Raw genomic sequence first — 57,671 nt, 5'->3', positions numbered from 1 at the left:
GTTGACGATGATGTCGACGAAGCTGCCCGGCAACGCGAAGCCGGCCACGCCGACGACATCGTTGACGCGCACGGTGATGGCGCGCTTGCCGTCGGCAATCACGGCGGACAGGCCACCCTTGGTGCCGGCCGGCGTGAGCTTGGATTCGAGGATCGGCTCGCCGCGCATCACGCTGGCCTTGGTCACACGGCCGTCCACCGTCTTGAGGTCGCCCAGCGCGCCGGGCGGCAGGCTTTCGCGCGGCCAGTCGACCAGCTTGACGAACTCGGGCGCCAGGCGCTGACCGAGGTTGATGTCGGTGTTGGCCACCGCCACCTTGACCGTGCTGCCGGCGCTTTGCTCCACCATCCACCGTGAAGCCAGCACGACGGCGGCGAGACCTGCGAGGGCCGCCACCAGCAACATCAACAGGGTGCGTACGTTTCTCATTTGATGGTTCCTCCCTCTCCTTGTGATGCCTGGTGTCCCGGCGAAGGCATGCAGGCGCCCCTGGCGGCACCGCGCGGGCGGTGCGCCATCTCAGCTCACTGACGGTCTATACGTTGGTGGTGCGTTGGTGCGATGTGCCGTACGGCTAGTGGTGGAATACCCAGCCGATGTGCTGGCGCACCGTTCGCGCGGCCTGCGCGGGCAATTCGGTTTGCGGTGCGCGGTTGTACTGGCGAGACGGGCAGCGGCGCGTGTTCGCGGGGCTGACCGTGTTGCGAAGCTTCCTGGCCATGATGGTTCTCCCGTTCCTTGCCCGGTAGGCCGGGCTTGTGTCGTTCTACTGGCGACGGCTGGTGCTCAGATCACGCCCGTCATCACCAGTGCCACGCCCGTCGCAATCGCCACTGCGTACGGCAGGCGTCTGATGGTTCGAATTCTGTTCGCGCCGCTGCGGGGGCCAGGCTCAGGAAGCTCGGCGGCCGTGGTGGATGCGTGGCCGGCGATCGGCATGCAGAGCAGCGTGCCGATTACCGCGTGCAGCGTGCGGCGCGACTCGCGGCGCCAGAGCATCACGCCAAGCGCCAGCACGCCACCGGCCAGCAGCGTCGCCAGCAGGATTTCCGGGATCGCGGCTGGCCCCGTGAGCGCGCCGACGCAGCCCATCAGCTTGGCGTCGCCCGCGCCCACGGCACGCACGATATACAGCAGGACAAAGGGCGCGAGTCCGGCGGCAAAACCGGTGACCCATTGCCATGTCCCATTTGCTGCGCCGTGCAGGCCCATCTGCAGCGCCAACGCCACGATGGTGCCGGTCACGACGAGTTGGTTCGGAATCTTGTGGCTGCGCAGATCAGTCACCACGGCGACGCTGAGCACGGCCATCAGGCAAGCCGAGGTCAGCGGGGCGAAGACGGTGACGGTGTTGATCGTTTGCATGGCAGCCTCTCATGCGAAGAAGAAAATCAATGCGCCAGGAAAGACGGTGGTGGAGCCCGGTGCTTGGCGCAGCGCACCGGGCTCGCACCGCTCACGCAGCAGCCGTGAGCGCCGTCGAAATATCGCCCCAGATTTTCGTCACCGCGGCCTTGACAGCGGGGCCGACCGCGACCATGCAGAGGGCCACGAATGCCAGCAGCAGCGCGTATTCCACGCCAGCTGCACCGTCTTCTTCCTGGGCAAAATGCTTGATGCTGTTGAACATGGAGGTCATGTCCTTCTCCTTGACGTCATGGTTAGTGGAAAAAAGCGCCCGCTGGAGGTCGGGCACAAGGTTTCGACCGGAAACCGGCCGAGGCCAAACCAGACAGCTGCCACAAGGCCTGTGACTTCTGTCATGGTTCCACCCGTCTCAGGGGAGGAGTTCCGCTCAGGACAAAGCCTGGCGACACTCTGCCGATGCCCGATGCTTCGCCACTCCCGGTGGCGTTTATGCACCCTGTTGGGCACTGCGGACCCGATCCAACAGCTCTCCAGGGATCGATTCCACACCCGAATTTGCTGCAACCTGCTGACCTGACGATGCTTCTGCCGGGTCCGGTCGGCACTGCAGCGTGCCGCCCGTTTTTTTCTCCCCCTTGGACCCCGAGACCGTACCCCTCGGATTCCTTCTCCCCGTCCATCTACTTTGTTTTTCCGGTGTCCTCTGGCCTGTTCTGTCGTGGCTCTTGTGCACCGGTTGCAAGCCATACCGCGACGAACGTGCCAGGGCACCTAACTCATTGATTTATAAAGAGGTGGTTTTTCAGAGGTGAGATCTTTCGGGTACTCTGTAACTAATTGTTTCGAAACCATTACTGGCCTGATAAAGCACATTAGGAATCGAATTTGTACCGTTTGCATTTCTTTATGCCGAATAAGGCGTTTGAAGCGGGCGTAAAAGTGGCGTGTTAGATCCCTGATACACGACGTGCGAGGGATGGCCCGAGGTGGTCAAAAACGTATCGAAATCGAAACGTCTTTTATGTCACCCAAAATGAACGGCCATGCGAACGGATGGCCCGGTCGCGCCAACAAGATGTACTCCTGCGGCCACGTATATGCGTTGCCGCGCAAAAGAGAACGAGCCGTGGATGGATTGTTGGGGACTATGAATCACTATTCTCATGCGGATGGATGAGAGCAGTCCTCGCGCGGACCATTCCGTAGCGTCCGGCAAAAAGGTTGCATTCTTGATACGGCTACCAAGCCTTCGTCATCTGTTGCTATCTTTGGTTACGAGAATTGGGCAACGTCTTCTTCGCGTATATGTCCAGGCGGCGCTGCCAAGAGCGGGAAATGTAGAGAATGAGTGACGAAATCCAACTGACCTACCGCGGATGCCCGGTGCGTTGTGGCGCCTTCCAGGGCAACGACGGTCGTTTTACGCCGACCGTGACGGTAGCGATGCCGGCGTTGGCTACGGCAAGCACGCGGTATCTCGCGGAATTCCAGATGCGAACCGAGGCGTCGCCCTCGCGTTCCAAGGAACACTCGCTCTACGTGGGCGCGCGTAGCTATGCTTCCTTGGCGGCTGCCCAGGACGCGGGAGTCAACGCGGCAATGGAGTGGCTCGACACGCAATTGGGCGCATTGCAGCGCCACGGCAAATACGTGGCTTTCGAAATTCAGACAGAGCAGGCCGACCGTCAATGGATCGGGCGAACCAGGATTCATATATCCAGCTCACCGCTGACTATCCTGGATCGGACATCCGAACTGTTATCGGTGGACGGCGAGTTTGAAAGCGAGGAACAGGCGCGCGATGCCGCCCTCGCTCATGCGGTAAAGGTCGTTGATCTGTATTGCGGTGGTGGCGCAATGCCTGAGAGCTTGTGGATGTTGGGCCCGTTGATCACGACAACTGAGACCGCCGCCGACGATGAAAAGCGGCAGAATCCGAAATGAATTTGCCCGCTACCCTGAAATACTGGTAGTCGTCCGCGCACCGCACGGCGCTCAGACCTGGGATGCGGCGCTGCCGCTGATGTCCAATGCCGGGGCGACATAGCGGACCGATTGGTTGCGTCCACCGGCTTTTGCGCGATAGAGCGCCGCGTCGGCCGCCTGGACCAGTCCGCGCAAATCGGCAAACCCATCGCCCCCCTGAACGGTTGCAATTCCAATGCTGACGGTTAGCAGCTTTCGAAGGGCGCCCTCATGCGGAATCTGCAACGTCTGAACGGCGCTGCGAATCGATTCGGAAACACCCCAGCCACCCTCCGAATCCGTATTGGGCAGCAGGACGGCGAATTCTTCGCCACCATATCGCGCTGCAATATCCCCCGGCCGCCGAATGGAGAGACCGATGCAGCGACCAATGGCGGCGAGTGCATCGTCGCCCGCCAAATGGCCGTATTGGTCGTTGTAAGCCTTGAAGTCGTCGACGTCGATCATCAGGACTGACAGTGGCGTGCCATCGCGCATCGCGCGTCGCCATTCCATATCGGCCCGATCGTCGAGTGCTCGTCGGCTCCCGAGACCGGTTAATCCGTCGGTACTCACCATTTGCAGCAAATGGCGTTCAGAGGCTGCCCGCTGCTTCCACTGTCGCGCCAGCGATATCGAAAGGGCCAGGATGACGAGGTCGACGATCGCAATGAGAATGACAAAAGCCGCGGCGCGCTTGCGCCATGCGATGAGTACATCGTTCAATGCGCGGCCAACTATCAGGGTCAGAGGGTAGTTCCCGACTTTACGGAAACTATAGAGCCGCTCCACGCCGTCAATGGTGCCGGTCCCGATCCCGGTGCCCTTGTCGACCCCTTGCCACAGGCTGAATACCGGGGATGTCGAGATATCGCGGCCGATAACGCTGGTTTCAAACGGGCGTCGCATGATTACGACGCCATCGCTGCGCACCAGGGTGAGCGTGCCTTCGTGGCCTAATTCCACCCCCTCGAACAACCGGCGGAAGAAATTGAGCCGCAACGTTCCAACGACAACGCCGTTGAAGCTGCCGTCCGGCCGGCTGATGCGGCTGCTGATACCAATGGAAGGCGCGTCCTGAGTTAGCCGAGGCTGGAAAGGGCGGCTCACGAATATGCCGACGCTCGGGTTGTCCTTATGCGCGAGAAAATAATCGCGGTCGCCAACATTGACCGGGCGCGGCGTAGTGGAGCGGGAATCCAGAATCAAGTTGCCGTCGACGTCGGTGGCCAGGAGCGAGCCCAAGTCTTCGGCGTTGATCGATCGGTCAAACAGGACCAGATGCCGCATCGCGGGGGGCAGGGTCATGATCTCCGGGTCCTTCATGCCATCGATCACGGAGTGCATCGATAGCTCGTAGGTCTGGAGGTTTCTGGCAATGGCGCGTTCAAGCGTGAGCGAGAGATTCTCGGATGCCTGCAGCGCATTTTCCATCGCGTCCCGGCGCATCTGATAGAGCGCAACGCCGCAGATCGTCGTAATGGCTAGCGAAAGCGCAATCCCGGCGCCCATGATGATCTTCGGCACGGCCGTACGGTTGCGGCGGCGTCTGTCTGCCGGCGCCACATCTGACATCTTGTCTCCTAGCCAGGGATGCTTGCATCTGCCCCGTGGCAGAAAAGCTCCTGTATGGCCCAAGATGGTACTGAAGAGTTGTCCAATGTCCAAATGGGGTCGTCCCACGTCCAATGGCTCAAGGGTGCGTTTGAAAGCGTCGCTGCAACCGGCATCCGGCGGCGAAATGTACGTGCGAGGTTAGGTAGCGATAAAAGCCTATTGCGATAAGAAAAGTTATCGAAATAGTACTGGCGAGCTGCTAGAATTCGCCGCATGAAATCGCCCCCGGTCCAAGCCTTTGTTTTCCCCGACGCCGACTCCCTTGCCACGTTGCGTGCGTGGCACGCGGGGATGTCCACGCGCGCCGCGGTAACCCAATACCTCGACGCGGACCGTGCGCACGGGCAGTCATCGCGTGGCATCGTGGGTGGCATCCGCAGGCAACTGGCTGCCTACGCGCGTTACCGGCGGCGCGAAGACCTGGCCGTGCTGTTCGAATTCGCGGCGGCAGACCGGGCAAAGCAGGGCAGGGCGGCGGACCAGGCCATCGAGACGCTGCGCACCATGCCACCACCGGCGCCCGCCATTTCCGACGACATCGGCATGTGGCTGGCACCGGCCGCCGTGGCAGCGCTGCGCGAGCAGGACATCCACACGCTGGCCGACCTGACCGTGCGCATCCCGCGCCGCCGGCAGTGGTGGGCGAGTATTCCGGGCCTGGGCGTCAGCGGTGCACGCCGCATCGAGGCGTTCTTCGCGGAATGGCCCGAGCTTACGGCTCGCGCCCGGTCGCTGATTGCCGCCGCGCCACGCAGCATGATCGTGCCGTGGGAGCAGATGGGCCGTCTGCCGCATGAGGTCGACGGCTCGCTGGGGCAGTTCCGCGCGCCGCGAGAGACCTGCTCGCTCAACGCCGACAATGACTACGCGGCGGTGCAGGCCTGGCTGGGGCTGCACGAATCCCCGTCGACGCAGCGCGCCTATCGCAAGGAAGCCGAGCGGCTGATGCTCTGGGCGATCATCGAAAAGGGCCGGCCTTTGTCGTCGCTGACGACCGAGGATGCCACCGCCTATCGGAATTTCCTGCGTCAGCCCACGCCGCGCGAACGCTGGGTCGGGCCGGCAAGGCCACGCAGCGCGCCGGACTGGAAGCCGTTTACCGATGCACTGTCGCCGCGTTCGGCGGCTTACACGCTGCAGGTGCTGGGCGCGCTGTACCGCTGGCTGGTGCAGCAGCGCTATGTGCTGGCGAATCCGTTTGCCGGCCTGAAGGTGCGCGGTGGCGCCAAAACAGCGGCGCTGGACGTATCGCACGCCTTCTCCGAAGGTGAATGGATGCTGACGCGCAGTATTGCCGACGGCCTGGAATGGTCGTACGGCTGGGAAGCTCCGGCGGCGCAGCGGCTCCGCTTCATCCTCGACTTCACCTACGCCACTGGGCTGCGCGCCAGCGAACTGGTGGGTGCGACGTTGCGCAATATCGATACCGATGTGAATGGCGACCACTGGTTGCACCTGGTGGGTAAGGGTGCCAAGACGGGCAGGGTGGCGCTGCCCCCGCTGGCGCGCAACGCGCTGGATCGATATCTGGTGGAACGCGGTCTGCCGGTGACGCGCGCGCAATGGGAGCCGTCTACGCTGATCGTCGGCAATCTGGGCGCCGACGAAGGCGGCGGTATCACCGGGGCACGCCTGTGGATGATCATCAAGCGGTTCTTTGCCACGGCGGCGGACCAGCTTGAATCCGAACGTCCCGCTACCGCCGAAAAGCTGCGCCGCGCCAGCCCGCACTGGTTGCGCCACACCCATGCCACGCACGCGCTGGCGCGTGGAGCGGAACTGACCACGGTGCGCGACAACCTGCGCCATGCGTCGGTATCGACGACCTCGCTCTATCTGCATGGCGACAGCGTCAAGCGCGCGCGGCAGATGGAAGACGCGTTCGGCGGTTAGTCCGGTCCGGGCGAATTGGCCCGATCCGGGGCGATGAGTGCGACGAGTGCGATGAGGGCCGTCAAGGCGTCTGGCCGATATCGCCGGTGGCCAGCGCCAGCGTGGCTGCGGCGGCCAGGGCCGTACTGTAGGCATCGGCCGACGCATTCCGCGCCAACAGTAGCTGGTTCTGCGCCAGATTGGCCTCGGTCACGGACCCCACACCCTTGCGATAGGCGTTGAACGCCGCGTCGTAAGTGATCTGGGCGGCTTCGGCCAACGCCTTGGCGGCATCGTATGCGGCCAGGCTGGTTTCCAGCGCGCTCTGGCTGACCACCACCTGACGCACCGATTCCTCCTTGGCGCGCGTCAGTTTGGCCGCCGCACTGTCCACGTCATTCCGGGCCTGTGACAGCACGGCCGACCGCAGACCGCCGTCGTAGATCGGCAAGGTCACGCCCAGGAACACGCTGTTGCCGTAGCGATAGCCATTGAGGTTGACCGTGGGCGGCTGCTGGCCCACGGGTGGAATCGCGGTGATCGCCGAACCGCCGGACGCATACGACGCAAACGCCGACATAAATACCTTGGGCATGAACGCCGCTTCGGCGGCCTTCACACGTGCCTGGTTGGCGCGTTGCAATGCATAGGCGCCCAGCACATCGGGCCGCTGGGATATTGCGCGATCGACGATCTGCTCGATCGAACTGCGCAAGGCGGGCGATAGCGGCCGCTGCGGCATTTCGGCGATACGTGGTTTGGACAGCGGCGAGATGCCGATTGCCGAGACCAGGCTCAGGTACGCATCGGTCTCCGCGCCCTCAGCCTGCACCCTGACGAGATTGGTTTGTGCAAGCGCCTGATTGGCCTGTGCCACCTCGACAACCGTACCGATGCCACGCGCATAGCGCGCCTTGGCCGCGGCCAGCACCGCTTCGGAATTCGACATGCCTTGCGCCACCGTACCCAGGCGCGCGCGTGCCGCCTGGTACCGGTAGTAGGCCACGCTGACGTCGTGGATGATGCGCTGATGCAAGGCCGTGAAGGCGATGTTCGCGGCCACCGTGGCCTGCTCCGCCGCTTCGGTCACACCGGCCCGCTCCCCGAAATCGAATAGCAGCCACTGCAGCGACAACACCGACACCGCGCCGTGATTCGACGTATCCAGACCGGCCTGGCCCAGCGCCGTGCTATTGGACAGACGGCCGTGCTGGTAACCGCCCATCGCCGCCACCGAGATCTGCGGCAGATAGCTGCTGCGCGCGATGCCTGCGGCCAGTGCGGCATTGCGCGCGTCGTTCCAGGCCACACGTGTGAGCGGGTTCGACGATTCGGCAAGATCGATCAGTTCGGGCAGCGTGTACGCATGCGCGGCGTCTAGCTGCGCTGGCGGCGCGATCGTCGCCAGCGCGGAATTCGCCGGCAGTGTGTAGCTGGATGGCCGGCCCTGCGGCGCAGGCTTGCTGGCCGCGCCCGCGATGATCTCGCCGGAAGTCGTGGTCGGCGGTTGCCAGGGCCGGTCTGGCTCGGGCGGGGCCAGATCGAGTGCCGACGTGGCGCAGCCCGCCAGCGCCAGAATGGCCAACGCGGCCAACGCGGTCAGGGCCGGCGCAGTCGAGATCGGCAAGCCTGCCAGCGAATCAGTTTTGCGCATGCGGAGACAAAGGTTGAGCGGGGCCGGTTTGAATTTCGGAAAGCTGCCGATCGACAAGTGCCAGCAGGGCATCGCGGGCCTGCGCGTCAGGGCGGGTATCCGGCGACGCAGGGCCGGTTGGCGATGGTGGTTCGGCGGTCTTGACGGCGTGCAGCCGCGCGGCGACTTCAGGATCGCCCGGAAAATGCTCCGCGAGCAGGAAGAGCGGACCCGCCACCGCGTCAAGCAGCCCAAGACGCTGCCGGTGATAGTCCAGCCACGCAGGCGCGGGCCCGACGGACGCCGGCTCGTAGCGCGCCAGCGCCAGGTCTTGCGAGATATTGCCCTGCAAGGCCAGCGCCGCGGAGGCATGCTCGCGCCGGGACGCGGGCTGGCGGGCGGCAATGAGGTCTTGCCACTGGCCGACCAGTGCCGCCAGCGCGGATTCAATGCGTCCGGCAATGCTGACCGGCCAGATCCGCGTGAACACCACGTACACGACGAGATTGCCAACCAGAATACCGATCACGCGGTCGCGCGCGACGGTCAGGTCGAACCCCGGCCCCGCACCCTGGATCACGCAGAGGTAGAACGCAAAGGCGATCTGGAAACCGGCATAGGCGATGCGCGGAGATCCCATCGCCACCCAGGCGGACGGCCACGTGCCCATGAAAACCAGCGCCAGCAGACCACCAACCGAGTCGAGGCCCGGCACGATATAGACGATGGCGGCAATGCCGGCGGCGGCACCGATCAGGCAGCCAACCAGCCGCAGCGTCAGTTTTTCCAGCGATTCGGCCGCCGTGCCGAGCGACACCAGGTAGACGGTGATAAAGCAGGTATGGATGCCCGGCCAGTTCAGTTGCTGATACAGCAGATAGCAGAACATCGCCGCGCCCGTGGTCTTCAGCGCGTAATGGATATGGGTGGGATTGCTGAATGCGTCGGCGACGAGGAATCCGCCCGCTTTCTTGGCCGGCGGCGTGGCGGGTTCTTGCGGCACCCCGGCGTCCGGCTCCGCATAGTGTTCGATGGCGTTGCGCAGGGTCGCGGCGACGGATTGCTGCACGGATGACAATGCGGCGGCATCGGGCAGCGACAGGACAATCTCCACGGGGTAGCCGCCCTGGTCGAGCATGCGCGCCATGTCGTCGAGCGTCTGGGCGATCGGGGCGGCAAATGCCTCGGGCAATCGGGCATCGGCCTGCTGGCGAGCCACATCCGCCGCCATCAGGATCGCCATGCCCGAGGTCGCGGCCTGGCGCAAGGCCGCTGCATCGGTCGCGGATACGCTGCCTTCGAAGCGCGCCAGCTTGAGCCAACCCGGCACGGGCTGCACGCCTTCGCGCAATACGTTGGCAAGCTCCGTGCCGTCTGGCGCGGGATTGCGCAGGCTCCGTGCCGCCACGCGCAGGCAATGGGCCAGTCGCGCACCCGCCAGGCGGCGTGGCGAAGGTCCGATCAGCAGATTGACCACCACATTGGCACCGATGGGAATCGCCACCATCAGCCAGGCATAGAGCAGTGCGCGCGTGGCGATCTCGCCTGCGGGCACCAGTCCCAGCTCATCGAGCCCAAAACCGATGATCATTGCCACGATCGCGCCAACCGGGCGCAACTTGCTGGCGGAGGTAAGGAACAGCAGCACAGCCGACACGATGGTCATGCATGCCACCCGCAGCAGCGGGCTGTCGAGCGTGATATTGGCCATCCCGATGACCAGCCCGATGATGAGGCTGATCAGCACCAGCATGCCCACGCTCATCACAATGCTCGTGGTGCGGTCCGCCCGGTTGATAAAGAAGATCACGTACGCCGAGATGGCGGCTTCGGGCGTGCCATATATGGCGGTGATCAGGACAGTCAGCGTACTGGCCGCCGCAATGCGCGTGGCGGCGGCAGTGCGCCCGGGGAACGGGGCCAGCCGGGCGCCGATGTCTGCCAGGCGCAGCCGGGGCACTTCAGTGGCAGGCCGCGCCATGCCGCACCTCGACGCTTGCGCTGGCGCCCACGCGGGCCAGCGTCTCCGGTGGGTCATCGAGCTTGATGCGTACCGGGAACCGGCGCGCCACGTGCACCCAGTTCACCGAAGGCGACACATAGGGCAGTGCGCGCGGCAGGTTGATCCGGTCAGTATCCGTAATTCCGACGCCGATACCCTGCACGGTGCCGCGCAGTGCCTGGCCCCGATCGATCATCGAGTAGACGGTGGCGCAGTCACCCACCTTGATATGGGCCAGCTCGGTCTCGCGGAAGTTGGCTACCGCGAACCATTCGCCGGTATGCACCAGCAAAAACAGCGACTGATTGGGCAGCACGACTTCGCCCGGCAGAACCCGCAGGCTGCTGATGCGGCCATCGTGCGGGGCACGGACGACGGTGTCGTCGAGCGCGCGCTGAACGATGGCCAGCGCGGCCTCCCGCGCCTTTATGGTGGCGATGGCGCCATCGTCGTCGCCTACGGCCTGTGCGGTGGTATCGCGCTGAAGCCGCGCCTGCTTCAGCGTCACCGCCGCGTCGCGCGACAGGACTTCGGCCTGGTCAAGCTGTTGCTTCGGGACGTAGCCTTCAGCCGCCAGCGGCCGCAAACGCTCCACGGTGCGGGCACTCAGCGCATAGTTCTGCTCGGCCCGCGCGATCTGTTCGGCCGCCGTGGCTGCCGTGCCACGTTCCGTGCCGATGGCCCGCTTGCGCGTGCCCAGCAACGCCCTGGCCAGTTCGAGGTCGGCCTGTGCCTGAGCTACCGCCAGCCGATAAGGCACCGGATCGATTTCAAACAGTACGTCGCCTTTGGCAACCTGCTGGTTTTCCGTCACGAGGATGCGCGCGATGCGCCCGCCGACCGGCGACGCCACATGTACCAGATCGGCGTCCAGCCCGGCATCGTCCGTGGAGGGGTAGCGAACCGTGCGCTGCCAGGCGTAGACCGACAGCAGGACGGCAAGCAGGACGATGATCAGGGCGATCAGTTTCCCACGCAGGGGGCCGCGGCTGACACCTGCCATTTTCATAGAATGTGCCCCGTGCCAATCAGCCAGACGATTTCGGCAATCATCAGGCCAATCGCCAGATTGACGAGTAGCTGGAAGCGAACCGTTTCCGCCCAGCCCGTTGCGATAAACACACGCCAGGAAACGACGGCGCCCATAATGCCAATCAGCGCGCTTAACAACCAGAGCGGAAAATACGCCCCGAACAGGGGCAGGGAAGGCGCACCGGCGCAGGCTTGAAGCGGAACGGCCAAAGCCGCGAGCAGTAGCGAGCGTGCCATAAGACAGGATGGCCCGGATGGGAGCGGAAGTGATTCGGCAATATAACAGTGGCCAATCAGGATTGTCCAAGGGGCCAGGAAAATTTAAAGTGGCGGCTTAATTCCACAAAAGGAAGGGCAATTAATGCGCAGGGACGTGCAGGCTGACGATATCGAGCTGGGCCAGCCACTCAAAGCGGCGCTGGTCGATGAACTGGGCTTCCCCGTCGCCGACGAGGGAACGGTCTTCAACACCGCCCAGGAGCGGACGCTCGCCCTGCAGGGAGGCCGGTGTTTCTGGGCGGACGACCTTGCGCCGCTGCGCGCCGACGCGCCTAACGCCGCATGGCATGACCGGTATGGTCTGCTGGTCGGCACGCTGCTGCATGTCAAACGGCCCGCCGATAGCGCGCGCGCCGCGGTCAGCCGCCTGATCGGATTCAACGACGGCGCGGCTTTTATCGGCTGGCCTAGCCTCGCAGGCATGCCGGCGGAGATCGACGACGGCGAGACCGTGCTGTTTCGGGGCTTCTCCGGCACCAATATCCACAGCTTCTCCGCGCGAGTCCACGCCACTTCGCGCAACCCGTTTCCCTACTGGATGCTCGACGACATTCGCCACATCGAGGCGCGCGAGCTGCGTGGCAGCATCCGCGTGCCGGTGCGGCTGGTCGGTTCATTGTCGATGGCGGATGGACAGGGATCGCCGCAGACGGTGTTGATTACCGACCTGAGCACGGGTGGTGCATCGATTTCCACGGCATCGAGCGAGTTCGGCACCCCGGGGCTGGAGGTTCGGCTCGACTTCACGCTGCGCGCAGCGGGCCTGAAGCAAAAGCTCTCCATTGCGGGATGGACCCGGCAAGACCCGGACGCCGACGCCGCCGAACCGTTTCATAACGTCGGCGTGGCGTTCGACGCCTATGGCGAGCGCGAATCGCTGGTACTGTGCGCGTTCATCCACGAACAGTTGCTGGAAAGCGCGACCATGCGTCCCGGCGGGAAGGGCGGCGAAGACTGATTCTTCGCCGGGTCGCCGGAACCGCCAGGCCCCTTGCGCGCGGGGTCAGCGCGACGCCACGCTGGCGCAGACAAAATTGCGGGCATCGTCAATGCTGCCGCTGCCTTTGTACTTCGCCTGCTTCGGCCACGCGCACAGGGGGCGCGTGCGGCCCGCACCCTCGGTAACCTGGGCGGCCGTGGCCAGCCCGCCTGTCTTGCTTTCCAGTCCCTTGGCGGCGGCGAGTATGTGGTCCGGGGCTTGCCCCTTTTCCACCCAGTTTTCCAGCGCGCCAATTGCATCGAACGTGTTCGGCCCGACGCCGCCGCGGCAATGGCCCATGCCCGGCGACAGGAACAACCGGGCGAAGTCTGGCGTATTGGCGACCTTGCGCGTCACTGTCTGGTAGTACTGGATCGTGTCATAGGCATTGCCGATCGGATCGGCCAGCCCGTGATAGACGATCAGCTTGCCACCGCGCTGCTTGAACGCGCTCAGGTTCGGATCGACGGAATCGACGAGCGGCCCGACCCTTTGCTGCAGGGTTGCCATGTCGTGGTCCCAGTCAAAGCTGCGCCAATCCCAGTTGGCATCCTGGAAGGCCCAGTCCCGGAAAAATTCCGTGCGGAAGGCTTGCGGCCCCTTGATCGCATAACCCCAGCCACCGAGATAACCCGATTCGCTGCCGACCGGCCAGCCCGGATAGATCTGCGCCTTCGTGCGTGGGTTGCGGGCACCTGCGTAGAGGCGCTTGAGCGTATCCACCTGGGCCGATGTCAGGCACTCGTCGCTATTGGCATTGGCCTTGCACTGAAGCACCTTGGGGGCGAACCGGCATTGGGCGGGGTCGCCAATCAGTCCATCGACAAGGCCGTCCTTGCCGTCACAGGCAGCCACCGCCGCGCGATTGATGGCGGGCAGTTTTGAGGGCGGGATATAGCCGGCTTCGGTCTTCATGTTCTGCGTGGCCATCCACAGAAAGCCAGCATTGAGCGCGGTTCGATTGTTGCCCGGCGCGCCGGCGATGATGCCGTCGAAGTCATCGGGATAGCGCTGTGCAGCCGCCAGCCCCTGACCGCCGCCGGTTGAGCAGCCGAAGTAGTAGGCGTGAGACGCCTCGCGCTGCTGGTACGCCTTGATCAGCGCACGCGACGCCACGGCCGCCGCATGCACCGACCGGTACGCCCAGTCGGCAATCTTCTCGGGGTGGCCGACACCCCAGTTCAGGTTCTCGTTGCGGTACCCGGCTTTGTCTTCGTGGCCGCTGTCGCTCGATATCACCGCGTAGCCGCGCCGTACGGCCGGCTCCAGTTCGTCGTAGCGAATCGCGCCAACGTAGCCGCCATTGCCGACCACCATCATCTTGCCGTTCCAGGCGCCGGCCGGTGGCATCCACAGCTCGAAGCCGATATCGGAATCGTCCGTCGGCGCCAGCCGCCCCGAAACGCGGCAGAACGCGGGCAGGTTGTCGATCTTGTGGCCGTTCGCCAATGCCATCGAACCGGCTGGCTGGTCGACGGCTGCCGTCAGTTTCACGCCCTGCAGGCTCGCTTCCTGGAGTGACTCGCAGGCGGAAGCCGCGTGCGCGGTGGAAGACAGCGACAACAGGCACGCGACCAGGGCGGTCGCGGGTTGCCAGGGCTTGATGAGGCAGGAATTCGGCAGCATCGGAATGTCTCGGTAGTTGTCTTTTGTCGTGGGAGGCACCGGCTCCATGCGGAGCACAGCGCACAGGCATTCTTGATGAAGCCTGACTAAAAAACAAACGGATGCTTTTTTAGTCCAGATAAAGAAAAGTTTTATGATGGACGGTCTCCATTTGCCCGACATGCCCCGATGAGCACCATCCGAACGCTCAAAACTTTTATAGCAGTTGCCGATCTGGGATCGTTTGCCGCTGCCGCCGAACGGGTGGCGTTGACGCCCGCCGCGGTCGGCGCGCAAATGAAAGCGCTGGAGGACCTGTTCAAGCGCCCGCTGTTCGACCGTGCCGGGCGCACCGTCACGTTCACGCCGTCTGGCCAGGCGTTGGTGGCGCGGGCGCGGCGGCTTGTGGAGGACTATGAAGACATGCTGGCCGGCTCACCGGGCGACGACGAGGTGGCCGGCACGGTGACGATCGGCGCAATTGTGTCCGCGATGGGCGCATTGGCGACCAGCGTGATCGATCTGAAGGCGCCGTATCCTTCCCTCGATATCCGCATTGAAAATCGGCGGCAATCGGATCTCTACGACCGGGTGCTGGATGGCGACTTTGATGGCGCTGTCGTGGTGGAAGCTGCCAAGCCTGACAGCCGCGTCGCCATCTGGACCCACCTGTACGACGAGCCGTTCATGCTGATTGCGAGTGCTTCCGTGGCCGCGCCAGGCGCGGATGTGCTCGAAGTACTGCGCAGCCAGCCATTTATCCGGCTGGATCGCGGCATGACCTCGGGCGCGCGTATCGATCAGTTCCTGCGCCGGAGTGGCGTCCGGCCGACCGAACTCGTCGAGATGAACTCCTTGCCCGCCATTGTCGAATTGGTCCGGCAGCATGCCGGCGTGGCGATTGTCCCCGTGTTGCATCACTTCGGATGGCGTCGGGACCCAGGGCTTTGCCTGCTGCCGCTGCCGGGCAAGCCAATGGTCCGCCGCGTTGGCATGCTGGAAAGCACCCGGCGCCTGGCTGTCACAGGCATCATCCGCGAGCACTTCGTACGCAAGCATTGCAGCTAGCGCGCGATGGGGCAGGTCAGTGGTGGACTATTCGTCGAACGGTCGGCTGCCAAGCGCGCTGACCACGTGATCGACGAAGCAGGTGATGCGGGCGGCGAGGGCGGTGTTGCGGTAGTAGACCGCGTTGATCGACTGGCGTACGTCGAGCGTCTGTTTGGTGAACAGCGGCACCAGACGTCCGGACTGACGATCCGCCCGCGTCATGAAATCGGACAGGCAGACAATGCCCTGGCCCGCCAGCGCCAGGCTCCTGAGCGTTTCGCCGCTTGAGGACGCAATCGTCGGCTTGATGTGCACCACGCTGCCGTCACCGTTGCGCAACGGCCAGTCGTTCAGTGAATCGGGCTGGGTAAAGCCGAGCAGCGCATGTCCGGCCAGTTGCTCCACTTTGGTCGGCGTGCCACGGCGCTTCAGGTATTCGGGGCTGGCCATGACCCGGATGCGGCTGGTGCCGATCGGGCGTGCATGAAGCGTGGAATCCTTCAGCGTGCCAATCCTGAAGGCGACATCCGTACGCTTTTCGATCAGGTCGATGATGCCCTCGTTCGAATTCAGCTCCAGTTCCACCTCGGGGTAGCGCTCGCCAAAGCCTTCCACGAGCGGGACGAGCACATGGAGCATGAACGGGGTGGCGGCATCGACGCGCAGCCGTCCCACCGGCCGCATGCGCCGTGCGGCCATCTGCTCCTCGGCTGCGTCGACCATCGCCAGGATGGCCCGCGCCTGCTCCAGAAATGCGGCGCCTTCTTCGGTCAGCTCCAACCGGCGCGTCGTTCTGCGCAGCAACGTGGTCTGGAGCTTTTCTTCGAGCCGGCTCAGGGTGCGGCTGGTGGCCGATACGGTCAGTTCCAGCTGCTCGGCGGCGGCCGTGATTGAGCCGGTATCCACCACAGCCGCAAAGGCCAGCAGTTCGTCGATCGTCGTTTTCATTGTTGATCTGAAATCAAGCGAAGCCCACTTATACACGGCTCTCGGCGCAAGCGTAAGCGGTTCCTGCCAGATCGGCACCAACAAATTCCTTGACTTGCCTTGATCCATCTACCAATATGCATCGCATACGAATACATCGTATGCGATTTAATAAATCACACCATCCAAACACGGAGTACACATGATGGCCAAGATCGACAAAGTTCTGTTCACCGGCAAGACCCACACGACCGCCAGCGCCCCCGCGACGCGCAGCCACGGCAACCTCGATCTACGGTTGACCACGCCTGGCAACACCAAGGCACCCGAATACACATTTGAATCGGTGCAATCGCACCCGACGGCAGAGCAACTTTTTGCCGGCGCATGGTCCGCCTGTTATATCGCCGCACTGGGCCTGGCCGCCAAGCAGCTAAAAGTGGAAGTGCCGGCGGATCTGTCGGTGGAAATTGAAGTGGACCTTGGGATGACGGGCGATGCCTATTTCCTGCAGGGACGCATCACTGTCAACCTGCTTGGCGTTGAGCAGGAGGCTGCGCAAGCGGTTGCGCATCTTGCCGATGAAATCTGCCCGTATTCGAAGGCGACGCGCGGCAATATCGACGTTGCTCTGAACGTCGTCACCGCATAAGCGTATGCATGGCGTGCCGTGGGAATCGATCCCGCGACACGCCAGCAAAAAGGGAAGGGGAGTGATTATTGAACCGGCACTCCTACGCGCGCCTGCAATCGGCGTGCACAGATTCCAGCAAGAATCACAATCGGCAGCACTATCGCCGGGTATCCCACGCGGCTGTAAAGCAGCGCGCCCAGAATCGCGCCAACAGAAAACGAAAGAACACTTGGCACCATTTTGCCGAGGCGGGCGCGAATCGCCGCCCGGGCTTCGGTACTGGCCGACGGCAGATCCACCAGATCGATAATGACCTGCGTGCTGTTGCCCGTCATGATGGTGGTCGGCCCAAGGTCCGCCAGCGAGGTACGCGACAGGGCGTTTTGCACCGCCATTGCGGCAACGGCCAACAAGCCTGCAAACATCGCCAGTTGGGACGACGCATCGGCATTTACCGCGTGGATCCGCATCCCGACGGCCGCGAACCCGGCCAGCAGCACGGTCTCGATGCCAATCAGCGGCACGACCGGATCTCGGCCACGCCGAATCAGGCGTTTTTCCGTCATCCTGATGATGGCAACCGCGCCCACGAATACCGGAAGCGCCAGCACTTTAAGAAACAGTCCTTCGCTGCTGCCAGCGGACTCGACGCCAATCATGATCAGGTTGCCAGTCACGTGAGCGGTGAATAGCCCGGCCAAGGCGATAAAACCGACCACGTCCGTATATCCCGCCACAAAGGCGAATGCCGCAATCTCTGCCTTGCCTGTCACGGCGGTGCCGGTCGTTGCCATGAATGCTCCAGGTTCAGTAATTCAACTCAGGTAACGCCAGCCCGGCGCGACCCATGTGACGAACTATAGTGATGGCTTGGGCAGGACAAACAGACCAAGGCTGTCAAAGTTATTCAAATTCACTGACGCTGAGCACGACCGCCGGCCGCGGCGCGCGCAATCCGACCGGAGCAGACTATGAAAAAGGGATACTGGGTGGCAGCCGTGGACGTCGCGGATGCGACCGGCTATCAAGGCTACATCACGGCCAACAAGGCGGTATTCGACAAATACGGAGCACGATTCCTGGTCAGAAACGGCGAGAAAACAGTCGTGGAAGGCGTACCACGCTCACGCATCGTCGTAATTGAGTTTGAGAGCTATGCCAAAGCGCTCGAGTGCTATCGGTCAGCCGAGTATCAGGCCCTGATCGCGCTACGGGCACCGCATTCACAGGCGGACATCGTGGTGATTGAGGGGTATGAGGATTGGGGTGGGTGAATGGGGGGATCGGGTTATGGAAGGGATCTGGAGTGAGGGTGCCAGGCGGAAATCTGTGCATTCTTCGCAAACCAGGCCGTTTCAGCCTTCGACGACATCGGCCCTTTCCAGATCCTTATCCGGGAGCTTGTAGGTCGAATAGACGGTCGAGCTGAACTTTTCGAGCGTTTTGCCCGCGCCGTTCTTGCGCAGCGCGGTGCAAGCCAGTGAGCTGTTGACGTAGTTACGTTTTTTTGCGCCGCTCAGTTTGACGTCCAGGACATTCACATTCACTTCGTAGCGGATCCAGTTCTCAGGATCATTGATCCAGTTCTTGACCCGCTTCTCGGTACTGTGCAGGTGCTGGCTGTTGGCAAAGCCGGTAATTGGGAAGAGGTTCTGGTCATTGCCAAGACCGCCGAGGTTCTCGTTGAGCAGGTGGCCGCGAACATATTTGTCCGTGCTGGTGCTACCCGGGTCGGTGTTCAGCTGACTCATCAGCTTGGACTGCACGCCGGACCCGGGTGGGGAGCCGTTGGGTTTGTTGCTCACGTTCAGCCAGTCAACACTCATGCCCACCGCCACGACGCTTCCGCCCAGGGTCTGCGTAGCTGCCGCCGGGTAGACCAGCGCGTGCTTCGCATTCTTGCCGATGTCGGATTTCGGACCCGTCGTTTCCGGACTCATGGCGCCAACCAGATGCACGGTTTCGGAGACTTCGTTCTGTTTATCGACAACCAATTCGAGCTTGTCCACGCGGTACTTCTTCTGGATTCCCGGCAATGCCTTCCGGATCGACGCCTCGGTGGCGCCAGACTTGACCTTCACCGCCTCTGCCTCCGTCATGGCCTTGCCCAGGTCTGCCCGGCGTTGCGCCTCGGTACGGTCATCCTTCTTGCCGAAGACTTTTGAAAACAGGCTCTTCGCCATTTTGACGATCCAAGCAATCAGCGCGTCGATACCCTTGTCGATGGTGGCCCGGATCCTTGTGATGACTCCCATCACCTTGTCGGCGATGCGCCCCAATCCGAGAAACCCAGCCAGGAAGCTGATCGCCAGCGATAACAGCCCCGCCAGCGAGGTCTCAACGCGCTTTGCCGCGGCGTCGATCTGTCCGGCGGCAATGGCAACGATGGAGTCCACGAACGCCTTGATCACGGCGACCATCTTCGCAAGCTTGTCGATGAAGACCATGATCGTGTCGTAGATCGATACGATTGCCGAGATGAAGCCGGCCCCCGGGATGAACATCGAAATCAGCTTCGGCACGGCCTTCTTGATCACGGTATCGATGACCATATCGACAATGCCGCTGATCACCTGGTCCTTCAGGTTTGAAAGTTGTTCCTGGATCTTCTCCCAGGCGGCGGCGGGCCCCTGCGTGACCAGCGTGACGACAATGTCGAAACCGGTCTCCATGGTTTTCACGGCAGTTTCGCCCACCACCTTCACCAGTTTCGGGCGGATGTTCTGCCACGTCAGCCCGAGTACCGAGAACACGAATTTCACGATCTCGCCCAGCGAGAATGCCTTAGGAATGTAGACACCGGGCAGCGACCCTGTCAGCCAGTCGATAAGCCCGGTCTTCAGGTGTGTGCCGAAGTTGTCGGAAAAGCGCTGGAAGCCGGTCTTGGCCGCGCGCACAAGGTTGCGCACAAAGGGCAGGGGATCCTTCAGGATGCCTTTGAGGGCCCCGCCAGTTTTCTTCAGGTAGGTCAGCGTGGGGGGGCTGACCACCTCGAAGATGATCTCGAGCAGCGTCCAGACGGTATTGCCGGCCCACTTTACAAAGTCAAGGACGAAGCCGCCGAACACGCCCGCCAATTTCGCGAAGGCGCGCGGCACAAGCAGCAGATCGCTGATTTCGAGCGCATGGAAGGCGTTGACGAACAGGGTGGGGATCTGCCGCACGAAGCCCAGCAGCCCGGCCAGCGCGCTCTGGAACCAGGCCCAGGTGCGCGCGACGGCATTGCCTTTCTTGATGTTCTCCCACACCTCCTGCTGGCCGATGAGTTTCATGAATCCGCCAATCAGCGTCTCGGCATTGCGCGGAACGGGCGTCCCCGTGATGGGGTCGACTCCCAGCACCGCCTTCAGCAGGTCGTAGCCGTTCGTGCCTTCGGCGAGCGCGGCCAGTGGCAGCAGGATCGCCTCGCGGACGAACGCGACGATCTGGCTCACCATCGACTTGCCGAGCGCGATCAGGCGGTCGATGGGTTCGGTGAAGATCTTCCTGGCGCGCTCCCAGATGCCCCCGAGATCAAAGATGTCGCTCCATTTCAGCGTGCCGAGGAACGTATCGAGGGCGGACTTGAGGGCGCTGCCAGCCATGCCAAGCGCGCGCATCTGGGTCTCGGCCCATGCGCCAGCCTTGGCAAAGAGCCCGTGGCTGTCGAGTACCGAGACCAATGCCGGGCCAACAATCGGGATCAGTTCAAGCAGCGCACGCAGCAGGTTGGCGGCGTTGCGCTCGACGGGCGACATATTGACCGGATTGACGCCCAGCATGATCGTGAGCATCCGGAACCCGGGGATGACGTTGGCGCGGGATGCAATGCCGTCGAGCGCATCCGATAGGCCCAGACGCTGTGCCTGCGGCGCCGCGCGTCGAGCCACCGGCACGGCAAGCGGATCCGCAATCCGCTGCACGGCCGCACCTTGCTGAATGGTGTGGGTCAACTCGTGCGCGAGTAGCTCGCGGCCGCTATCCGTGTCCGGTCGGTACTTGCCGTCGGCGAAGAAGACATGCTGCCCTACTGTGAATGCATGCGCGCCGATCTGATCGCTGAGCTGCGCCGCCGTCTGGCCGGTATGCACACGCACGCCATCGAAATCCGCACGAAACCGTGGTTCCATGTACTGGCGCACGGCGCGTGGCAGTGGGGTGCCGGAGCCCGTGCCGGGCGGCAGAACCACGCCCTGCGGTGCAGCGGCAGGGGCTGTGGCGGTCGCCGCGCGCTGCATATGCGCATTCGGCACAGCAGCCAGCACTGGCGTCGCGTCCGGCGTTGCCACCACGCGTCGAGCCGTCGCATGCGCCTCGAGTTCGGCGGCATCATGCGGCGATGACACCGCCGCCGCGCACTGCGCACGCGCGAACAGTTGCTGTACGCCCTCATTGCCGAGGCGGCGCTGCAACTGCACCACGGGCGACACAGGTGGCGTGACGGCCGGCACCGGCGCCGCCTGTGGTGCTCGCGGCGCGAGTTCGGCCGGTTTGCGCAGCGCACCGTGATGCTGACGCATGGCGGGCCGCGCGTATCAGGTTGCCGCGCCGTTCAGCAAATGCTGTTTGTCGCGCTCCGCCTGCGAGTCGCGCATCAGTACCGGGCGGATCAGGCGGCGGACCGAGTGGTCGACCTCCCACGTCTTTTGCGTTGCCGGGGGAATCTTTAGCTGGCTCACGCGGGCGAGGGTGACCCATTCGCAATCGTCGCAGCAGGGACATTGGGCATTGTAATGGTCGACATAGCATGCAAGGGTTGGGTCGACGCAATGGCAATCCGGGCTGGTCGGCGCCGCGGCGGTTGCCGCTGCGCCGGCTCCGCCGACCGCGCCTCGCGTGGCGGCTCTCCTTGATCGTGGCGCGGTGCCGGTGTTCTGCGGGCTTTCTGTGTCGCCCTGCGATCTCGTGTCCTGGTTCGGGGACGGCGCGCAGGTGCAGCACGCCGGACAGTCGCCGGACAGGATACGCAGTTCATAGCCTTCCCGCACGCGCGTACTGATGCAGCCGGCCGTGTCGTCCGTCGCGCAGCTGTCGGTTCTCGGCGTGCAGTTGCGCTCGCGATAGCGCAGCACGACGCAGAGTGTATCTGGCAAAGGCTTGCAGCTCGGGTCCAGCACAAAGGTCTGCTCATCACTGACCTGGATCGCCTCGCCGCAACAGTCCAGCGCAAGGCCCGGAGAAATCTTGATACTCACCTTGCCGCAGCGCTCTTCGCGCGACACGACGAGCCCACAAACGACGCCGTATCCAAGTAACGAGCGGAACAACAGCCGGTTGAGTGCACGCGTGTATTCAACGGCCTGCGTCAGATCGTCCTCCTGCAGCATCTGTCCGGACGAATAGCGTGGCCGCACCAGGGTGCCGTTGCCGACTCTTGGCTCAGCGATTTTGTCGTTGGCGTTCATGGCTCGGCTCCTTTTCACGAATGGCTGCGCGCGGGCGCGACGCTGAAGGTCGACAAATAGGTACCGCCCGGCGTGCCGTTTCCGGTGGGTGCGCTGCGCAGTCCAACGGCATCGGCGTCGACGGCCTGGCCGTTGCAATCGAGGATGTAATCGCCACGCACTTCGATTTCCACCTGCGAGACTTCGTCGCGAAACACGGACCAGCGCCGCCCGCCGACGCCGGCCAGTTCGTCGTTGAACCAGTAGCCATCGACCACCAGCGTGGCGACACTGGCATGCGTGCCCGTTGCATCCAGTTCATCGGCTCGTATGTCGACGATCGGCACACGCACCATGTCACCCCAGCCTGTGGATTCCTGGGGACCGATGACCGTGAAGGCAAAGGCATCCGGACGCAGCGTGTCCACGCACACCGGGCGCGAGAAATGCACCCGGAAGTCTGTGACGATCGGGCTGCCTTCGGTAGAAGGCGACATTGAGAACTTGTTGCAGAAGTCGGCGAGGCTCACCGGATCGCGGTTGCGATGCCAACCCGACCAACTGACGTCGTCGATCACGGTGAGGTCGCAACCACGGATGAGGTCGAACAGCAGGTCGTTGCCCTTGACCAGCCGGCGCGGGCCGCAGGCGTCCCGAATCGCGTCGAACACCCAGCCGTCGCAGTCTCCTGGCTTGCGCGTGACACAGGCCAGCGGCACGCCATTGTCCAGATCGGCGTCGATGCACGGCGCCACCTTGCGTAGTGTGTCAGTCTGCGCGCCCACCGCCAGGCCCGTAAGGTGATGGCACAGGCAGGCGTGCGGGCCACGGTTGCCGGCGGACAGCGGGTCCTCGCAATCCCCGGTACAGGCGCAGCAGAGTGCGCAGGGTTTCGGCGCACAGCAATCGCCGCACGGAATCGGGCTCAGTGAGAAGACCACGTCGTCACACACCGCATCCCAGTCGTGCCGTTCGCAGTGGCACTCGTCCTTGAGTACCACGGGATCGATGCGTCGCTCGGCGTAGTGCACCGACAACAGCCAGCAGTCGCTCTCCGCGCTCGTGGCGCCCAGCACCTTTACATCCGTGGGGCGTACTGCACGCGGCTCGGCGATCACCAGTTCGCGGCCGGCGCGGTCCAGGGCCAGACCGGCACTGATTTCAAGGCGCCCGTCGGCATGGGAAATGGAAACCGCCAGCCCGTACACCACGCCCCATCCGTGGATGGAGCGGTTCAGCAGCCGGCGGCGCTGCAGCATATAGTCCTGCTCCGCGGCAAATGCTGCTGGTGTCAGGCGTTTGCCGAGATAGTAGCGGTTGCGCTTGCCACCTTCGCACTCGCTGTTGCCGCAGGGGTCGCGGGTGGTATGTGTCGGACTCATGAGTTGCCCCCTTAATACAGTGAGAATCCAGCCTCGGGCCCGTCGCGGCCGAGTGTGGTGCCTTGTCCAGGTTCCAGCCGTGTGTGACCCGGCGATGCGCCGCCGCCGCGGCGTGCCGGCCACGCATCACCCAGCACCAGCGCATCGTCCAGCACGGGCACAATCGGGACCACCGCGCTACGCCAATGCAGGCGTACCCGGGCAGTGAGCGGCGTCATGGCCGCAAGCAGCGCCCCCAGCCAAGGTGACCATGCGTGCCGTTCATCGGGAGTGGCGAGGATCTCCACGTCGACGCGGCCGGCCAGCCATGCGGTGGTGCCCGGCGATTGGTGCTTCGCGCCAAGGCGGGCCATGCCGAGGCAGGCATGGGTACCCAGCACCAATGCGTCGGTCGGCCAGCCTGGAAGCAGCGCTGGCAGGAGCGCTCCGGCTGTGCGGGCGCCAGCCAGGCGGGCGAAGCCGTGCTCCACACCGACGTCAACCACGCGCGCGCGGCGCGGGGGCAGCAGCGCCGCCAGCAGGGTCTGAACGCCGGCGCGCGTGCCGCGGTGCTCCAGCAGAGCGGGTGCCGCAGACAGCAGTGCACGCTTGCGCGGAACGTCGAGGGCGTCGTCCCACGGAATGCCGAGCCAGCGCGCTGCGGCGTCCAGCCAGCCTTCCGGTGCGTCGTTGGCGTCAAGCAGCCGGTGCAGTGTGGCGATGCGGGCATCGAGCCCCTGGACCGTGGTCTCAAGCGCGGCTACCAGGATGCGTAAGAAGCTGTACGGCTGCCTTTCGGCATCGCGGCGATAGATGGCCGGGAGGTATTGCATCAGGGACGCTTCGGGGTAGAGCACATCGAGTGAGGCGATGCGCGGTGCGCCGGCACCGGGCGCCGCGAGGAGATCCAGCGAGATCCATAGCGATGTCGTCCGTACGTCGTGCAACGGCAACGCGCACAGCGTCGGTGCGGTGGGATCGGCGCCTTCGATGGCTTCAAAGCGTACCGGTGGCGACCAACCCAGCTTCTGGTCCAGAAGCTGGCGGCGCAAGGCCGGATCGAGACCGGCTTGCGCCATCAGATGGGCGATCTGCGCGAGCAGATCCACATCGTCGGTGCCGGCCCAACGGAGTTCGACCGAGCAGCCTCGCGGCAGCCAGGCCTGCACCTCGGCACGCAGCCAGGGCGCACCTCCGTCGATCGGCGGCGACACCAGTTGCGGACTCGTGAACCGGGCCGACGCCTCGCTGCGGCGCGAATTGCCACTTGCATCGGCCGCGAAGCGCCATACCGCGTCGCGGCTCGTCACCAGTAACAGCTCCGCACTGCAGGCCAGGCTGAGCGGGGGGGCGTCCAGATCGAGTGTTTCCAGCCATTGCCCATCGGCATCGGCGCTCGCCACCCACGCCCTCGCGCCGAAGGCGGGGGCGTCAACGCCGCCAAGCACAACACGCCGCCGCGTGTCGCTGGCGATCACCATAGCCACCCCGCCGGGACGGACGCTGGCGAGTGGAACGTCCGTCACGATTCCGGGGTGATCGGGAGACAACCAATGCAGCCGCGTGCCCGTGACGTCGAGCACGACGAGCCGCCCGCCAACGGTGGTTAGCCCGCGCGGCAGGCCACACGGCTGCGGCAGCGCGACGCGGCGTACCGGCAGTCCGCTGCAGTCAACCTGCAGCGCGAAAGCGGTACCGGCCGCCACCGCCAGCACCCATACGCCGTCGTTGCCGTCGGCGCTCAAATCGAGGATGTAATCGACGGTGCCATCGGCGCCCAGATCCAGCGCGAGCCGCAGTACTGTCGGGTTGGGCACGTAGGCGCGCAGCACCGGCCGGTCGTCGCACGCCCAATACTGGGTGCTCCCCGCCTCGATATGCGTGGCCATCGCCAGGGCCTGCGGCACCGCGCGCCGTTCCGGCGCAGGCGCACCAGGCTCATCGATCCACAGATGCGCGTCGCCATCGTTACCGATGGCGACGTTCCCCGGAGCCACCGAGACGGCCAGACATGGCGTGCTGGCCACGGCGGTGGCGGCCCCCCAGGGCGCCACCAGTCCGAAGCCGCCTGCGGCATCGGGCGCGGCCCGTACAAGCTCGCCCGTGCCCCATTGCGCGGCACTGGCAAAATGGTAGCGGCGCAGCGTGTTCATGTCTGGCCCCTGTGCGTGGCGCGCTGTACGTCGATCTGGATATTGCCGACATCCAGTCGTGGCAGGCCGTAGGGCGGCACCGGGAGGGCGTCGACAACCTTGCCAGTTGCATCGTGCAGCGCGAGCGCGCGCACCGCTGCGACGCCATCCAGCTTGCGCAGCCACGCACCGATATCGGCGGAGCTGAGTGCATCGCCGGGTTCGCGCCGCCGCAGCGTCGGCTGGCTGCCGACAGGATCGAGGCGGCGCGCAAGTTCCGCCAGCGCGGCTGACCTGACCGCCTCGGGGTTTCGCATGGGCATGGCTTCGAGCGTTGCCTGCAGCGCGAAGTCGACATAGTCAGGCGCACGGACCACCAGCCGCTCGCCAAGCAGCAGGTGCGGCTGTAACCACGCGCGCAGCGCGTCGAGCCAGCGCTGCGGCTCGTCTGGCCCGGTGCCGGACGCCGCGCGCGTGCGCAGCGCCAGCAGCGTGACCTCACCGGGCACCGAGTTGCCGGTCTGAGGGAGCACCTGTGCGCGTGCGACACGCATGCCGGGCAGCGCCAGCGCGGCCGACACGATGTCATCGGCAGTGACGAGTGGATGCCGTTCCCGCAGGGCGCGGCGCGCCGCCGTGCGGGCCTGCGTCAGACTCCTCGCATCGTTGCCACCGGCCAATGGCACGAGATCACGCCCCACCGGGCCAATGCCCGCCGCGAACCAGGCACGCGGTCGCGGCTGGTTGCCGGTCCGACCCAGGCAGACCGAATAGGTGACATAGATTTTCGCGCCGGCAATGGGCACGCGGCCGTTGATGCCATTGCCAAACTGCAGCTGGCCACCGGGGATATCGAGCACGTAGACCGGGTCGTCCGGCCCGGCCTTATCGAAGTGCGCGACCGCGCGCCAGGTCTCGATCCCCGCGCCCTGATCCAGCTCGACGAGCGGCGGCTCGGCTCCGCCGTCATAACGCAGCAGCGGTGGGGTCGGCTGGTCGAGCGCATCGAGCTGCACAAGCTGGTCAACCCGGCCCGTCGCCAGGTGCAGTTCGTGGTCGATGTCCTCCGCCTGTTCGACGGCCAGTACATTGAGGGCGATCTGGCACACGCTCGGTGGGCACGCAAAGCCGCGGCGCGCCCGCAACTCCAGCGTGAAGGTCTGCGCCGCTGGCAGCGCGCGCGGCAGACGGAATGCGATGGCCCCGCTGCGGGTAAGGCCCTGCGTGGTGTCATGCACGACCTGCAGCGGCAACTCGGCGTTTGCCTGCAGCAAGGTGGCTTCCAACCCGGAAAGGTTTGGCATGGGCGCCTTGCTGGCACTATCCATGCTGTCGGGCGTGTCTCCGGCAGCCGCACCATCGACACGCACGCCGAGGCTCAGCAGAGCGTCGCGGTCAGTGTCGGGCCGATCGGCCAATCCGCTGGGTGCGGTGCAGACGTAGTCGATGCGCAGCCGGTCTTGCGGCCCGGCATCTGGGCCGAAGGGCAGGTACGGCGCTTGGCCGCGCGCGTTGCCTGCCGTGCGATCCAGGCGCTCGCCGCTCGCCAGCAAGCTGGTCACTGCCGCGACGCGTCCCGGCACGATCAGCGTGGGCCAGGCCACGCGCAGCGGTGGCAGCTGGGCATCAAGGGGGTGAATCGGATTCACGCCCGGCGTCGCGCCAATCGCCAGCGGGCGCACCTGCGCATTGATGGTGTTGGAAGGATCCATCGCATCCGGCCAAATCAGCCCGCGCGCCGAACACGGGCCAGGCATGCTGACGCCGGCAAGACGTGCGTAGGCTTCGCGCTCGTCGCGGCGCATCCGGCCGAGCGAATAAATCTGGCCTTCCGCCAGCCAGGCCATCAACTCAATCAGGGTGATACCGGGATCGTGCAGGTTGTAGTCCGTCCAGCCAGGCGCGCCAGCGGGCAGGCGTGAACGCGCCAGTTCGACCAGGTCATCGAAGCTGCGATCGTCGAGCACAAAATCGAGAACGCTCATGGTGCCTCCCCGACCGACGGGCACACGGGCTCTTCCGCCGAAGGGCCCCGGCGTGGGCGCGGCACCGTCTGTGGCACCGGATGGGGATGGCCGCCGCTGCCCGTCATGGCGTTGCTCCGGTCAGGTCATAGGAGAAGTCGAGTCCATCGTCGCCCAGCACAGCGAGTTCGTGGGGCGCCAGCGCTGCCGGCCAAGGGGCAAGCCTGGCGGGCGTCAGCTCGAACAGGTCTGGCGGCTTGATGCCGATGAGGTCCGGCGTGTCGATCAGCACTGCGCCGATGATGCGTGCGTCCGGCGAGGCGCCGAGCGGCCAGCCAAGCGCGTCGTCGCCACCTTGGGCCGGGTCCAGGAGTCTGCGCAGCGCGGCCGATGCAACGGCCACCACGCGGCCCGTCACGTCGAGCGAGGCGACCTGCAGGCGTGCGCGCACGCGTAGCCGGCGCACGGCAGGTGGGACGATCTCGAGGCTGAAGCCGCTACCCGCGACGCTGAACGCCGGCGGCAGGGCGTCGAGCAGCTGGCGCTTGAGCTCGCGCACCACGGCGCGCGCCGGCGCCACTTGTGGTCCGCGCATGACAACTACCAGGCGCAGCGCGCCCGCGTTGCCCAGGCAGCGCGCCTGGGCAACGGCCGGAACCGCCTGCAGGGCCAGTGCCTCCAGGTCGGCGGCACTGACGGCGCGGCCGCGATGGCGCAGGCTGGCGGGCGCGAAGCGCAGCAGGCGGGTCGCATTGTCGGCTGGCGCACCGGCATCCGAGTCGAGCGCGGTCACCACCGTCTCGACGCCGTCCAGCGGCGTCACCAGGCCGATCGTGCTATAGGCGGGAATGGCCACCTGCGGCAGTGGCGCGTCGGGCGTTGGCGGTTTGAGCGGCTCGGATCGGCGGTACTTGAAGGCCACGATGTTGTCACGTCCGATCGGTGGGATCATGCCGGCCAGCCCGCTGCCAAAACGCACTTCACCAGTGATCTCGTCGACGGCATAGACACGCGCGGCGGCGGCATCGGCCGGGTCCGGCACCGCCTGCCAGCGTACCCACTGGCCTGGCAATCCGTCGACATCGGTAAGTACGGCATCGGGGTCAGTGGTGCGCAGTGCAGCCACTTCCTCGTCGCCCAGGGGCTCGTTGACACGCAACTCGAGGGAGTCACGGAGCAATGGCGGGCGGGCGAGCCGCAGCGCCAGATTGGGCTCTCCCTGCGAGGACCCGAGCAATTCGAAGGTCTGGGTCTGAGCGGCATCGACCCAGGCCGCATTGAGCCAGGCCCCGGCCACGCTCGGACGCCAGGCTGGCAATCCCCCAGGCGACAGGCGCAACCACGACAGCGCACGACCGAACAACTCCGTTACGCTCGGCGCATGGGCGATGGCCATCGAGACAATGCCGCTTTCACTGATCGCTCGGGTGCTGTCGACGGCAACGACCGGTTCAAACCGCCCGCCAACCAACGCGTCGACCCTGAGCGGGGCGGCAGCCTCCAGATCGCGCTCCGTGCCGACCGTGACAAGCATATTCACCGGCGCGCCCTGCACCACGCCATCGATGCCGACCAGCAAGGCGGGGCTGCCCAACGTGGCCGGGCCGACGCCAGCTGCCGGTCTGACCTCGGCCGTGCCATCGATACAGGGGGCGCGCGCCGCTTCCTGGCATGGTTCGCAGCACGGCTTGACGGCCGCCGCCGCGGGGGAGGCCGCCGTGGGCGGGGTCAGCCGTGCGAGCTCGACCGCCAGTGGCACGAAGGCCTCGACGGCGGCGGCGGGTGTCCGGTTGGCGTCGCTTTGGTTGCGTATGGTGCCGGCATCCTCGGCCAGCACGTAGTCCGGATGCACGGCATTCTCCATAGCGTACGTCACAGCCAGTGATACCACCAGCGGCGGGCCTATGCCCTCGGTCGAGCGCGCGGTCTGCTGCGTGGTCGTGTCTCCCTTCGTGGTCGACGTCACGGTGAAGACCTCGCTGCCGTAGTCGCCGCCCACCAGGCGTGCGCGAATCCAGAAGTTTGTGCGTCCGGCCCAATCGCTGGCGACGATGTCATCGGGCACCCGGAATTTGACCTCGCCGCTGGTCTTGAAGCTGTTGGTGGCGTCGGTGCAGGGCGGACGGCTGAGCTGCCACCAGCTCCGGCCGTTGGAATACTCCCAGGCCAGTTCGGGATTTGCATCGTCGACCCCGATGGGGCGGCTCCAGCGCCCGGCCGCTGCGGTGACACTGAAGGCGTACCGGCCTACCGTCGACGCGGGCCATTTGCCCGGAGCCGACCACGCGGGTGCGTCGAGCCATGCGGCCTTGGGCGGGCCGTCCGGCTGACGCAAGAGCACATGCGCCGTTCTCCGCGCCGGGTCTGCCGGATTGCCGAAGCTGAGCCGTAGCATCTCGCCGCTGGCCGCGTCCAGCGTGCCGCTACCCTGATCGAAGAGAATCACCGTCTTGATCTCGCTAAGCGGGAGGTCGACGGCGGGCTTGCAGACAAAGGTGTCCCCGATGCTTGCCGGTAGCGCCGTGGTGACCTTTGCTTGCCATGGATCGTTGGGTGCGGACGGGGCGACAATCGAGTCTGGTTCGATCTCGAAAAGGGTCGGCGTGCCAGCGACATCCACAAGCAGGTGGCTCGCGTTACTCAGCGCAAAGCCGTCGTGGAACTCGATATACCGCCGCTCGGCGTCCGTGCCAGGCGACGTGTCGACGTTCACCTGCAGTCCAGCCGTGCGGAAGGCGCGCAGGCCGTCCGGCATGGGACCCTGCGCCAACGCGACCGCGCCCAATGGCAGGTAGCGCACCCCGTCTGCGAGGATTTCCGGACCTGCTACCGTGGCGATGCCGCTCTGCCCCTCATGCTGAACCAGCACCTTGTCTCCGGCAGCGAGGGGCAGCGCCAGCGCTTCCGACCGCAGCCAGAGCTGGATCGGCGCCGCACCCGAGACGCCACTTGGGATCGTTGGCAGCACAAACACCGCGGCCCGTTGTCCGGGGACGATGACGTGTTGCGGCATACGCAGCGGCGCGCCGCTGAGCGTGCCTATAGCCGGCGGAAGCGGCGCTTCCATCAGCACGTCGGGCGGCGGGCCTCCGGTGAAATCAGGCTCCCACCACACCAGGCGAGATCCATGTGTCCCCACGACCGTGGTGACGATACGGCTTGCACCGACGAGGTCATCGAACTCGAAGCCTGCGAACGTTTCGTCGTCGGCCAGGCTCAGGGTCGCCAACGATTTGCTGCCGCCTTGAATGCGCACGGCAATCAGCGATCTCTTGTCGACGTTGGCAACGACAACGGTGAGGCCGTCGTCCGGCGTGCGCAGCGCAATCGGTTGAATGTCCGCGGCGATTTTGGGCGCCGTTACCAACTCGATGAAGCCATCGTCGATCGTTGCCTTGATGAGGCAAAGGTGGCCCTGGGTGTCGACGGCGACCAGGCGCGGATGGTCCGACGTCATGCTGCCCGTGCTGTTCGCGATGCCCGCGATCATCGACAGCTTGGACGGCAGCGTAACAGGCAACCATGACCCGGCCCACTTGTAAAGGTCGCCGTCAAAAACCGCGTAGAGCGTGCCACTACCGTTGTCAGGCGCATGCGCGAGTGCATTCACCTGGCTGACCGTGACAGTTGATTGCTCTAGGGATTGCCAGGTCGATGGGAGCGTATCAGGCTTTGTGCACACCCAAACCGTCCGGTCCGCGGCCACAGCCATCAATACCGCCTTGCTGTCCGGTGCTTCCCACATCGGCACGCGCCATGCAGGTTTTGGTGTCAGCGTCGTGTGCCCGGCGGCGCCCGATGCCGGCGGCAGCACGACACCTTCCGAGGGCAGCGCTGACAGCGCGCCGCTGATCGGGTCGAAGTTCAGCAGGTGCAGGCCGCCGTCCTGTCCAACGCCGGCTACAAGCCGATTCGCCGCAATGCCCGTGCGTATCGCGGACAAGGTGCTGAACGAGCGGTCGGCCAGGCTGAATGTCAGCGTTACCATTGCCCCGCGCTTAGAGAACACCTCCGTGCATCCGAGGTAGAACGCATCGAACTGGCGGGGCTCGCGGCCTAGCGGCAGGAAGGCTGCGTCGAGTACCAGCGGCGTGGTATTGGCCAAGCCTTCGAGTGCTGGCCGTGCCGGCGGGATGGCCCCGGCATTGTCAATGCGTAGTCGCAGGTCGGCCAGGGATTGTGGTTGCGAGACGCCGGGCAAGGGGCCGATGAAAGCGCGCAGCCAGCGCGACTTCACACCGCCTACGTCGGTCTGCTCGATGGCTCCCGCCGTGTACTTGTCCAGGATCAGCACGTTGCCCTGGCTCGGGTCGGCCGCCTTGGAGTCCAGCGGCTGCCAGGTACTGATGCCCTCGTCGGATGCGGATGTGGTGGCGGCAGGCGTGGTGGTCGACGTGGTCTCCGCTGTGGCGTCCGACCTGGCGGCCTTGGCCTTGCCCCAGTACTGCCATTTGAAGCCGCGCCCCAGCGCAGCGGCGCCCAACACTTCGATGCGCGCCGTGGATTCGATATTGAGCAGATCGTCATGTCCCAGGTAGAGCGCGTGCTGCTGGCGGTTGCGGGCCTTGCCATCGAGGGGAGCGAAGACGTCCACCCGTGCCGCCAGCGTGTTGGCGACGATGCCGTTGGGTACATCGATCGGCGGTACGATGCTGACAATGTCGTCGCTCACGGCGTCGATCCGGAACTGTGCATCCGCCACATCGATGATCATGCCCGGCGCCAGGCCAAGCGGCGGATCGAGTTGCAGCCGCGTACCGCCCACCGCCGCAAAGCTCACCACCTTCCAGGTGGAAGGCAGTAGCAGGGAGGGTTCAAGGCTCCCAAATCCCCCGCCGGGCAGATAGTACGCATCGGCTGCCGGGTCGACACCGACGAGCAGTGCAATGCTGGCGCGCACCAGCTTCACATCGGTTTCCGTCTCGAATACCACGGAATTGCCGGCGACGTCGGCCTGCAACTGCACCGGGGCTATGGCGTTCACGCCGCCCGCGTCAGCGGCGCTGGCGGCATCGGCGAGCTTGAATACCACAGGCAGGCGCGCGCCCCGCGCCCCGCCACCGCGTACGCCAAGCCAGGCGTAGAGGTTGCGGCGATCTTTCTCGGCCACGCGGTCGAGCCGTTCGGCAACCTGCGCCAGCAAGCGCGCCGATGCATCAAGCAGGGCCCGCCCGGGGTCGCCCGGCAGTTGGGCCGGGTTCCATTCGGGTAGCCACGCGTGCATGCGCGCCATCAGTTCGGCAAGGAAATCGTGCGCGCGACGCGGCTCCACGCCGGGCTGACCGGGGGCACGGGAGGGATCAAGCGGATCACTCACGCGCACCCCCTTCGGCGAAATAGAACGGGTAGACCCAGTTGCCGATCTGGTTGGTACGGCGTACGCGGTACTGTAGCTCGATCAGCAGCATGCCGTTGCGCGATTCGTTCTCACTCACCTCCACGCTCAGAACTTCGATGCGCGCCTCATATCGAACCAGTGCATCCTGCACGACGCTGCGCATGCGCTGTAGTGTCGTGCTGTCCATCGCTTCGAACACCAGATCATGGATGCCACAGCCAAAATCGGGCCGCATCACACGCTCGCCGGGTGCGGTTTCGATCAGGATGCGGACGGCCTCCCGGATGTCCTCTTCGTAGACGCTCATGGCCACCATGCCGGTGACGGGGTCGAGCTGCGGCGGCCAGGTCCAGCCTCGGCCCAGGAATTCCTTGCGCTCGTCGGCGGCCATGATGCCTCCTATCCGATCAGTACAGTGAACGCGCCCGACACGATCGCGTTGGGCGCGCCTGCCTCGACGACCAGATCGCTCATACGCGCCGCCGGCAGGCCGCCTATCTTGACCGTAGCACTGCCCACGGACACCACGCCGCCGGCATGCGGCTTGGGTCCGTCGCTCAGCGGACAGGCATGCGTGTCGCCGAGAGCGCGCCACGCGGGCATACCGGCGATGCGCACCGTCGTACAGCCGGGGCCGGGGCCAAGCGGCTTGCCGTGGCTGGTTTTGTCGCCCACGCGGGCAGCAGGTTGTCCCATGCCGGCTCTCCTTCAGTTGATGTTGACCATCGAGCCGGAAACCGTCAGCGTGCCGCCCGCCTTGAGCGTGGCCGTCCCGCTGGCATCCAGCGTCAGCTGCGGCGCCTTGATGGTCACCTGCGACGTCGCCTCAAGCGTGATCGACCCACCACGGCTGTCGATGGTTACCTTGTTGCCGGACGCGTCCTCAAGCCGCAGCCCGTTGTCGTCCATCACCACCTTGCGCGTGATGGTGCGGCCATCGCTCAGGCTCAGCTCGACCCTGCCACTGCTTTTGCCATCGTCGAACAGCAACTGGTGGCCCTTGCGTGACCTGAGCAAGCGCTTGTCGTTGTTGCCGTTGGCATTGGTTTCGGGTGGCGTGTCCTTGCCGTTCCACAACGCACCGACGATGCACGGGAAGCGCAGGTCTCCGCGCTCGAACGCCACCAGAACTTCGTCGCCGACTTCTGGAATCAGCACAAGCCCCCGATCCTTGCCGCTCATGGGCGTCGCCAGCCGCGCCCAGTAGCTCTCGCGTGGCTGGTCGTGCCAGGGGAAACGGACCTTGACACGGCACAGGCGGTCCGGGTCCTGGTTCTGCGTGACCACGCCGATGGCCACACCCTTGACGTAGCCGCCAGACTCGACCGCGGTCTCGCGCGGCACTGCTTCAGCCATGCTCATAGCGATGTGTCCTTTACCTTGAAACGCGTGCGATAGCCGCTCGCGTCAACCTTGTGCGTGGTCTGGTGCACGTAGTACGTGCGCGAAAAGGGTTCGCCCAGGTTTTCCAGCGCCACGCAGCGGTCTGGACGGATCTCGGGCAGGCCAACCGTTTCCGCCTCGCCGGTAAGGAACTGCTTGGCGCGTTCATTAAAGGCGGCCTTGGCTCGCTTGTCGGCTTCGGCCTGTGTGAATACGGGCTGGCGCAAACGCAGCAGCGGACGCCTGGCGGGGTCGCGCACAATGCTGCCGATGCGCTGTGCGGCGCTTTTATCCAAGGCGTCGATATCGGACTCGTCGCCGCTACCCGCGCGTCCTATGATCTGTTCCTTACGTTTGGGGTCCCAGCCGTAAACCCTGACGCCGGCAATCTGCCCCGCAAGGTTCGCCTCGGGCTTGAACGACAGCAGGCCCTCGCCCCAGCGCAGCGTCGCCACGGCGTCGGCGCGATCCCGTGGACTTGCGAAGTGCAGCGTCTTGTCGGCGTCGACATACAGTTCGAAGTGGTTGCGGTCCGCCAGTTTTTTGACAAACTCGAAATCACTCTCCTGGTTCTGTTCGATCTGCGCGTGCTTTTCAGTGGTGTTCTCGATGTTAGCGCTGAGATTGTGAAAGCTCGCGATCTCACGCACGGCGTCGCTGTCGCTGGCCTTGCTCCATGTGCGCGAACTCTTGCCATTTGTAAGGGGGAAGGCATGGTCGTAACCGGAGATGACGAGCTCGGGCGTACCGCTGTCGGGAAAACTGGTGGTGATGGCACAGATCACGCCTTGCACGATTCGGGGCGTGCTGCGCGCATCACCGTAGCCCATGCAAATCTCGACTTCGGTGCCAAAGGTTAGTAGTTCCAGCAACGGCTTGCGGCGCCCGCTCAGGAACGTGTGGTCCTGCAGGCTGTAGGCGTCCACCACGGTAAAGCTGAAGCGCGCCGCCGCACCCAGCTCAAGATCGACCTCCACCTGGCTCACAGCAACCAGTTCGTCGCGCAGCAGGTCCTGGCGCGCCACGCGCACCGAGAACGTCGGTGCGTAGAACGCGCTGTAGCGATCGGCAAGATCAAGCAACTGCATGAGCGTCCTCGATCGGTGGAAGTTCGAGCCAGTCGCCGGGCGCAATCGCGCGCGGGTCGTCCAGATCGTTGGCTTCGGCGATGCGGCGCCATTGGCCCGCATCACCATACTCGCGTGCCGATAGCGCCCACAGGCTGTCACCGGCGACCACCACGCGGCGCTTCGTCTTGTCCGCGGATTCGCGGCGCGGCCGATCCAATTGCTCGCGCAGCTTCCGATACTCCTTGAAAGCAACGTTGAGCGTTGCACGCGCCGGCGTGCCATCGGGGCGGAACAGCGTGACTTTTCGGCTGAGCTTTTCGATCACCGCGGTGAATTCGAGCGGCCCCCAGGCGAAACGAACCGGCGGCGGCGCGTGCAGGTCCCGGTCGATATTGAGCAGTTTCGAGATGGCTTCGAGCCGGCTGACCACAGGCGTGTGCTCTGGCTGTGCGCGCGATGTCGGTCCGCTGGGGTCGGTGTAGTCGTCGAGGAACAGTTCCATGGCAAGCTGATCGGCGTCGCCATTGACGAACTGCATGAGCGGGCTGCCCAGACCGGGAAGAGGAATTGCCTTGTACGAGTTGCTGCGGTCGAAGCTGTATTCGGCCGGGTTGAACAGCACGGCGATCACCTTCCCGTTATCGGACCCGGCGAGCACAGTGATGGTGGCCTTCTTGAGCTGGTTGGGCGTCATTGCGGCATATCCTTCACAGGCCCCGACGCTCGCGACCGATGCGCATCTGGCGCTCGACGCGGCGGATCACGTCCTCGGCCAGACGGTCGGCCACGGCGGGATCAAGATGCCGCACCGGCTGCACAGCCGCTTCCGCGGCAAGGGCGGCAGCGCGCACCGCCGGAACCATCCCGGTTGGGCCCGCGATAGCGCTCGCCGCGAGCGGTGCTGCCGTTGGTGCGCTTTCCGCCCCGCCCGGCCCCTGGCGCCACACCATTTCGATACGGTGCCCCAGCCCCCGGGCGGCCATGATCGTCTCCTGTGGTGCAGGGGATGCATGCCGCGTGATGGGAGCGGACGCGGGAACGACCACGACGTTCAGGCGCATCGGTACACGGGCAACGGGCGCGCTTGTACTTGACGCGAGCGGTGTTGACTGCCGCATGGCTGCCAATGCCTGTCGGCGTTGTACTGCCTCAGCTTCTATCTGGTTATCACCACGGCGACCCGGTACCACAGTCTCGGGATGCGTCATGATGGCGTGGATCTGCCCCCGCATTGCCGTGGTACCGGTTTCGCATTTTCCGCTTAGGCCTGCGTCCCAGGGGGCATGGTGATGCGAACTCGCCACGGTCAACAATCGTGTCAGCGCAAGCGGAGGTGTGCTGCGTGGGGAATAGCCCGCGGCGTCGCGGTAAGCGCCGGCCGGAGTGCGTGCGTGAAGGCCGGGCGTCGCCACGGCGAATCGTTGCGTTGCATGCCAATGACTGTGCCAGTGACTGTGCCAGGCGACGTTGACGACGATAGGATGGTATGCCGTCATGCTGACATTGCTGGCGCTGCCAGCTTTCCCGGGCATCGCAGGCCGACGACTTACCATTTCCACCGCGCGGCGCGACGGCGGCCGCATGCGGCAGCCCGCTGCAATGCGCGTCCGCTTCGGCAAGGGCGCGCGGGTGGTCAGCAGGAGCTTGACGGGTGGTTTCATGGTCTGAGCTCTATTGGGATATCGCGCAAAGCTACCGGCTTACGTTGGGTCCTTGCGCAGACCGTGGTGCGCGAACTCCACGCTTTCCACGGCCACGTTGGAACTTCCTGCATCGAGATCAGCCAGCGACCACTTGACCGGGAATGCGTCGTCGACATGCCAGGACCAGCGATCCGTGCCGGCCTCGTCCTGCAGCCTGATGGAAATCTTGCGCCGGGTGACTTCGCCCCGAGCTACATCGTCCACCCACTTCCACAAGTCCGCGAGAGCGATACCGCGCTCCAGCACTAGCGGGGGATAGGTGACCTGGCTGAAAAGCCGGTGTTCGTAGTCGTTGACGCCGCCTTCGCGCCGCGATTCTGTTTTCACCTCACGCGATATTCCTTTGACACGGGAGAACGCGCCGTGTACCACGCCGTCGATCTCGACGAGAAAGCGGAATCCACGCAGGGGATCGGTACGGTTCACAGTATGTATCTCCATCAGACGTCAAATGGATTGAAGGTGGGCGTGGTGCCGCGCACCATCTGGTTGTGGGCCCGGTTGGCCGCGGAGATCTCGCGGCACCAGCGCCGGCGCTCCCGATGCTCCAGTGCCATCAGCTCATCGCGCCCCCAATGAAAGTGGCGGGCTATGAAGGCCATCTCCGCATACAGTGCGGTGCACGGATAGGCCGTCATGCTTCCCCCAGCGCGGTCATCCCATTCAGGGCGCGGAGCGTGCCATTTGCGATGGCCCCCGCATCCGCCGTTGACGCTTCGTCTTCATCGGGCGCGTTGAGCCTTTCGTACAGGCGCTGGAGGTAAGCGAGGTCGGATGCGAACAGCCCTTCGATCATGGTCGTATCAATGTCCGTGATCGTGCCAAGCCGGACCACCACACGCGCGAGCACGATGACGGTGAGATAAGCTTCGTTCTGTTGTACACGCGGATCCCGCAGCGGAAGAATTTCATCGGCTGCGGTTGCCAGTCGCATCAGCCCCTTGCGGTGCAGATTCCCAGTGGCGTCCACGTAGCCTTTTGGCAATGTGAAGTCGATCTCTGTGCTGAATCCAAAACGCGAAGTCGTAGACATGACGGCCTCCTTGGTTATTTGATGCGCTCGATGCCTTCGTTCTGCAGTTCGAGCGTTTCTACGAAGACTTCGTTGCCCTTGGCGGAAAGTGCGCCGGGTGCGTACTTCGACGGCCAGGCCTGCGTGATGACAAAGCGCGCGCGATCGTCGCCGGCCTCGTCTTGCACGACGATCACCACGCTTTTCCGGTCGTTGACGACCTGGCCATCGGACACGGCCTTGTGCCACTTGAACAAATCCAGCGCCGTGGCGCCATAGGTCACGCCCCATTTGAGCGTGACCGGTCCGTACTTGGTGAGCCCGGTCAGCTTGCGCGTGTGCGGCGGATCGGTGCCTTCGCGATACTCAACCGGGTCCACCGTGGTGTCGCCAATAGTCACGTCGCTGAAGCCTGCCTGGGCGATGTTGTCGATCACAAGCTGAAAGCGGAAATTGCGAAGGGGGTCGGTGCGTGCCATGTTCGGTTCCTCGCTAGCGTTGGGCTTCTGCGGTGTTCTGGAAAATGCGAAACACGACAAACTCGGCGGGCCGGACCGGAGCAATGCCGATCTCGCAGATCAGCCGACCGTTGAGAACGTCGTCCTTGGTCATCGTGCTTTCGTCGCAGGTCACGAAGTAGGCCTGCTCCTCGGTGCGGCCGAACAGGGCGCCGGTACGCCACTGGCCCCGCAGGAACAGGCGGATGGTGTCGCTCACGCGCGCCCACAGCCGCGTATCGTTGGGCTCGAACACCACCCATTGCGTGCCCTCGTAGATCGAGCGTTCCAGGAAGATGAACAGGCGCCGCACGCTCACATGGCGCCAGAGCGAGTCCGAACTCATGGTGCGCGCGCCCCAGATGCGGATACCACGGCCGGGGAAGGCCCGAGTGGCATTGACGCCACGCGGGTTCAGTGCGCTCTGGTCTTTGTCGGTCAGATCGGACTGCAGGCGCAATACGCCTTGCACCACCTCGTTGGCGGGCGCCTTGAACACGCCGCGCTGGCTGTCCACATTGGCGTACACGCCCAGCACATGGCCGCCCGGCGGCACCAGGGTCATCGCGCCGGTCTGAGGATCGGGAATATGCAGCCACGGGAAATAGAATGCGGCGTAGCTGGTGTCCTGGATGGTGGTGCGCGGGTCGAGCGAATTGAGGTCCGACACGGTTCTCGGTGCATCGATCACCGCAAAGCGGAAGTGGAGTTTCTCGCAGTGTGCGATCAGCAGCTTCGACACCTTGTCGTCGGAAGCCGGTGCGTAGACCAGCGAGATTTCGCGGTAGGGGTCGGTCTCGATTGCGGAGATGCCCTGCAACTGTTGGCGCTGACCAGCGGGAGCGCCAAGGTAGTCACCGCTGTCAAGGCCGGCCGGATCATCGGCTCCATCCTGGCCCAGTGCTTTTGTATCCACGGCGGGAAGATCGCCAGGGGCGGGCACACCCTTGGGCTGGACGATCACCAGTGCAGACACCGAGTCGCCGTTGACGTCGCGCAGGCGCTTGTCGTAGTAGTCGAGCGAAGCCGGGTCGGCGCTGAGATCGTCGAAGTCTTCGGTCAGTTGGGGCGGAAAGCGGCGCCTGATCGCCTCGTTGGCGGGGTCAAAGGGATCAAACAGCCCGCCTTGCGGCAGGTTGGACCAGTATGCCGTGCGGATGCGAACGCCGACGGATTGTGCTACACCGCTTGCATCGGGCCGCTTTGTCGAGCTGGCGGCTATGTTCACCCAAACGCGCTGCCCCCACGTTCCCGGCCCGACCGCCATCACCGTAAATTTGCCGAACTCGGCCGTGGCCGCGGCCGCCTGCTTGCCCACGATACGGCAGACAAAGAGCCGTTTGCCGCCGTTCTCGAAGAAGCCAGTGATGGCGTAGGGCCCGAACTTCTGCGGGTCGAACACGCCACCGAACCAGCGCGCATAGTCCTTGTAGCTAGTGACCAGGCGTGGCTTGATGGGGCCGCGCTCTGTTTCAGCTAGGATCGCCGTGGTGCTGGTGGGGACGCCTTCGATAGGTTTCGGGCCACGCTCGATCTCCTCGATGTAGACGCCGGGGGTGAGGTACTCGGACATGGTGATCCTCCGTCAGTCAGTTAGTCACTCAGCCGCGGGGGGCGTAGTTTGTGTTGCGGTTCCGGGATCCCCGTTGGCGCTGGATTGCGCACAGGGCGAAGGTGCAGGGGCAGGGGCAGGGGCAGGGGCAGGGGTAGGGGTAGGGGCGGGAGCCGGTATTGGCGCAGGAACGGGCGCCGGTGTTGGGGCGGGCGCGGGTGTTTTGCCGCCGCAGCCGCAGTCCGGCTTGCTGCCGCCATTCTTGTCGCCCCCATCCGGACAGCAATGGAACGGTTCCACCAGTCTTGTCTTCGCATTGGCCTCGAGATTCTTCAGCCGGTCAGCGATGCGAGCCTGTACGCGGGCAATCTCCTCCGTGTTGGCCTGCTGGGCTGCCTTAGCCTTTACCAATGCATCCTTGGCCGGGAGGTAGCGCTTCTGCACCAGGCAGCAGACCAGGCCATCGTACTGGTCGGGCGGAATGAGATAGGGGAGCGGACCGAACAGTGTCACAAGGATGCTCGGCACGCCGGTGTCGGGGCCGCAGCAATCGTCTAGCTTGCCGGCATCGCACTTGCACAGGTTCACGTAGCAGCGAGCGATGCCAGTCTTTGCCGTGTCGGCCGGCGGGGCGATCATAAGGTGCATCGTTACCACCTGGATCAGCAGGTCCCATAGCAGCTTGCCGGCGTCCGTGGAACCCAGTCCCTTACCGATGCCGTCAAGCAGCTCACCGTTTTTCGCAAGGACAGCAGCTATCGAAGTGCCCGGCTTCTCCCAGGCGGTCAGCACGCCACGGACGCGCTCACAGGTCTCATTCTTCGCCGCCACGTCGCACTTGAGCCAGTACTGGAGGTCGTAAAGCGAGTTGACCGGAGGATTTGCCGGCACTTTGCCGACCAGGCTTTCCATGTTGATGCGCACCTCGTATATCAAGGTGCAGACGAAGCACTCGATCTGGGTGCGCCAGCATGGCAAAGTGCAGACGAGCTTGTCGATCAAGGAGACGATCCGCTGGTCCTCCGCCTTCCATTGGTCGAGCAACTGCTGGTACTTGGCAGGCGTGTAGTCGGCTCTGGCGGCCAGCACATTTTTCTGCCACAGGGCGAGTTCGGCCTGGAAAGCCTTGGCGGCTTCGGCCTTTGCAAGCGCGATCACGAGCTCCGCGTCCTGGTCCGCGATCAGTTGATCCAGGCACGTCGAGGCGCCGGAAGCTTCTTTGGGGCAGCAGGCGGGCGGATTGCAGCAGACCGTCGGCTTAGTGGCGACCGGTGGGTCGCAAGGCACCGGTGGAGCGGTGCATTTGTCGACACCGGGTGGCATTTTGGGTTGCGGAGCAGGATCGGTGTTGCTAACCTTGCCGCCATCGGACGAAGCCAGTGGGGCGGAGCCTGCTGCGTCGCCTTGCGCGTTCTCGGTCTGGTTCATAGTGTCAAGCCTCTGGTGTACTAAACATGGGACCGGTTAAGACGGGTCCCATTCGAACGGCGCAAGATCGGACTTGCGGCCCTGCGGCAGGAGGAACTCGGGGCTGGTAAAGCGCGGATCCGCGCCAAGCCCGATACGTAAGCGGCTGCGCAGTTGGCCATTGTCGAGACGCGGGCGGCTGCCAACGGGCAGGCGCAGCAGCGCGACGAAGTCGCCGTTCGCCGCAGTGAGCGAGTGGGGCGGCAGGCCCTCAAGCCACGACCCGGCGGGACCGCCGCTGGCATCGAGATATTCAAGCCAGACCTCCGCGCCAGCCACGCCGACGGGACCATTGGGGCCTGGCGCGGTGCGATACACGCTGGCGGATACCGCAGTCACGCCGCCACCGACCGAATAGCCGGGCTTGGGGCGCAGGATGATGCGGAGCAGCCGCGCGGGTGGCTGTGGGGCGGGGCGGCTTTCGGCTTCGTAGGGCAGGTCGAGCGGATCGACATAGACGCGCTGGGGCGTTGTGTTTTCTCCGAGCCAGACAAAATTGCCGCTGGCGTTGATGAACGGCTTGCCGACAATCCCGCTCGCGGTGACGCGCAGCCCCTCGCTAACCGGCGCCAGCGTGACCGGGTCGAGGAGCTCAACCGCGAACAGCATATCGCGGCGGAAAGCGGTTTCCTTGGAAGACGTCTTGAATGTCATGGCACATCTCCCGTGGCCTGCGTGGGCGCGGCGACGCCTGCGCCAAGCGTGTCCGTGAGCACTGGTGCGGCGCTCTGCGGCGGCTGCGGGGGATAGACCCACACAGGCGACACTAGGTAGGCAACCGATGTGCGGTAGTTGGCCGTGGGCCATAGCGCCCATATCCGGCTGATCTCGTCTGTGCTGAGAGGATCGAAGGTGACCCGCACCGTTTCCGGGACCAGCGAAACCATAGTGCCAGTTGGGGTGATGGTGGCGGCGGGCAAGTCAGGGTCGGCCTGCAGCATCTGGATGGCGAAGCCCAGCACGCGCAGCAGCGTTTCTTCGGAGAGGCCGGGCCGCGCCCCAACGGAAACAAGGTAGTAGACGTCCAGCGGCAGCGCGTCGCGGTACACGATGATCGGCGGTGATGCTGGCGACGACGCCGGCACGCGGTGAGCGGTGTTGCGAAGGCCGGGGTTCGGCACGATCCGGTACGGGAAGAGACTCAGCGAAGCCGCGCGCGCCTGAGCATCGTCGAACGGCCCGACAAAGACGCTCCCCTTGTCGGAGGCCGCCACCAGCGCAGCCCGGAGCCGCTCCTGGAAGGCAACCGTTACTCGTGCGATGGCGTCTGCGCTCATGGTCATTTCCCTTCAAGCCGCGTGCCGCGACGACAACGGCGGGGCTTCAAGCCGCGGCGCACCGAGACCATTCACGGGCATGCCCAGCTTGTCCAGTTCTGCGTGGGCCGCGGCCGTAAGGTGCCGTAGGTCGATCAGCTCGTCACGATCGGCGGCCAGAAACGCGGCGCGCAGCGTGATCTGCCGGATATGGCCGCCGGTGAGGTCGATGCGACGCGCAAGCTCTCCGAGTTCGGCCTGGCTGACCGCGTGCGCGCCGGCTGGCAGGCAAGCGGCCCAGATGGCCGCGCGCGCGTCCACGTCCGGCCATGGGAACTCCACAATGAATCTGAGCCGGCGCAGAAAGGCTGCGTCAATGTTCTGGCGCAGATTTGTGGTGAGGATGGCCAGGCCATCGAACGCTTCAATGCGCTGCAGAAGAAAGGCCACTTCAATATTGGCGTGCCGATCGTGCGCGTCCCGGACTTCGCTACGCTTGCCAAACAGTGCATCGGCCTCATCGATAAGGATGGCCGCACCTGAGCGTGTTGCATCGTCGAAGATCCGGTCGCAGTTCTTCTCGGTCTCTCCGATGTACTTGCTGACCACGCGCGACAGGTCGAGCCGTAGCAACTGTACGTTCAATGCGCGGGCGAGGGCGTGCGCGGCCATGGTTTTGCCTGAACCGCTTGGCCCATGAAGGAGGGCGATGGTGCCTCGGCCATACGGCAATTGGCGTCGGAACCCCCAATGGTCCAGTACCTTCGGCGCGAGGCGGACGCTGGCGACGATCTCCTGCAATTGGCGGGCCCGCTCTTGTGGCAGGACGACATCGTCGAGCGTGAAGACGGGATCGATGCGGTCAGCGAGCTTCGACACCCCGCGCGCGGTCACGTCGCGGCAAGCGGCTAGAAAGCGATTGTGGACATGCGGGCTATCGCCAGGTGCGCGCACCCGGGCGCGCTGGCCTGCGGCCGCCAGGTCGTCGATCTCCATCGGAAGACTCGCGGCAACCAGACGCGCCAGGCGTATCGTTTCCTCGCCAGGCGAGGCACCGGCTTTCGTCAGGGCGCTCAGCACCGTGTCGGTCCACGGCTGCCCATGACAAGAAATATGTTCGACCGTGAATGTGCCGTCGGCAAGCACGGAAACGAGCGCGCCGAGGTCCGTACCAACGATGCCAAAGCGGCAGCCGGTGCTCGCAAGCGTGGCCAGTGCCAGCGCCGTGTGCGCGTCGCCTGAGCTCGCCCCGGACGCGTTGAGTACTAGCGGACGGTCAGTGAGCAGGGCGGCACGGGCAAGCCGTCTTACGGCTTCCTCCACGTCGGCAGAATCAAGGCCGGACAGGCGCTGCAGTTCGACGCGCAGCGGCTTCAGCGTGCCCAACTCGGCACCGCGTTCGAGCAATGCCAGTGCGTGCGTGGAGGATTCCGTCAGCAGAACGATGCAATCGGGTCCGCGCGATGCGCGGAGGTCATGGATAAGCGATGACGCGCGAAGTGCCTCGGCATCGCCGATCAGCTCCGCACCGCGCCATGCATGGCTGCGCAGCAGGCGCTGCACGGACGGGTCGGTTTCGAGCGCATCGGCATTACCCAGCAGCCAGGCGGTCAGCGACATGTCGGCGCGCAGCGGCTCGTCCGCAGGTGGCAATGTCGCCGCGCATGCCAGCAGATGCCAGCGCACAAGTTTTCCCGTCGCGTGAAGTTGCGCGGCAACGGATGCCGGTTCGCCGAGTAGATCGCAGTAGAGTCCGAGCGTGCCGATCCGCCGGCTAGCATCGTCCATTAGTACGGCCATGCAGCGCTGGTAGCGCACATCAACATCCGGGGATACCGCCAGAACGAGTAGGCACAACTCCAGGTCGGACAGTGCCAGGCGGCGCGCTATTGCCGCGAGCGGTTCACGAGCCGGATCGGCCTCGTGGATCGATTGCAGGAAGGACGCTGTGTTGACACAGGACCCTGCGTCGGTTTGTGCCGGATGCGTGCCAGGCGCGTGCATCGCCCGGAGGACCGACATCGCGTTGATACCCAGTCCCACCAATTCGGCGCGGGCGGGCAAGTCGCTATCGGTCGGCGCCGGCGAAGGCGTGCAGCGTTGCCGCAGCGCGGCGTGCAACACGCGGTGCATCCATTCGCGCGCCGCGCGCCAGGCCAACGCTTCGGGTTCGCTGCAGCCCGGCGCTTCGCGTGCAACGGGTTGAGCAGGCGACACGGGCGGGGCGCCACCACCACCATCGCTCGCGACTTCGAACCGGACGCCGAATCTGAAGGACTTGTATTGCTCGTTAAGGAGCGAATTGGCAAGTTCGGTCATGGCGACACCTCAATGCTTCCAGGTACCGATGCATTGCGGAAGTGATTGGGGACGGCCGTGACCGGGCCCATCCTGCGCTGGCGCGGTGACAGGGCGATCATGACTTGAAGACCCGGCAGGAGAACAGCACGGAGCCATCGGCAAGTACGCGCCGATGCAATAGTCCCTGACTGACCAGTCTTTCCGTGACGATCTGGATCTCCTCAAGGGTGTCCTGGAAGCGCTGCTGCATCAGCCACCATGCAATGCCATCGAGCGTGTCGCCGGCATCGGGATGGCACTCGCAATAGCGTCTGATCTCGGCAGCGATATCCGGGCCGGATAAGGAGGAGGTTGAACGAGAAGAATCCACGGCAGTATCCCAGAGCAGCACTCAAGTCCGGGGACATGACGCAATTGCCGTGCCGGCGCTTCGGGCAGCAGCAACCGACAGAGAATCCGGGCCTTGATGCGGACGCCGTGCCGCAGGTGGGTCAGTCAGGCCCTATCTGGCAAGGTGCAGTGGGTCGTGTCGGACCCAGCGATGGGCGAGCGCGGACGGCAGCGACATCCAGGAGAGAAACTAGCGCTTGCGGAATTGCGCGCAGTCTATGCTGCGCAGCTTCAGCAGCTTGCCCAGCGCGCGACGTTCCTTGCCGGCCAGTTTGGCGGCGTGCGTGACATTGCCGTCCGTGTGGCGCAGCAGGTCGTGGAGGTAGGCGTTGTCGAAGGCTTCGAGCGCTCGCCGACGGGCGAGGGCATAGGGTGGGGGAGCGTTGTTGCATTCCCGGCTGTAGTGCACCGGCGCAGACCCGCAGTGTGGCGATGCAATACGCAAATCGCTATGTGTTCCCATCAGAAATTCGCGATGGATCAGATTCTCCAATTCGCGTACATTGCCCGGCCACGAGTAGGTATCCAGCCAGGCCCGTGTATTGGCATCAAGCCTGCGCGGCATATCGATGCGGTAACGGCGGGCAAATTGCCCTAGAAAATGATCCGCGAGAATCAGTGGATCGCCGGGCCTTTCGCGCAACGGGGGCATTTCCAGTGTCAGCACATGCAGGCGAAACATGAGGTCGGCGCGGAAGCTTCGTTCTTCCACCAGGCCCTGCAATCGGCGGTTGGACGCGACGATGATGCGGACATCCGCGGATTCTTCCTTGCGTGCACCGAGTGGTCGGTAGCAGCCGTCCTGAAGGAATCGCAACAACGCCACCTGTCCGCGCGCGGGCAGGGCGTCTATTTCATCCAGGAAAAGCGTTCCTTTGTCAGCGAGTTTCACCAGGCCGGCGCCGGGCATGCCGGCGTCGGTAAAAGCGCCGCGCGCATGGCCGAACAGCTCATTCTCGATCAGACTTTCGGGAATGGCACCGCAGTTGACGGGAACAAACTGATGGGCCCGACGGCGTCCGCAATAATGGATTCCGCGCGCTGCGAGTTCTTTTCCCGTGCCGGTCTCGCCTTCGATCAGCACCGGCGCATCCCATTCGGCGTACTGTCGAATTAAATGGACCGCCGCGCAAAAACGCGGCGCCTGTCCGACCATTCCTGGGTACAGGACGGGCTCGACCGGTTCGGCGTCAACGATGTCAGCCACGATGACGAGGTGTGAAGACACCAACGCCAATTGCCATCGCGTATGCACGGACGGTGGCATTGCCTAGTGATATCGAAAGCCAACGGATTGCCCCCTGAATCGCTGGCGCTTTGGTGCCTGGTATCATCGCAGGCGCTCCCGGTGTGTTGCCTTTCTTTTCTTTGTTCTAGCCGGAGACGCATCTTTTGCGCTTTAGGCAATTCATGTAGCGTAGAAGAAGGCCATCAAAAAGCAACCTCAAGCGCCTCGATCCGATCTGTAAAGCGTTTGTCACGCGACGATATCGCGTACCCGTGCCAGGTCCATTAGACGCTGTGCAGATCAGAATTCAGCATCGTTTTGCAACCCTGCATTTGGCGGTTCTCTGTCAACAAAGAAATGTCATGGAACAGTTATGCGCGTTGCCAGGGAATTTCGACTGCCAATTGTTTTTGGGGTCTCGAGCGAAATTGATGGCTGTATGGACACGCGGTGCAGCCGAGGCGAGCGAAAGGCATTCAGAGGCGCGAACGCTCTATCATCTACGGAACGATAAATCAGCAACGTGCTTTCACGGTGCATCCCCATTTTCTGTAAGACGAGGTGCGCCACTTGCTCACGTACCCTGTACGTCGTTACCCACGAAGTTTGCGACAAGGCTACGCGCCCCGATCCGTGGGTTGTCGGTTTCCGATTAGGTTTGAGGTGGGACAGTGGCGCAGGTCGCAGCCCGGGTTTCAGGAATGACACCTGGCAGCCTTGGCGCAATGTAACCGGCTCGCGCTACGTGGACTGCCGATTCGCGTTTGAACGGGCGCACTCGACACGCGTGGCCGGCCGGACTACCAGGGATCGAATGAGGATTGAGTGTTGGTTGGGCTAGCGCATAACGTATTTAACATAATAATCATTATGCGTTGGCTGGATATTGGCGCTAAATACTAATGTCGTACCTCTCGGCAAAGCTGGAGCGCGACATGACTCGACCGGACACCATCACCATGAGCCTGCGGGAACTGGATCGCCGCAAGGTCATCGAGGCCGTCGTGCGGGACGGCCTGATGGTCTGGCGCGCTGTAGCGACGAGCCCGCAGAAGGCCCTCCCGGCGGCTGAACGGCGCCTTGCGCCCCTGAGCGGACAATGGGAGCCTCAATGCGCCCCGGCCCCAAGGGTATCCCGGTTCGGCGCATATCATCGCCTACTAGTTCTAGTCTGCCGTATTAACTCGATTCGTCCGCTGACCATACGGCCAGTTCATAGCCATCGTGATCAATGAAGTGAAAGCGCTTCCCGCCGGGGAACGAGAAAGTTTGGCGGCTGATGGTGGCCCCCGCCACCTCGATCCTTCGTTGGGTTTCAACCAGATCTTCAGCGTAAAGGATGACTAGCGGGCCGCCCGGCCGGACGGGCTCGCCGGTTGTGAACCCTCCCGTGATCCGGCCGTCGTGGAACTCGGTGTAGGTCGGGCCGTAATCGGTGAACGTCCAGCCGAAAACGGTGCCATAGAAGGCCTTGCTTCGTGCAATGCTGCTGACGTTAAATTCGATGTTATCGATCTGGCGGTCTTTGCCTCGGATGCTCATGATTACTTGTTTATTCTGGTCGTTTGCCGAGAGGCAATTTTACCGGTGGCCATCCCCAATAATATGGGAAGTTTCCTAGAGACCGTTTCTGCTGCCTGGGCGAACTGGTGCAGATCAACGGCAGCGACCATGCCTGGTTCGAAGACCGGGCGCCGGTCTTCCCTACAGCACCTACGACCAGATATCTGACGTCGGCCAAGCGAGATCTTGGACAACAAGCGGCTGGGGCATACGCTGGCGATCGCGGCGCGCATTCAGGCCGAGCGGGACAACCGGCACTGGAGCGCGCCATCGCGCACGCTCTCGGGTGAGCCGCCGCGCGCGCACCACGTGCCCTTGAACGTCAAGCGCCAGCGGCTGATCAACTGCCTGGATTTGGAGCGCGCCATCGGGGACACGGCATGCCCCACCCTGCTCCCGGCTCAGGCGCCACCGGCCAGCCCCACCGCCTTACCGACACCCCAAAGAGAGCACCGAGCCCCGCACAAAAAGCACGTTCGGACTGACATTTGAATTTAGCGCAAGCCCCGACGTTTCAGAACGCCCTAGACAGTGCGTAATTGTTGAGGGCCCACTGACCTGTCCCATTGCTTTCTTTGAAGAGGACGCCTGCCGTCTGAGAGAACCCCTGCCCGTCTCGCTGGCGAGCAGTGCATCCACATTCTGAAATGTTCAGGAAATTCTTCAATACGTGCATTATGGCGCGATAATTTAATATTTATAGAAGTTTAATATATTTAATGGTAAAAATTTAAACAATAACAATTATCAATATGTCTCCATGAAATCTTGATTTCGCCATTTGTCGAAAGAAAACCAATGAGAGTCGTGTGAAGACAATGATGTCCAGGCCAGGTAATCCGGCAGTTGCCGCGCCTAACTTGCCACGCTGAGAAGATCCACGGTTCGTTTGGGCAGCCCGGGAATCATGGCGATTGCCGCCGAAGCCTTGCCGCGCGCGGACCAAGGCAACGTTTCGATTCCCCTATCGTTCAAGACGGCGGACGGTAGGGTCCGATTGAGAATGACGTTTCATCCTGCCGCCGGCATGTCTGCCGCTGTACGTTGCATCACGTAATTTGTCGAGGGTTAATGTCCGCTTAACAGTTGAGTGACACAGTAGTGGCTGTAATGCGAGGGCGACGGCGGGTGTCTCAGTGACAACCAAGTGCGGCGATACAAATACCTCGCGGAAGCAACCGGTCAAGGGCAATCTCATATGCGAGGGGCAAGATGAGCGCCGTCTGGACAGCAACTGTGGGGCAACTGTTGGTCGAAGCCTCCACGGTGTACGCCATTGTCGCCGCCAGCGTCAGCCGGCACCCGTCTAAACCGCCCGACCCGTCCCGGCACTACGCGCCGATCTCGGTGCTCAAGCCGCTCTGCGGTGCCGAACCGCACCTGTACGAGAACCTGGCCACACTCTGCCGCCAGCGGCATGACTGCTTCCAATTGGTGTTTGGTGTATATGCCGCCGATGACCCGGCCATTGGCGTGGTGCACCGGCTGCAAGCTGAGTTTCCAGATTGCGATATCGCATTGGTCATCGATGATCGCGTCCACGGCCGCAATCCCAAGGTCAGCAACCTGATCAACCTCTACCGGGCGGCCCGGCACGAACACCTGGTCATCGCGGACAGCGATATCGCGGTGCCGCCCGACTACCTGCAAAGGCTGGCCGGCCCGCTGAGCGACCCCCATGTGGGCGTGGTCACCTGCCTGTACCGGGGCCGGGCCGTCGATAGCGTCTGGTCTCGGCTCGGCGCCGCGTTCATCGACGACTGGTTTGCGCCGTCGGTGCGCGTGGCCCATGCCGGCGGGTCGCGGCGCTTCGGCTTTGGCGCGACCATCGCTCTGCGGCGCGACACCCTTAACGCCATCGGCGGCTTCCACGCGCTGGCCAACCGGCTGGCCGACGATTTCTGGCTCTCTGAACTGACGCGCCAGGCTGGCTGGCAGACCATGCTCTCCGAGGTGGTGGTCGATACCGACGTGACTGAAACCAGCCTGCCGGCGCTGTGGCGACACGAACTGCGCTGGCTACGCACGATCCGGTCGCTCAGCGCGCCCGGCTTCTATTTCATGTTCATCACCTTCACGTGGCCGATGCTGCTGCTGGGCAGCCTGCTGGCCCCAATGCCGGTGGTGTTCGTCATCGTGCTGGTCGGCGTGCTGGCACGCTGTGCACTGGCGGGCCGCCCCGGCAGGGCCTTGATGGCCCCGCTGCGCGACACGCTACTGCTGGTCGAGTGGGCCGCTGCGCTGGGCAATGGCCACGTGCACTGGCGCGGCCATGTGATGGCTACGGAGGATGCGCCGGCGGAACGTCCTGCCGCCTATCCCGAGTCCCGTCCCGATATCGTGCCGGCAACGGCACGCCCCGCCATGTCTCATGAGCTGGCGACTTCCTCTCATCCCCATCCACAGGAAAAGACCCGATGAAAACGCTGTTTCTGCAGGCGCCCTCCTTTGACGGATTCGATGGTGGCGCCGGGTCGCGCTATCAGGCAAAGCGTGAGATCAAGTCGTTCTGGTATCCCACTTGGCTGGCGCAACCCGCCGCGCTGGTGCCGAGCAGCCGCGTGCTCGATGCGCCCGCCGACGGGCTGGGCGTCGAGCAGACGCTCAATATCGCCGTGGATTACGACCTCGTGATCATCCACACCAGCACCCCGTCGTTTCCGACCGACGCCAGGTTTGCCGAGCAGCTCAAGGCGCGCCGTCCCGGCCTGATGATCGGCATGGTGGGCGCGAAGGCGGCGGTGGACCCCGGCGGCACGCTCTCGGCTACCACGGCCATCGATTTCGTGTGCCGCGAGGAGTTCGACTACACCTGCCAGGACGTTGCGGCGGGCAAGCCCCTGCGCGAAATCGCCGGCCTTAGCTTCCGGCTGCCGGATGGGGCGATCGAACACAATCCGCCGCGCCCCATGATCGAAAACATGGATGAACTGCCATTCGTCGCGCCGATCTACAAGCGCGACCTGAAGATCCGCAACTACTTCATCGGTTACCTGCTGCATCCGTATGTGTCGATCTACACCGGGCGTGGCTGCCGTTCGCGCTGCACATTCTGCCTGTGGCCGCAGACCGTGGGCGGGCATCGCTACCGCACGCGATCGGCCCGGAGTGTGATCGACGAGGTCAGGTGGATCAAGGAGAACATGCCCGAAGTGCGCGAGATCATGTTCGACGATGACACGTTCACCGATTTCAAGCCGCGCGTGGAAGAGATTGCGCGCGGCCTGGGCGAGATCGGCCTGCCCTGGTCCTGCAATGCCAAGGCCAATGTGCCGTATGGCACGCTCAAGATCATGAAGGACAACGGCCTGCGCCTGCTGCTGGTGGGCTATGAGTCCGGCGACGATCAGATTCTTCTGAATGTCAAGAAAGGACTAAGCACTGACATCGCACGGCGCTTCACCGAGGACTGCCGCAAGCTTGGCATCCAGATCCACGGGACATTCATCCTGGGGTTGCCCGGCGAAACGCGCGAGACCATCGAGAAGACCATCGCCTACGCCAAGGACATCAATCCCCATACGATCCAGGTGTCGCTGGCGGCGCCGTACCCCGGCACCACGCTCTACCGGCAGGCGGTGGCCAATGGCTGGCTGGAGGAAAACAAGGTGATCCATCTCGTGAACGATCAGGGCGTGCAGCTGGCCGCCATCAGCTATCCGCACCTGAGCCGAGACGAGATCTATCACGGCGTGGAAACGTTCTACCGGCGCTTCTACTTCCGCCCGTCCAAGATCTGGGAAATCGTCAGGGAGATGATGGGTAGCTGGAGCATGACACGGCGGCGGCTGCGCGAAGGCGTGGAGTTCTTCCGCTTCCTGCGTTCTCACGAGGCCTGAGACGTGGCCGGACGCACGATGCTGATTGTCACCGCCGACGACTTCGGCCTGCACGACGATGTCAATGCGGCCGTGGAGCGCGCGCACTGCGATGGCATCCTCAACGCCGCCAGCCTGATGGTGAGCGCGCCAGCCGCCTCCGATGCCGTGGCGCGCGCGCGCCGGCTGCCCGGACTCCGCGTTGGCTTGCATCTGGTGCTGGCCGACGGCTGGTCGACGCTGCCGTGGGAGTCCATTCCCGATCTTGTCGATATCGACGGCCGCTTCGGCAAAGCGATGGTGCGCGACGGTCTGCGCTTTGCCCTGTTTCCCGCATTGCGCGCGCAGCTCGCGCTGGAGATCAGGGCCCAGTTCGAAGCATTCGGACGAACAGGATTGGCCCTGGACCACGTGAACGCACACAAGCACTTTCATCTGCACCCGACCATTCTGGGACTGATCCTCCGCATCGGCAGCGACTACGGCCTGCGCGCCATGCGCCTGCCTCGCGAGCTCGGGGGCGCCGTCTTCCTGCGTCCGTGGCTGGCCTTGCTGCGACGGCGCCTGGAGCGTGCCGGCATCGTGCACAACGACTTTGTGCTGGGATTGTCGGGCAGCGGCGCGATGGACGAAGCCGCAATGCTGGCGGCACTGGATCGCCTGCCGCCGGGTGTGGTGGAAATGTACGTGCATCCCGCCGTCACCTCGGGGGCCCGCATCGGTGCGTCGATGCCGGGCTATCGGCATGCCGACGAACTGGCCGCCTTGCTATCTCCGCGCGTGCGTGCGGCGGCGGAACGGGTGGCGCCCCGCCGAGGTGGCTTTGCCGATCTGCTCACCGCATGACGTGGAAGCGCTTCGCCTTGCCCGGCGCGTTGGCGGGCTTGCTGATCCTCACCGTGGTGGTGGCACGGCAAGCGCTTGGCCAGGTCTTCGACATCCTGGCTCATGCCGGCTGGCCGTTGATATGGCTGGCGCCGATTCACGCCGTGGCGCTCTGGCTGGACGCGCGCGGCTGGCGAACACTGCTGGCGCCGGCCGACCCTGGTGCGCGCGCGGGAACTAACTTCCTGCTCTGGGTGGCCACCGTGCGCGAGGCCGTTTCCCGAATGCTGCCAACTGCCGGCATCGGAGGCGAGCTTGTTGGCATCCGGTTGGCATGGCGCCGGGTGCCCGACGCCAGCGCCGTCACCGCAAGCGTGGTGATCGAGGTCATGGTGACGATGTTCGCGCACTACCTGTTCGCGCTCGCCGGCGTACTGCTGCTGATCTCGACGACGCCTGCCACCGGCAACATCGTACTGGTGGCGGTGGGCCTGCTGCTGTCGTTGCCGGTACCGGCCCTGTTAGCCTATGCGCTGCGTCATGGGGCATGGTTCGCGTGGCTCGAAGCCGCGGCACGCCGCATACTTGGCGAGCAGCATCGTCTGGTGTCAAGGATGGAAGGCAAGCGCCTTGACGGGAAGATCCGCTCACTATGTGGACGTGGACGCGTGTTGGGAAACACGCTGGCGTGGCAGATGGCTGGCCTGGTAATGGGGGTGCTGGAAGTGTGGTGGGGACTGTCGCTGCTTGGGCATGCAGTCAGTTTCGGCGACGCACTGGCGATCGAAGCGTTGACGCTGGCGGCGCGCCAGATCGCGTTCTTCATCCCGGCGGGGCTGGGCGTGCAGGAAGCCGTGCTGGTGGCGCTGGGAACCAGCCTGGGGATCGATCCTCCCACATCGCTGGCACTTGCCCTGGTGAAGCGCACACGAGAGTTGGCGTTCGGAATCCCAGCGCTGTTGTCGTGGCAATGGGTGGAATGGCGCAGCATGCGGAAAGGTTGAAGCCAACCCGAGCGGGACTGGTCTATCGCGACGCCACCAATGGCATGGGGCCACGGGCTACTACCACTCCCCACCATCCGCCCAGCTCAGCACTGAAATCGATGCCACGCGCCCTGTGATTCGGCGCGTCCGAAGACGCAGCGCCTGCTCGCGAACGCCGTGATCACTACGGCCCCCATTTTGCGGCGCATGGCGTATCCATCCTCACTCTCCCACTGGTTCGGAGCGAGCAGCATATGCCGGCGGAATTCAATGCCGTCGCAGGAGCGACGACAATTTTTAGTGAACTTCCGATTACAAAGCCACGATATTTTAATCAGCGATTATAAATCGACATCTATTTAAATAGCTGATTCTTTAAATTGCTGACTCATTAAATCAGCATCAATGCCTTCTATCACGGAACTTGCCTTCTGTCGTCCCATAACCACGACATGGCGCCGTGTAATTTAAATGTAATTCAAACGTCATCTGCGGATTTTTATACTCGCCTCACGAAAAACCAATCGGTCCATAATGAGGATAATCCATGAAAATTAGTCGAATTGCTATTGCAACGTTTGGTCTGTTCGCTACGACAGCTTTCGCACAGTCCAGCGTGACGCTGTACGGTGTCGCTGACGCAGGTATTGAATATCTGAGCAACGTTCCGTCGGCTTCGTCGGGTGGTTCGAGCCAAGTTCGCATGAGTTCCGGGAATATGTCCACGTCACGTTGGGGCATGCGTGGCGTTGAAGATCTCGGCGGCGGCCTGAAGGCCATCTTCGAGCTGGAGAGCGGCATCGCCTTCGACACGGGCGCACAAAACAACAGCGCGCGCCTGTTCGATCGTGGTGCGTTTGTGGGCCTGAGCAGCAAATATGGCCAACTTACGCTGGGTCGCCAGACCACGCCGTTGTACGACACCACGATTCTGTTCGACCCGATGGGCTTCGCGCCGCGCTACTCGCTCTTCATGATGGACGACACGCTCGCGGGCCGTGCGGATAATGCCATCAAGTATCGCGGCACGTTCAGTGGCCTGACGGTTAGCGGCCTTTACAGCTTCGGCCGCACCGGCGGTGGCGAAGTGCCGGGCAACTACAAGGTCGACCGCAACATGAGCCTGTCGCTCACATACGCAACCGGCCCATTGGCAGTTGGCGCGGTGTATGACGAGTTCCAGGGCACCTCCGTCGCTAGCGCGGATCGCAAGGACCGTCGCGCAGTCGTTGGTGCATCGTATGCATTTGGCCCGGCGACGGCTTTCATTGGCTATCGCTGGTACAACGGCAACGTTGGCACGCTGCCCACGGATCGCTCTAACCTGTACTGGGGTGGTCTGCGTTACGCCGTGTCGCCGGCGCTGACGCTGACTGGTGCTGTCTATTACACCGACAGCCGCAATTCGGACGCGGATCCCTTCATGTTCGTTGCCTCGGCTGACTACGCGTTCTCGAAGCGCACCGACGTCTATATGAACATCGGCTACGCACTGAATCGTGGAAATTCCCAACTGGGCATGAACGGCTTCAACTCGCTGGCTTCGCCCAACAACGTTGTACCGGGCAAGGATCAGACCGGCGTTGTCGTAGGCGTGCGCCACAAGTTCTGATTGACCTCAAAAAGATCGACACTTTCTTGTTAATTCAAGAGAGTTTTTGCCTCCCAACCGGGAGGCATTTTTTTATGACAGGATCGTAATTGGTGAGTAATTAATTCGAGCAGGTCAGGTCGATAGACTGTGAAAACGGTGAGCGAATAGCGGCTCACAAACTTTGACTCAGGAGAAATTCCATGAAGACGATCCAAACTGCTCTGATTACTGCTGCCCTCACGATTGCCGCTGCCGGCTCCGCCATTGCTGCAACGCCCGACGGTCAAATCCACCGCCCGCGCGACCCGTACACCGACGGCGGGCGTGCCGCAGTCAACGACATTTACTCCGGCGGTGCACGCATCGACAAGCGCGACGTGTTTTCACAGACGGCTCGCGTAACGCAACCGCGTGATGTGTTCACCGATGGCGCACGCGGGATCTAACGCGCGGTCACACACATTCCGACACCGAGAGATTCCGAAGCTTGCCTCCCTGGAGGCAAGCTTTTTTCGTCCAACGGGTCGGTGAGCGCACAACGCCCTCGCGTCGGTGCATGAATTGCCAGGTTGCGGGACTTTCGCCTACGCAACATAAAAAAAGGTTCTTCGGAGAATTCCGGGGACTGAATTGCCACATTCCGTATCCTAATGGCCGTTAAGACGGCTGTTGAGGAACGGGATGCTGGATCGGAAGACGCTGCAGGCCTTGGGCTGCTGGGATGGCTACAGGCTGGATCGGGTGGTATGGCCTGAAGGGGAGAGCCGTACGCTGGCGCTGTACTTGAAGCCAGTCAGCAAGGTCATGTACTGCGAGGAATGCGGATCGAAGTGCCGGCAGGTCCATGAAACGGTGGTGCGGCGCGTGCGCGATCTTCCGCTGTTCGAGTACCGGGTGGTGCTGCATGTCCCCCGCAGGCGCGTCTGGTGCGATCAATGCGGGGGGCCGCGACTCGAGCGGCTCGAATGGCTTGGGCGCTACCAGCGTGTCACAGCCAGGCTGGCGCAGGCCTGCGGGCAGTTGCTGCGTCACTGCACGGTGCAGGCCGTGGCGGCTTTCTATGACCTGGGCTGGCATACCGTCAAGACGATCGACAAGGCGCGCCTGCGCGAGGCAGTCGTCGAGCCGGACTGGTCCAGCATCCGCTACCTGGCCATGGACGAATTCGCGCTGCACAAGGGCCATCGCTATGCGACGGTGGTGGTCGATCCGATTGGGCGGCAAGTGCTCTGGATCGGTCAGGGCCGCTCGCGCGAGACGGCGCGCGCCTTCTTTGCGCAACTCCCGGCAGGCGCGGCAGAGCGCATCGAGGCCGTTGCCATCGACATGACGACCGCCTATGAACTGGAGATCCGCGAGCATTGCCCGCAGGCTGAGGTGGTCTTCGACCTCTTCCACGTCGTGGCCAAGTACGGGCGCGAGGTGATCGACCGGGTCCGTGTAGATCAGGCCAACCGCCTGCGGCACGACCGTCCGGCCAGACGGGTACTCAAGTCCACGCGCTGGCTACTGCTGCGCAACAAGGAGAACCTGAGCGACCCTCAAGCCGTGCATCTGAACGAGGTGCTGCAGGCCAATCAGCCGTTGCTGACGGTCTACATCCTGAGAGACGAGCTCAAGCGGCTGTGGTTCTACCGCCGCCCGGGATGGGCGCAAAAGGCGTGGGAGCATTGGTGTGAACAGGCAAGCCAGAGCCGGATTCCGGCTCTCGAACTGTTCGCCCAGCGCCTGAAAGCCTATTGGCACGGCATCATCGCCCGATGCCGGCACCCGCTGAACACGAGCGTCGTAGAGGGCATCAACAACACCATCAAGGTCATCAAGCGTAGGGCCTACGGCTACCGCGACGAGGAATACTTCTTCCTGAAGATCAAGGCTGCCTTCCCCGGAATTCCTCGTTGAACC

Annotated in this window: 49 protein-coding genes (1 of these 49 running past the window's edge); 13 read left to right on the top strand and 36 right to left on the bottom strand. The window is 63.9% G+C overall.

Annotated features, from left to right (window positions below; translation table 11 throughout):
• From cpaB to AC3FLX_RS26690, 4 genes are all read right to left on the bottom strand, one after another.
• Positions 1–429: the 5' portion of a Flp pilus assembly protein CpaB gene (cpaB, locus tag AC3FLX_RS26705; protein WP_488700354.1), read on the bottom strand. Its footprint begins 417 nt before the window's first position; 429 of the gene's 846 nt are visible here — the first part of the coding sequence; its start codon is at positions 427–429; the stop codon falls past the left edge of the window.
• Between the two features lie 145 nt (positions 430–574).
• Positions 575–721, bottom strand: a complete 147-nt coding sequence (locus AC3FLX_RS26700; RefSeq protein WP_488700353.1) for a hypothetical protein — start codon at positions 719–721, stop codon at positions 575–577.
• A gap of 65 nt (positions 722–786) precedes the next feature.
• Entirely contained in the window at positions 787–1,365 is a 579-nt protein-coding gene (locus AC3FLX_RS26695) for an A24 family peptidase (protein ID WP_488700352.1), read from the bottom strand.
• Between the two features lie 91 nt (positions 1,366–1,456).
• Positions 1,457–1,639 (bottom strand): Flp family type IVb pilin, encoded by a 183-nt coding sequence (locus tag AC3FLX_RS26690; protein ID WP_488700409.1) that lies wholly within the window; start codon positions 1,637–1,639, stop codon positions 1,457–1,459.
• 1,073 nt (positions 1,640–2,712) lie between these two features.
• Between AC3FLX_RS26690 and AC3FLX_RS26685 the strand changes: the two genes are divergently transcribed.
• Positions 2,713–3,312 (top strand): hypothetical protein, encoded by a 600-nt coding sequence (locus AC3FLX_RS26685; RefSeq protein WP_488700351.1) that lies wholly within the window; start codon positions 2,713–2,715, stop codon positions 3,310–3,312.
• Positions 3,313–3,363: 51 nt separating this feature from the next.
• On the opposite strand, the gene AC3FLX_RS26680 is transcribed toward AC3FLX_RS26685, so the two are convergent.
• Positions 3,364–4,908 (bottom strand): sensor domain-containing diguanylate cyclase, encoded by a 1,545-nt coding sequence (locus tag AC3FLX_RS26680; protein WP_488700350.1) that lies wholly within the window; start codon positions 4,906–4,908, stop codon positions 3,364–3,366.
• 255 nt (positions 4,909–5,163) lie between these two features.
• Between AC3FLX_RS26680 and AC3FLX_RS26675 the strand changes: the two genes are divergently transcribed.
• Positions 5,164–6,843 (top strand): site-specific integrase, encoded by a 1,680-nt coding sequence (locus AC3FLX_RS26675; RefSeq protein WP_488700349.1) that lies wholly within the window; start codon positions 5,164–5,166, stop codon positions 6,841–6,843.
• A gap of 61 nt (positions 6,844–6,904) precedes the next feature.
• Here AC3FLX_RS26675 and AC3FLX_RS26670 read toward each other — a convergent pair whose 3' ends face one another.
• The 4 genes from AC3FLX_RS26670 to AC3FLX_RS26655 are packed head-to-tail and all read right to left on the bottom strand — an operon-like array spanning position 6,905 to position 11,726.
• A complete protein-coding gene (locus tag AC3FLX_RS26670) occupies positions 6,905–8,476 on the bottom strand; it encodes a TolC family protein (RefSeq protein ID WP_488700348.1) in 1,572 nt (523 codons plus the stop codon).
• Positions 8,463–10,436: an FUSC family protein gene (locus AC3FLX_RS26665; protein WP_488700347.1), complete on the bottom strand. Its 1,974-nt coding sequence runs from the start codon at positions 10,434–10,436 to the stop codon at positions 8,463–8,465. The genes AC3FLX_RS26670 and AC3FLX_RS26665 overlap by 14 nt, the downstream gene beginning before the upstream one ends.
• Positions 10,417–11,466 carry a multidrug transporter subunit MdtN gene (gene mdtN / locus AC3FLX_RS26660; protein ID WP_488700346.1) on the bottom strand — a complete coding sequence of 350 codons (1,050 nt, stop codon included), beginning with the start codon at positions 11,464–11,466 and terminating at the stop codon, positions 10,417–10,419. The genes AC3FLX_RS26665 and mdtN overlap by 20 nt, the downstream gene beginning before the upstream one ends.
• Positions 11,463–11,726, bottom strand: coding sequence for a hypothetical protein (locus AC3FLX_RS26655; RefSeq protein ID WP_488700345.1), 264 nt, complete (start codon positions 11,724–11,726; stop codon positions 11,463–11,465). Before AC3FLX_RS26655 ends, mdtN begins: the two co-directional genes overlap by 4 nt.
• Positions 11,727–11,850: 124 nt before the next feature.
• Between AC3FLX_RS26655 and AC3FLX_RS26650 the strand changes: the two genes are divergently transcribed.
• Positions 11,851–12,726, top strand: a complete 876-nt coding sequence (locus tag AC3FLX_RS26650) for a flagellar brake domain-containing protein (RefSeq protein WP_488700344.1) — start codon at positions 11,851–11,853, stop codon at positions 12,724–12,726.
• Positions 12,727–12,771: 45 nt separating this feature from the next.
• Here AC3FLX_RS26650 and AC3FLX_RS26645 read toward each other — a convergent pair whose 3' ends face one another.
• The gene (locus tag AC3FLX_RS26645; protein WP_488700343.1) at positions 12,772–14,373 is read right to left on the bottom strand and encodes a tannase/feruloyl esterase family alpha/beta hydrolase; all 1,602 of its coding nucleotides are present in this window, start codon (positions 14,371–14,373) and stop codon (positions 12,772–12,774) included.
• Positions 14,374–14,541: 168 nt separating this feature from the next.
• On the opposite strand from AC3FLX_RS26645, the gene AC3FLX_RS26640 reads away from it, so the two are divergent.
• Complete coding sequence (locus AC3FLX_RS26640; RefSeq protein WP_488700342.1) at positions 14,542–15,420, top strand: LysR family transcriptional regulator; 879 nt, start codon at positions 14,542–14,544, stop codon at positions 15,418–15,420.
• 27 nt (positions 15,421–15,447) lie between these two features.
• Here the strand turns inward: AC3FLX_RS26640 and AC3FLX_RS26635 are convergent, their stop codons facing one another.
• Positions 15,448–16,350, bottom strand: a complete 903-nt coding sequence (locus AC3FLX_RS26635; protein WP_488700341.1) for a LysR substrate-binding domain-containing protein — start codon at positions 16,348–16,350, stop codon at positions 15,448–15,450.
• Between the two features lie 184 nt (positions 16,351–16,534).
• On the opposite strand from AC3FLX_RS26635, the gene AC3FLX_RS26630 reads away from it, so the two are divergent.
• A complete protein-coding gene (locus AC3FLX_RS26630; RefSeq protein WP_488700408.1) occupies positions 16,535–16,981 on the top strand; it encodes an Ohr family peroxiredoxin in 447 nt (148 codons plus the stop codon).
• A 65-nt stretch (positions 16,982–17,046) separates the two neighbouring features.
• Here AC3FLX_RS26630 and AC3FLX_RS26625 read toward each other — a convergent pair whose 3' ends face one another.
• Entirely contained in the window at positions 17,047–17,757 is a 711-nt protein-coding gene (locus AC3FLX_RS26625) for a YoaK family protein (RefSeq protein WP_488700340.1), read from the bottom strand.
• Positions 17,758–17,934: 177 nt separating this feature from the next.
• Here AC3FLX_RS26625 and AC3FLX_RS26620 point away from each other — a divergent pair, with 177 nt between their 5' ends.
• Positions 17,935–18,237, top strand: coding sequence for a DUF1330 domain-containing protein (locus AC3FLX_RS26620; protein WP_488700339.1), 303 nt, complete (start codon positions 17,935–17,937; stop codon positions 18,235–18,237).
• Positions 18,238–18,318: 81 nt separating this feature from the next.
• On the opposite strand, the gene AC3FLX_RS26615 is transcribed toward AC3FLX_RS26620, so the two are convergent.
• From AC3FLX_RS26615 to AC3FLX_RS26500, 24 genes are all read right to left on the bottom strand, one after another.
• Entirely contained in the window at positions 18,319–21,462 is a 3,144-nt protein-coding gene (locus AC3FLX_RS26615; protein WP_488700338.1) for an eCIS core domain-containing protein, read from the bottom strand.
• Positions 21,463–21,477: 15 nt separating this feature from the next.
• Positions 21,478–22,347 (bottom strand): hypothetical protein, encoded by an 870-nt coding sequence (locus AC3FLX_RS26610; protein WP_488700337.1) that lies wholly within the window; start codon positions 22,345–22,347, stop codon positions 21,478–21,480.
• 14 nt (positions 22,348–22,361) lie between these two features.
• Positions 22,362–23,708, bottom strand: coding sequence for a hypothetical protein (locus AC3FLX_RS26605; RefSeq protein ID WP_488700336.1), 1,347 nt, complete (start codon positions 23,706–23,708; stop codon positions 22,362–22,364).
• A gap of 11 nt (positions 23,709–23,719) precedes the next feature.
• Positions 23,720–25,840 (bottom strand): phage tail protein, encoded by a 2,121-nt coding sequence (locus tag AC3FLX_RS26600; protein WP_488700335.1) that lies wholly within the window; start codon positions 25,838–25,840, stop codon positions 23,720–23,722.
• Positions 25,837–27,804: a putative baseplate assembly protein gene (locus tag AC3FLX_RS26595; RefSeq protein ID WP_488700334.1), complete on the bottom strand. Its 1,968-nt coding sequence runs from the start codon at positions 27,802–27,804 to the stop codon at positions 25,837–25,839. Before AC3FLX_RS26595 ends, AC3FLX_RS26600 begins: the two co-directional genes overlap by 4 nt.
• Positions 27,805–27,907: 103 nt before the next feature.
• The gene (locus tag AC3FLX_RS26590; RefSeq protein WP_488700333.1) at positions 27,908–33,100 is read right to left on the bottom strand and encodes a baseplate J/gp47 family protein; all 5,193 of its coding nucleotides are present in this window, start codon (positions 33,098–33,100) and stop codon (positions 27,908–27,910) included.
• Entirely contained in the window at positions 33,093–33,512 is a 420-nt protein-coding gene (locus AC3FLX_RS26585) for a GPW/gp25 family protein (protein WP_488700332.1), read from the bottom strand. Before AC3FLX_RS26585 ends, AC3FLX_RS26590 begins: the two co-directional genes overlap by 8 nt.
• An 8-nt stretch (positions 33,513–33,520) precedes the next feature.
• Positions 33,521–33,817, bottom strand: a complete 297-nt coding sequence (locus tag AC3FLX_RS26580) for a PAAR domain-containing protein (protein ID WP_488700331.1) — start codon at positions 33,815–33,817, stop codon at positions 33,521–33,523.
• A gap of 12 nt (positions 33,818–33,829) precedes the next feature.
• Positions 33,830–34,483, bottom strand: a complete 654-nt coding sequence (locus AC3FLX_RS26575; RefSeq protein WP_488700330.1) for a phage baseplate assembly protein V — start codon at positions 34,481–34,483, stop codon at positions 33,830–33,832.
• Positions 34,480–35,592 carry a phage late control D family protein gene (locus AC3FLX_RS26570; protein ID WP_488700329.1) on the bottom strand — a complete coding sequence of 371 codons (1,113 nt, stop codon included), beginning with the start codon at positions 35,590–35,592 and terminating at the stop codon, positions 34,480–34,482. Before AC3FLX_RS26570 ends, AC3FLX_RS26575 begins: the two co-directional genes overlap by 4 nt.
• A complete protein-coding gene (locus AC3FLX_RS26565) occupies positions 35,579–36,268 on the bottom strand; it encodes a CIS tube protein (RefSeq protein ID WP_488700328.1) in 690 nt (229 codons plus the stop codon). The genes AC3FLX_RS26570 and AC3FLX_RS26565 overlap by 14 nt, the downstream gene beginning before the upstream one ends.
• 13 nt (positions 36,269–36,281) lie before the next feature.
• Positions 36,282–37,235: a hypothetical protein gene (locus AC3FLX_RS26560; RefSeq protein ID WP_488700327.1), complete on the bottom strand. Its 954-nt coding sequence runs from the start codon at positions 37,233–37,235 to the stop codon at positions 36,282–36,284.
• A 39-nt stretch (positions 37,236–37,274) separates the two neighbouring features.
• Entirely contained in the window at positions 37,275–37,703 is a 429-nt protein-coding gene (locus tag AC3FLX_RS26555) for a phage tail protein (RefSeq protein WP_488700326.1), read from the bottom strand.
• 14 nt (positions 37,704–37,717) lie between these two features.
• Positions 37,718–37,915, bottom strand: coding sequence for a DUF6760 family protein (locus AC3FLX_RS26550; protein WP_488700325.1), 198 nt, complete (start codon positions 37,913–37,915; stop codon positions 37,718–37,720).
• Positions 37,912–38,310 (bottom strand): hypothetical protein, encoded by a 399-nt coding sequence (locus AC3FLX_RS26545; protein WP_488700324.1) that lies wholly within the window; start codon positions 38,308–38,310, stop codon positions 37,912–37,914. The genes AC3FLX_RS26550 and AC3FLX_RS26545 overlap by 4 nt, the downstream gene beginning before the upstream one ends.
• A gap of 14 nt (positions 38,311–38,324) precedes the next feature.
• Positions 38,325–38,768, bottom strand: coding sequence for a phage tail protein (locus AC3FLX_RS26540; RefSeq protein WP_488700323.1), 444 nt, complete (start codon positions 38,766–38,768; stop codon positions 38,325–38,327).
• A gap of 13 nt (positions 38,769–38,781) precedes the next feature.
• Complete coding sequence (locus AC3FLX_RS26535; RefSeq protein ID WP_488700322.1) at positions 38,782–40,359, bottom strand: phage tail sheath family protein; 1,578 nt, start codon at positions 40,357–40,359, stop codon at positions 38,782–38,784.
• Between the two features lie 24 nt (positions 40,360–40,383).
• Positions 40,384–41,766: a hypothetical protein gene (locus AC3FLX_RS26530; RefSeq protein ID WP_488700321.1), complete on the bottom strand. Its 1,383-nt coding sequence runs from the start codon at positions 41,764–41,766 to the stop codon at positions 40,384–40,386.
• A 36-nt stretch (positions 41,767–41,802) separates the two neighbouring features.
• Entirely contained in the window at positions 41,803–42,459 is a 657-nt protein-coding gene (locus tag AC3FLX_RS26525) for a hypothetical protein (protein ID WP_488700320.1), read from the bottom strand.
• A complete protein-coding gene (locus AC3FLX_RS26520) occupies positions 42,456–43,082 on the bottom strand; it encodes a Pvc16 family protein (protein WP_488700319.1) in 627 nt (208 codons plus the stop codon). The genes AC3FLX_RS26525 and AC3FLX_RS26520 overlap by 4 nt, the downstream gene beginning before the upstream one ends.
• A gap of 12 nt (positions 43,083–43,094) precedes the next feature.
• The gene (locus AC3FLX_RS26515; RefSeq protein ID WP_488700318.1) at positions 43,095–45,380 is read right to left on the bottom strand and encodes an ATP-binding protein; all 2,286 of its coding nucleotides are present in this window, start codon (positions 45,378–45,380) and stop codon (positions 43,095–43,097) included.
• A gap of 97 nt (positions 45,381–45,477) precedes the next feature.
• Positions 45,478–45,732 carry a hypothetical protein gene (locus AC3FLX_RS26510; RefSeq protein ID WP_488700317.1) on the bottom strand — a complete coding sequence of 85 codons (255 nt, stop codon included), beginning with the start codon at positions 45,730–45,732 and terminating at the stop codon, positions 45,478–45,480.
• Positions 45,733–45,942: 210 nt separating this feature from the next.
• Complete coding sequence (locus AC3FLX_RS26505) at positions 45,943–46,980, bottom strand: sigma 54-interacting transcriptional regulator (protein WP_488700407.1); 1,038 nt, start codon at positions 46,978–46,980, stop codon at positions 45,943–45,945.
• A 1,179-nt stretch (positions 46,981–48,159) separates the two neighbouring features.
• On the bottom strand, positions 48,160–48,522 hold the full coding sequence (locus tag AC3FLX_RS26500) for a VOC family protein (protein WP_488700316.1): 363 nt from the start codon (positions 48,520–48,522) through the stop codon (positions 48,160–48,162).
• 1,233 nt (positions 48,523–49,755) lie between these two features.
• On the opposite strand from AC3FLX_RS26500, the gene hpnI reads away from it, so the two are divergent.
• The 7 genes from hpnI to AC3FLX_RS26465 all read left to right on the top strand — a co-directional run bounded on the left by hpnI (position 49,756) and on the right by AC3FLX_RS26465 (position 57,668).
• A complete protein-coding gene (gene hpnI / locus AC3FLX_RS26495) occupies positions 49,756–50,964 on the top strand; it encodes a bacteriohopanetetrol glucosamine biosynthesis glycosyltransferase HpnI (protein ID WP_488700315.1) in 1,209 nt (402 codons plus the stop codon).
• Positions 50,961–52,382 (top strand): hopanoid biosynthesis associated radical SAM protein HpnJ, encoded by a 1,422-nt coding sequence (gene hpnJ, locus AC3FLX_RS26490; RefSeq protein ID WP_488700314.1) that lies wholly within the window; start codon positions 50,961–50,963, stop codon positions 52,380–52,382. Before hpnI ends, hpnJ begins: the two co-directional genes overlap by 4 nt.
• 18 nt (positions 52,383–52,400) lie before the next feature.
• Complete coding sequence (gene hpnK / locus AC3FLX_RS26485; RefSeq protein WP_488700313.1) at positions 52,401–53,207, top strand: hopanoid biosynthesis-associated protein HpnK; 807 nt, start codon at positions 52,401–52,403, stop codon at positions 53,205–53,207.
• On the top strand, positions 53,204–54,190 hold the full coding sequence (locus AC3FLX_RS26480) for a lysylphosphatidylglycerol synthase domain-containing protein (protein ID WP_488700312.1): 987 nt from the start codon (positions 53,204–53,206) through the stop codon (positions 54,188–54,190). Before hpnK ends, AC3FLX_RS26480 begins: the two co-directional genes overlap by 4 nt.
• Positions 54,191–54,719: 529 nt before the next feature.
• Positions 54,720–55,784, top strand: coding sequence for a porin (locus tag AC3FLX_RS26475; protein WP_488700311.1), 1,065 nt, complete (start codon positions 54,720–54,722; stop codon positions 55,782–55,784).
• A gap of 182 nt (positions 55,785–55,966) precedes the next feature.
• On the top strand, positions 55,967–56,212 hold the full coding sequence (locus AC3FLX_RS26470) for a hypothetical protein (RefSeq protein ID WP_488700310.1): 246 nt from the start codon (positions 55,967–55,969) through the stop codon (positions 56,210–56,212).
• Between the two features lie 235 nt (positions 56,213–56,447).
• Positions 56,448–57,668: an ISL3 family transposase gene (locus AC3FLX_RS26465; RefSeq protein WP_488694692.1), complete on the top strand. Its 1,221-nt coding sequence runs from the start codon at positions 56,448–56,450 to the stop codon at positions 57,666–57,668.
• The last annotated feature ends 3 nt before the right edge of the window (positions 57,669–57,671 follow it).

This window comes from Cupriavidus sp. 291-E7, from assembly GCF_057798835.1.
Note: the sequence above shows the minus strand (reverse complement) of the source record. Positions and strands in the feature narration are given on the sequence as shown.

Coding starts and splice junctions, on each gene's coding strand:
- AC3FLX_RS26680 (WP_488700350.1), bottom strand. CDS start 4,908: ATGTCAGATGTGGCGCCGGCAGACAGACGCCGCCGCAACCGTACGGCC.
- AC3FLX_RS26470 (WP_488700310.1), top strand. CDS start 55,967: ATGAAGACGATCCAAACTGCTCTGATTACTGCTGCCCTCACGATTGCC.
- AC3FLX_RS26530 (WP_488700321.1), bottom strand. CDS start 41,766: ATGAACCAGACCGAGAACGCGCAAGGCGACGCAGCAGGCTCCGCCCCA.
- AC3FLX_RS26595 (WP_488700334.1), bottom strand. CDS start 27,804: ATGAGCGTTCTCGATTTTGTGCTCGACGATCGCAGCTTCGATGACCTG.
- AC3FLX_RS26520 (WP_488700319.1), bottom strand. CDS start 43,082: ATGAGCGCAGACGCCATCGCACGAGTAACGGTTGCCTTCCAGGAGCGG.
- AC3FLX_RS26550 (WP_488700325.1), bottom strand. CDS start 37,915: ATGACGGCCTATCCGTGCACCGCACTGTATGCGGAGATGGCCTTCATA.
- AC3FLX_RS26580 (WP_488700331.1), bottom strand. CDS start 33,817: ATGGGACAACCTGCTGCCCGCGTGGGCGACAAAACCAGCCACGGCAAG.
- AC3FLX_RS26525 (WP_488700320.1), bottom strand. CDS start 42,459: ATGACATTCAAGACGTCTTCCAAGGAAACCGCTTTCCGCCGCGATATG.
- AC3FLX_RS26625 (WP_488700340.1), bottom strand. CDS start 17,757: ATGGCAACGACCGGCACCGCCGTGACAGGCAAGGCAGAGATTGCGGCA.
- AC3FLX_RS26695 (WP_488700352.1), bottom strand. CDS start 1,365: ATGCAAACGATCAACACCGTCACCGTCTTCGCCCCGCTGACCTCGGCT.
- AC3FLX_RS26465 (WP_488694692.1), top strand. CDS start 56,448: ATGCTGGATCGGAAGACGCTGCAGGCCTTGGGCTGCTGGGATGGCTAC.
- hpnJ (WP_488700314.1), top strand. CDS start 50,961: ATGAAAACGCTGTTTCTGCAGGCGCCCTCCTTTGACGGATTCGATGGT.
- AC3FLX_RS26665 (WP_488700347.1), bottom strand. CDS start 10,436: ATGGCGCGGCCTGCCACTGAAGTGCCCCGGCTGCGCCTGGCAGACATC.
- AC3FLX_RS26630 (WP_488700408.1), top strand. CDS start 16,535: ATGGCCAAGATCGACAAAGTTCTGTTCACCGGCAAGACCCACACGACC.
- AC3FLX_RS26480 (WP_488700312.1), top strand. CDS start 53,204: ATGACGTGGAAGCGCTTCGCCTTGCCCGGCGCGTTGGCGGGCTTGCTG.
- hpnK (WP_488700313.1), top strand. CDS start 52,401: ATGCTGATTGTCACCGCCGACGACTTCGGCCTGCACGACGATGTCAAT.
- AC3FLX_RS26545 (WP_488700324.1), bottom strand. CDS start 38,310: ATGTCTACGACTTCGCGTTTTGGATTCAGCACAGAGATCGACTTCACA.
- AC3FLX_RS26475 (WP_488700311.1), top strand. CDS start 54,720: ATGAAAATTAGTCGAATTGCTATTGCAACGTTTGGTCTGTTCGCTACG.
- AC3FLX_RS26560 (WP_488700327.1), bottom strand. CDS start 37,235: ATGAAACCACCCGTCAAGCTCCTGCTGACCACCCGCGCGCCCTTGCCG.
- AC3FLX_RS26620 (WP_488700339.1), top strand. CDS start 17,935: ATGAAAAAGGGATACTGGGTGGCAGCCGTGGACGTCGCGGATGCGACC.
- AC3FLX_RS26635 (WP_488700341.1), bottom strand. CDS start 16,350: ATGAAAACGACGATCGACGAACTGCTGGCCTTTGCGGCTGTGGTGGAT.
- AC3FLX_RS26615 (WP_488700338.1), bottom strand. CDS start 21,462: ATGCGTCAGCATCACGGTGCGCTGCGCAAACCGGCCGAACTCGCGCCG.
- AC3FLX_RS26535 (WP_488700322.1), bottom strand. CDS start 40,359: ATGTCCGAGTACCTCACCCCCGGCGTCTACATCGAGGAGATCGAGCGT.
- AC3FLX_RS26570 (WP_488700329.1), bottom strand. CDS start 35,592: ATGCAGTTGCTTGATCTTGCCGATCGCTACAGCGCGTTCTACGCACCG.
- AC3FLX_RS26640 (WP_488700342.1), top strand. CDS start 14,542: ATGAGCACCATCCGAACGCTCAAAACTTTTATAGCAGTTGCCGATCTG.
- AC3FLX_RS26655 (WP_488700345.1), bottom strand. CDS start 11,726: ATGGCACGCTCGCTACTGCTCGCGGCTTTGGCCGTTCCGCTTCAAGCC.
- AC3FLX_RS26700 (WP_488700353.1), bottom strand. CDS start 721: ATGGCCAGGAAGCTTCGCAACACGGTCAGCCCCGCGAACACGCGCCGC.
- AC3FLX_RS26605 (WP_488700336.1), bottom strand. CDS start 23,708: ATGAGTCCGACACATACCACCCGCGACCCCTGCGGCAACAGCGAGTGC.
- AC3FLX_RS26540 (WP_488700323.1), bottom strand. CDS start 38,768: ATGGCACGCACCGACCCCCTTCGCAATTTCCGCTTTCAGCTTGTGATC.
- AC3FLX_RS26600 (WP_488700335.1), bottom strand. CDS start 25,840: ATGAACACGCTGCGCCGCTACCATTTTGCCAGTGCCGCGCAATGGGGC.
- AC3FLX_RS26610 (WP_488700337.1), bottom strand. CDS start 22,347: ATGAACGCCAACGACAAAATCGCTGAGCCAAGAGTCGGCAACGGCACC.
- AC3FLX_RS26565 (WP_488700328.1), bottom strand. CDS start 36,268: ATGACGCCCAACCAGCTCAAGAAGGCCACCATCACTGTGCTCGCCGGG.
- AC3FLX_RS26515 (WP_488700318.1), bottom strand. CDS start 45,380: ATGACCGAACTTGCCAATTCGCTCCTTAACGAGCAATACAAGTCCTTC.
- AC3FLX_RS26500 (WP_488700316.1), bottom strand. CDS start 48,522: ATGAGCATCCGAGGCAAAGACCGCCAGATCGATAACATCGAATTTAAC.
- AC3FLX_RS26685 (WP_488700351.1), top strand. CDS start 2,713: ATGAGTGACGAAATCCAACTGACCTACCGCGGATGCCCGGTGCGTTGT.
- AC3FLX_RS26690 (WP_488700409.1), bottom strand. CDS start 1,639: ATGACCTCCATGTTCAACAGCATCAAGCATTTTGCCCAGGAAGAAGAC.
- AC3FLX_RS26575 (WP_488700330.1), bottom strand. CDS start 34,483: ATGAGCATGGCTGAAGCAGTGCCGCGCGAGACCGCGGTCGAGTCTGGC.
- AC3FLX_RS26675 (WP_488700349.1), top strand. CDS start 5,164: ATGAAATCGCCCCCGGTCCAAGCCTTTGTTTTCCCCGACGCCGACTCC.
- AC3FLX_RS26585 (WP_488700332.1), bottom strand. CDS start 33,512: ATGGCCGCCGACGAGCGCAAGGAATTCCTGGGCCGAGGCTGGACCTGG.
- AC3FLX_RS26650 (WP_488700344.1), top strand. CDS start 11,851: ATGCGCAGGGACGTGCAGGCTGACGATATCGAGCTGGGCCAGCCACTC.
- mdtN (WP_488700346.1), bottom strand. CDS start 11,466: ATGAAAATGGCAGGTGTCAGCCGCGGCCCCCTGCGTGGGAAACTGATC.
- hpnI (WP_488700315.1), top strand. CDS start 49,756: ATGAGCGCCGTCTGGACAGCAACTGTGGGGCAACTGTTGGTCGAAGCC.
- AC3FLX_RS26645 (WP_488700343.1), bottom strand. CDS start 14,373: ATGCTGCCGAATTCCTGCCTCATCAAGCCCTGGCAACCCGCGACCGCC.
- AC3FLX_RS26670 (WP_488700348.1), bottom strand. CDS start 8,476: ATGCGCAAAACTGATTCGCTGGCAGGCTTGCCGATCTCGACTGCGCCG.